Raw genomic sequence first — 55,863 nt, 5'->3', positions numbered from 1 at the left:
GGCCTACTCGATCGCCTCCTCACGGGCCGAGGTCGGCGACGAGGCCCATCTCACCATTGCGGCGGTGCGCTACACCACCCATGACCGGGCCCGGACCGGCGTCGCCTCGGTCCACGTCGCCGACCGGATCCGCACCGGCGCCAAGCTGCGCGTGCGGGTCAAGCCGAACAAGCATTTCCGCCTGCCGTCGAACCCGGCCACCGACATCATCATGGTCGGCCCCGGCACCGGCGTGGCGCCGTTCCGCGCCTTCGTGCAGGAGCGCCGCGCCACCGAGGCGCCCGGCCGCAACTGGCTGTTCTTCGGCGACCGCCACTTCACCCACGACTTCCTGTACCAGCTCGAATGGCAGGAAGCCCTGGAGGACGGCTCGCTGGCGCGCATCGACGTCGCCTTCTCCCGCGACCAGCCCGAGAAGATCTACGTCCAGGACCGGATCTGGGAGCAGCGGCGCGAGCTGGTCTCCTGGCTCGACGGCGGCGCCCATGTCTACGTCTGCGGCGACGCCAAGGCGATGGCCAAGGACGTGCGGGCGGCCCTGGTGAAGGCCTTCGCCGACGTGAAGGGCCTGGACCCGGCTGCCGCCGAGGCGGCCGTGGCCGGCCTGGAGCGCAGCCACCGCTACCAGCAGGACGTTTACTAGGATCGGCACCGCCCGGTGCGCCTCCCCCCTCTCCCTGCGGGCCGGGAGAGGGGGAGGTGCCGGATGTGGCTCTTCCGGAAACGCCCTCTCACCTTCGCCCTCCGGGCTTGCCGTACCCTCTGAACGAGGGCACGGCCCTTTCCCCGCCCGCAGGGAGAGGAGAAGGGAGCCAGATCCTGCAATGGGGCCGGCTCCCTCGCCCGCAATCAATCCTGAGGCGTTACACCCTCACCCCCGCCCCTCCTCCCACCCGGGAGAGGGGTTCCCGCGTCTCTTCCGGCGGTGCGCTCGCCGGGAGGAACCGGGTCGTCTACGCCTCGCGTGAGGCGCCCGAATGGACACCACACCCATGGCCGACACCAAGACCGCCGACCTCTCCCCCGCCGAGCGCGTCTACGACACGCCGCCGACCGAGCGCCCGATCACCGAGGCGGAGGCTGCCCGGGCCGCCAAGCTCTCGGCCAACGAGCACATCAAGATCGCCAGCGGCTACCTGCGCGGCACCCTCGCCGAAGGCCTGCTGAAGAACGCCACCGGGGCGATCTCGGACGATGACGGGCAGCTCGTGAAGTTCCACGGGATGTACCTGCAGGACGACCGCGACCTGCGTGCCGAGCGGACCAAGAAGAAGCTCGACAAGGCCTACTCGTTCATGATCCGCCTGCGCATCGCCGGCGGCGTCGTGACGCCCAAGCAGTGGCTGATTCTCGATGAGATCGCCCGCACCTACGCCAACGGGACCTTGCGCGCGACGACGCGGCAGACGTTCCAGTATCACGGCGTCATCAAGTCGAACCTCAAGCGCACGATGGCGGCGATCGATGCGGCTTTGCTCGACACGATCGCAGCCTGCGGCGATGTCAACCGCAACGTGATGGCGGCGACGAACCCGGCCCAGAAGGGTGCCCACGCGGCGGCCTACAAGCTCGCCAAGGACATCTCCGACAGCCTGCTGCCGAAGACCAATGCGTGGCGCGAGATCTGGCTCGACGGCGAGCGCGTGGTCGGGGGTGAGGACGAGGGCGAGGTCGAGCCGGTCTACGGCAAGACCTACCTGCCGCGGAAGTTCAAGACCATCGTGGCGGTGCCGCCCTCCAACGAGGTCGACGTCTACGCCCACGACCTCGGCTTCATCGCGATCCTCGACAAGAAGGGCAAGGTGACGGGCTGGAACGTCACCGTCGGCGGCGGCATGGGCATGACCCATGGCGAGACCGACACCTTCCCGCGCACCGCCGACGTGATGCTGTTTTCGGAGCCGGAATACGCCCTCAAGGTCGCCGAGGCGGTGATGACCGTCCAGCGCGACTGGGGCAACCGCAACGTCCGCAAGAACGCCCGCCTCAAGTACACGATCGAGCGCTTCGGCCTGAAGGCCTTCCGGGCCGAGGTCGAGAAGCGGGTCGGCCGCGCCTTCCAGGATCCGAAGCCGTTCACCTTCACCGGCAACGGCGACCGCTACGGCTGGGTCGAGGGCGACGACGGCAAGCACCACCTGACGCTCTACGTCGCCTCGGGCCGGATCAAGGACATCGAGGGCGGGGCCCAGATCCTGTCCGGCCTGCGCCGCATCGCCGAGGTGCACCAGGGCGATTTCCGCCTCACCGGCAACCAGAACGTCATCATCGCCAACGTCCCGGCGGACAAGAAGGCCGAGATCGACGCCCTGGTGCAGGAATACGGCCTCACCACCGGCGCCGGCGCCCTGCGTCGCAACAGCCTCGCCTGCGTGGCCCTGCCGACCTGCGGCCTCGCCCTTGCCGAGAGCGAACGCTACCTGCCGAGCCTCGTCGACGAGCTCGAGGAGAGCCTGGCCTCCCACGGCCTTTCCGACGACGACATCACCATCCGGATGACCGGCTGCCCGAACGGCTGCGCCCGGCCGTTCATCGCCGAGATCGGCCTCGTCGGCCGCGGCCCCGAGCGCTACAACCTCTATCTCGGCGCCGCCTTCGACGGCTCGCGGCTGAGCAAGCTCTACGCCGAGGACGTCACCGCCGCCGACATCCGCCCGAAGCTCGACCCGCTCTTCGCGGCTTACGCCAAGGACCGGACCCAGGGCGAGCGCTTCGGCGACTTCGTGATCCGGGCCGGGTACGTGGCGAAGACCGGCAACGGGCCGGACTTCCACGTGCAGACGGGCGCGCAGAAGGCGGTGGTCTGAGCGGGGATCGCCCAAGAGGCAGTCAGGCGCATACGCGGAGGGCGTCGGGGGTTTCGTGGACCCTGAGGCCCCCGGGGCTGCCTCTCCGGGATTCACGTCGTGGATCCCGGACCCATCACGTCATCCCGGGTTCCCCTGCATGGCCCCGGGGTGAGCTGGTGGGCGCCTTGCTCGCCGGCTCGATCGAACAAAGTCCCGGGTGGAGCGGCGTCCCCTACCCCGCGGCATCCAGTTCCTTGACGATCGCCGCGATCACCCGCGGATCCGTCGGCTCGACCTGGGTGGCGAAGGCCGCCGCGATGTGCCCGTCGCGGCCGACCAAGTACTTGTGGAAGTTCCAGCGCGGGGTCTCGGCCGGCTTCTCCGATGCCGCCCAGCGGTAGAACGGGTGCGCCTGCGGGCCCGTCACGCTGGTCTTCGCCATCACCGGAAAGGTCACGCCGTAGTTCTTCCGGGCGGCGTCGGCGATCGCCAGCCCGTCGAGGGGTTCCTGGCGGCCGAAATCGGCCGAGGGCACGGCGATCACCGTCAGCCCGCGGGAGCCGAACCGGGTCCAGAGCTGCTGCAACCCTGAGAATTGCGGAGCGTAGCCGCAGGCCGTCGCGGTATTCACGACCAGGATCGGCTTGCCGGCCTGCTCGGCCAGGGCGAGGCTGCCGCCGTCGGGCCGCGCGAAGCGGAAGGCGGAGGCCGTCACGCCGCTCTGCAGCGGCGCAGCCCACGCCGGGAGGGCGACGGCACCGGCAAACACGAACAGGGCCTCGCGGCGGACGACCGTCATCGAATTGCTTCCTCGGGAGCGCTCGCGTCGATTGTCTCGCGGGTTCCCGTGTCGCGCAAGCGGTCGCGTAAGCTCAAGCTTGGTGGAAGTCCGGCATGACCTGGCATCCGGGAGGCGTCTTGCCGTGAACTTCCCCCCGACTGTCACGTTGTCCCGCCAGATGAGCGCCAGGCGCTGTGGGAGGTCGACGTGAACCGGCACGAGATCCTGAATTACTTCGAGCATCGGCGCGACGGCGCCTGGGTCTGCACCCGGCCGGTCACCCTGACCACCGCCCGCGAGAGCGTGGCGATTCGTCCCGGTGCCCGGTTCGATTACGGCAAGAAGGTCGGCGGCATCGATCTCGCCGAGTATCTGGAGCGGCTGGGCTCGCAATTCGGCTCCTGACGGCAATCCTGGCCGGGTGACGCAGATGCCACACCCGCGCGGAAGGTCGCCGGTGCCTTTTGACCCCGACGCGATCGGCACGATAGGCTTCGCGGATGATCCCTGCCCTGTCCGCACCTCCACCCGTCGAGGAATCGTCGACCGACACCCGCCTTCGCATCCTGGCGACGGCGGAGCGCTTCTTTCGTGAGATCGGATACCAGAAGACCACCGTCGCCGACATCGCCAAGACCCTGCGGATGAGCCCGGCCAACGTGTATCGCTTCTTCGACTCGAAGAAGGCGATCAACGAGGCGGTGGTCGCGCGCATCATCGGGGAGGTCGAGGCGCGGATCGCCGCCATCGCGGACCGGCCCGGCCTCCCGGCGGAGGCGCGCCTGCGCGAGATCATCGTCTTCCTGCACCGCGACGCCGTCGGCCGCTTCACCGGCCATCCGCGCATGCACGAGATGATCGAGGCGGCGATGTCCGAGAGCTGGAACGTCTGCCGTCACCATGTCGACCGCATCACCGCCGTGCTGGAGCGGGTCATCGCCGACGGCGCGGCGCGCGGCGAGTTCGGGGTCGAGGACCCGGCGGTGGCGGCGCGCTGCGTCCACACGGCCATCGTGCGTTTCTGCCACCCGGTCCTGGTGGTGCAATGCCCGGAGGATTTCGTGCCGGCGCTGGACGCGATGATCGCGTTTTTGATGGGGGCGCTGCGGGCGGGGGCGGCTCGCGCTGCCTGAGCCGCCGTTACGATCCAAAAGAACAGATTCGAGAGGCAGAGGGGCCTGAGCCCTCCCCCGCGGAGGGGGAGGGTTCGGCTGCCGCGTCCTACCGCGCCTCCGCCTCGGCCGGCGGCTCGCGCTCGACGGTGCGGAACCCTTCGAGCTCGCCGAGATAGCTCCGTGCCCACCAATCCACGTCCTCGCGCGTCATCCGCTCGAACATCGGCTTCCAGCGCTCCACCCGCTCGGCCTTCGGCATGTAGAGCGCGGCGCGGATCGCCTCCGCCACCTCGAACCGGTCGTAGGGATTGACCAGCAGTGCCTCGGGCAGCTGCCGGGCGGCGCCGGCGAACTTGGAGAGCACTAGCACGCCCGGATCGTCCTCGCTCTGGGCGGCGACGTATTCCTTGGCGACGAGGTTCATGCCGTCGCGCATCGGCGTCACCACGCCGACCCGGGCGGCCCGGTAGAGCCCGGCCAGTACCGCGCGGGGATAGGCCTTGGTGACGTACTGGATCGGCGTCCAGGACGGCTCGCCGAGCGAGCCGTTGATGTTGCCCAGAACCTCGTTCACGTCGCGGCTGAGCTGCTCGTATTCCGGCACCTCGGTGCGCGACTTCGGGGCGATCTGCAGGAAGACGACGTTGCCGCGCTGGTCGGGGTTCGAGGCGAAGAAGCGCTCGACCGCCTCCATCCGCTCCGGCACGCCCTTCGAGTAATCGAGCCGGTCGACGCCGATCAGCAGCTTGCGGGTGCGCAGGCCCGCCACCGTGTCGCGCACGGTGCGGTTCATGCCGGCGCGCTCGGCGGCCTGGCGGAACCCGTCGACGTCGATGCCGATCGGGAAGCTGCGGATGCGGGTGCGGCGCCCGTCGACCATCAGCGAGCCGCCGCCCAGCGGGATCGCCCGCAGCTCGTCGACGAGGTTGCGCGACAGGTTGTGCACGTCGCTATCGGTCTGGAGGCCGATCAGGTCGTAGTCGGAGACCGCGCGCAGCAGCTCGGTCGAGGCCGGGAGGGTGTTGAACACCTCGCCGGACGGCCACGGGATGTGGTGGAAGTAGCCGATCGGGTTCGAGACGCCGAGGCCCCGCAGCTCGGAGGCGAGCGGGATCAGGTGGTAGTCGTGGACCCAGATCAGGTCGCCCGGCTCGATCAGCCCGGCCAAGGCCTGGGCGAAGATCCGGTTGACCCGCTGGTAGCCGGCATAGTCGGCCCGCGAGAATGCCGCGAGGCCGAGGCGGTAATGCATGATCGGCCAGAGCGCGCGGTTGGCGAAGCCGCTGTAATACTCGCGGTGGTCCTGGGGCGACAGGTCCATCACCGCGTATTGCACCCGCCCCCGGTCGGCGATCACCGGCTCGGAGGACGGGGTGTCGGTGATCTTGCCGCTCCAGCCGAACCAGAGGCCCTTGTAGGCCGTGAAGGCCTCCTTGAGGGCGACGGCGAGCCCGCCGGCCGCGACCGCCTTGGAGCCCGATTCCGGGACGGCGACGCGATTCGACACGATGATGAGGCGTGACACGGCGGGTATGGACTCCGGCTGCACGGACCTGGAGCATTTTTCCGACGAGGTGGGCACCGGTTCGTCGAAGAAAATGCGGCAAAAGTAAGGAGCCGGAGCCCCATCCGATCGCCTCGCGGTCGGATGGGGCTCCGGTGGGGCGGGAACGTCGCCGCGTCCATCCGCCCCGACGGACAAAACGCGCTGGGAGCAAGCGCGATCCCGCGGATTTGGTCAACCCTTCCGGTGAATCCAGACCCGGCCGCGCCCGGACCGGCTGTGCCCGGCGCTCCACAGGAATCCCGCCGCGATTCCTCCTTGGTTAAGGCCGGAACCGGGCGCCTTGGCTGCTGTTACTCGCAATATCGTCGCATGTGGTCGGCGGGGCGGCCGGTCCGGCCTGCCCGCCGCGCCGAGAAGGAATGGAGTGCCCTCATGAGCGCGGGTTACGACAACGGACAGCACCGGGGCGACGATGGGCGGCCGGCGGATTGGAACGACCTGCGGTCGGACGTGCGCCAGCTCGGCGACGTCGCGATGGAGCGCGGCTTCAGCCTGGTCGAATCGGCCCGCGAGCAGGTCCACGGCTACGTCGACCGGCGCAAGGGCGACGCCGCCCAGTCGGTCTCCGACCTCGCCCAGGCGCTGCGCGATTCGGGCGGCAAGCTCGATCAGCAGCCGAACGTGAAGGCGTTCTTCGACAGCGCGGCGGAAGGCCTGGAGCAGCTCTCCGGCTCGATCCGCGAGCGCAGCTTCGAGGATTTCTACAGCGAGATCGAGGCGGTGGCCCGGCGCCGGCCGGCGGCGGTGGCGGTGGCGACCTTCCTCACCGGCTTCCTCGCCGCCCGCTTCATCCGGGCCTCGGCCCAGGCCGCCCACGTGCTCGACGGCCGCGAGGCGTTCCGCGAATCCCAGGCGCGCGCCCGCAGCACCTACGACCGGGCAACCGATTCGTTCGGCACCCGGGATGCGGGCTATCGCGACGTGCCCGGCGCCCACAGCGAGCCCGAGACCGCCCGCCCCGACCCGTACCGCACCGGCGCGTCCGGCCCGCGCTACTCGGCCTGATCGGAGGAATCCGCGATGGCCGATCCTGCCACCGGCCGCCCGAATGGCGGCCCCGCCTCGCCCGGCAGCATCCAGGGGCTCCTGGGTGACGCCCTGCGCGAGACCACCGACCTCGCCCGCAAGGAGATCGCCCTCTTCCGCACCGAGATGTCGAACAACCTGAGGTCGCTGTTCCTCGGGCTCGGCATGATGGTGGGCGCTGCGGTCTTCGCCGTCGTCGCCCTGCTGGTCCTTACCGACGCCCTGGTGAAATGGCTCGCCACGGTGGTCCATTCCGAGGCGCTCGCCGCGCTGATCGTCGGGGCGGTGTTCCTGGCGATCGGCATCGGGCTCGCCCTGTGGGGCCGCAGCGCGATGTCCCTGTCCACGCTGACGCCGACCCGCACCACGCGCCAGGTGCGCCAGGATGCGAGGGTTCTGTCCGAGAGGGTGTCGGGATGACCCAGTCGATCAACGAGCTCGAACACGACATCGAGGAGACCCGCGCCCGTCTCGACCGGACGATCGACCAGATCCAGGGCCGGCTCTCGCCGGCCAGCATCGTCGACGAGATGCTCGGCACGGTGCGGCAATCGCCGGCGAGCGGGCTCTACGACGGGGCGCTGGAGGCGGTGCGCCGCAACCCTGTGCCGGTGATGCTGATCGTCGCCGGTGTCGGCTGGCTCATCCACCGGGTCGCCCGCGAGTCGCAGCGCCGCCAGCACCTCGAGGCGACGATGAACGGCGCCGAGGCGGTGCCGGTCCTGAAGACCGGTGCGGCCCGGGTCTACGACCCCGACCGGCCGACCGCCCACCCGGCTGCCGATCGCGTCGCCGACAGCATGCGGATGTGATGGGCGCCGGCCCTGCGCCGGTGCCCTCCCCCCGTCGTCCTGTCGGCTGCCGACGCCCCCGTCGCACCCTCCCACGGAGTACCAGAGCATGGCAGAGCACACCATCAACCCGGCCAATCCGGGCGCGCCCTCGGCCCATACCCCGGCCACCAGCCCCGAGCGCAACCTGCACCAGGACCACGATACCGTCCGGCAGAACCTCGACGCGGCACAGGGAGCCGCGTCCGACGCGGCGAAGACCGCCGGGCAGACCGCCCGGGATGCCGCCGACGCGGTGAAGGACGCGGCATCCACTGCCTCGGAGACGGTGAGCGACACCGCCTCGGCCATCGGCGACCGCATCAGCCAGACCGCCGAGCAGCTGCGCGCCAAGGCCGACGCCGCCGCCGACCGCCTGAAGCAGGGCGCCAGCGAGGCGGTGAACCGCGCCCATGCCCAGGCGAGCCAGACCTACGGCGCCGTCGGCGGCCGCAGCTCCGAGACCCTCGACCGGGCCCGCGACTGGGCCACCGACCGGATCGAGACCGGCTCGCGCACCTACTCCGACCTGCGCGACCGCGGCAGCGAGCGCCTCGCGCAGGGCCAGAGCGCCGTCGAGCGCTTCGTCACCGAGAACCCGGTCCTGGTCGGCGTCGTCGGGCTTGCCGCCGGCATGCTGCTCGGCGCCCTCCTGCCGCGCACCCGGCAGGAGGACCAGACCGTCGGCCCCTACGCCGACGAGGTCCGCGACCAGGGCCTGCGCTACGCCCGCGAGGCGACCGAGCGCGGCCGGCAGTTCGTCGAGAGCGCCCTCGACCAGGCCCAGGACGCCGCCGTCGCCGCCGCCAACGCCGCCTCGGACGAGCTGCGCAAGAACCAGCCGGGCCAGACGGGGACCGGCGAGCCGGGCCGGCAGACGCACTGAGCCCACCCTCCCCGATCCATCGTCCGATCGCGCGTGGCCGGCCCTTCGGGGCCGGCTTTTTCGTGTCCGTGTCCCCTGCTTCCTGCCCGTATTCCGGGACCCGCGACGCCCCGGGCCGCGTTGTCGGCCATGATCTCCTCTCCCGCTCCCGGCCCGCGCCTCGGCTTCTGCTGCAAGTTCATCCCGGACGAGGAGCCCGGCCGGCACAAGACCATCAAGGCGGCCAAGGAGGCCGCCCTGACGATGAACGTCACCACGGTGACGATCGCGCATCTGCGCCGTCTCGACCCGGCGGCCTCGCGCGAGAAGCTGGTCTCGGTCGTCACCCACAACCTCGCGGCGATGGGGCGGCAGGTCGCCTGGGTGGCGGCCCGGCCGCCGCTGGAGCGGCTGTTGCGCCTCGCGAGCTCGATCCTGCCCGGCTACACCCACCCGGAGGTGCGCGACCTCTACGCCGACCCGGAGTTCCGCCGCACCATCGAGACGGGCTTAGCCGCGGTCGGCGAGGCGGCGCGGGCCGGCGGCGTGCGGCTCAGCATGCATCCGGGCCCGTTCTGCATCCTGGCGAGCCGCAACCCGGCGGCGCTCGAGAACGGGATCGCCGAGCTCGACTACCACGCCGAGGTGATGGCGATGATGGGTTATGGTGGCGGGTGGCACCCGCACGGCGCCCACGTCAACATCCATGTCGGCGCCCGCGACCCCGGGGTCGAGGCCTTCCGGGAGAACCTGGCCCGCGTCAGCCAAGTCGCCCGCGACCTCGTTACGGTCGAGAACGACGAATCCGCCTTCGGCCTCGACGAGGTCCTGCGCCTCGCCGACAGGGTGCCGGTGGTGCTCGACCTGCACCACCATTGGATCCACAGCCGCGGCGGCTACATCGCGCCCGATGACCCCCGCATCGTCCGGGTGATCGAGTCCTGGCGCGGGGTTCGCCCGATCAGCCATGTCAGCGTCTCGCGCGAGGACGTGCTGCCGGGCCACGACCCCGACACCCTGCCCGACTTCGCGGCGCTGACCGAGGGCGGCCTCAACGGCCGGGATCTGGCCGCCCATTCCGACATGATGTGGAACCGCGCCTTCAACGACTACACCGCCCGCCATCTCGCCTGGTGCGACATCGAGGTCGAGGCCAAGCTGAAGAACCTCGCCTCGACGGGCTTGGCTCTCCATGTCGGGCCGGCGCTGTCGGGGCTGGCGCCGGCCGTGCCGGTCGTGCCGCCGCTGGCGGCGGAGTAGGATGGTCTCGACGCTGCCCCCACCTCGCTGTAACGGTGCGGCATGAGATCGGCCGATTGCGACATCCTCGTCGTCCCGGGTTACACCAATTCCGGGCCCGACCACTGGCAGAGCCGCTGGCAGGAGCGGCTCTCGACCGCGCGCCGCGTGACCCAGGAGAGCTGGGACCAGCCCGAGCCGGAGGCGTGGCGCGACGCCGTGATCGCGGCGGTGCAGGCGGCGAACCGGCCGGTGGTGCTGGTCGCCCACAGCCTGGGCGTGGTCTCCTGCGCGCAGGCGGCGCCCTACCTCCCGGTCGGTGCGGTCGCCGGCGCCTTCCTGGTCGCGCTGCCCGATATCGAGCGGCCGGACACGCCGGCGGTGCTGCGCGCCTTCGCGCCGATCCCGCGCGAGCCCCTGCCCTTCCGGTCGGTCCTGGTGACGAGCCGCACCGATCCCTACACCGCCTACGACCGCGCGGCCGAGTTCGCCGCCGCCTGGGGCGCGGAACTCGTCGATGCCGGCGAGTCCGGCCATCTGAATTCCGACAGCGGGCATGGGCCCTGGCCCGAGGGGCTGATGCGCTTCGCCGGCTTCCTGCGCAGCCTGTAGCGCCGTGGTCCCCTCCCTCGACATGGTCGAGCCGGCGACGGCGGCGACCTTCCGCGAGGCCGATTACCTGGCGGCCAACCCGGACATCCACCTCGCGGTGCGCGAGGGCCGGCTCGCCAGCGGCCGGGCGCATTTCGACAAGCACGGCCTGCGCCAGGGCCGGCGCCAGAGCCGCCTGCCCGAGGGGCTCGACGCCATGCGGGCCCACAAGCTCGCGCGGCTTGGACCCCTGATGCGGGACGACCTGCCCCACCGGCGGATCGGCGAGAAATACGATTACCTGAGCGAGGAGTTGCGGGCGCTGTCGGGCGCCGAGGACAGCCCGAACGTCTCGCAGAACGCCTATGACGGCCACGTCCAGGAACTGATCGCGGCCTATCCCGACGGGCTGGTCCTCGATTGCGGCGCCGGCCGGCGCGACCGCTACTACGCCAACGTCGTCAACCTCGAGATCGCCGATTACGACACGACCGACGTGCTCGGCATCGGCGAGGTGCTGCCGTTCCGCGATGCCAGCTTCGACGGGGTCATCTCGATCGCGGTGCTGGAGCATGTCCGCGATCCCTTCGCCTGCGCCCGCGAGATCGCCCGGGTGCTCAAGCCCGGCGGGCGGCTGGTCTGCGCCGTGCCGTTCCTGCAACCGCTGCACGGCTATCCGCACCACTACTACAACATGACCGGCGAGGGCCTGCGCAACCTGTTCGCCGACCACCTTGCGGTCGATCACCAATATGTCCCGGCCTCGCTCCTGCCGATCTGGAGCCTGACCTGGATGATCCAGTCCTGGGCCGCCGGCCTGCCGCCGGACGTCCGCAAGCGCTTCCTGTCGCGCCGCCTCTCCGACTTCACCGCCGACCCGCTCCTGCTCCTCAACGAGCCCTACGTCACCGGGCTCAGCGACCAGAAGAATCTGGAGCTGGCGAGTGGGACGTATTTGTTCGCGCACAAGGAATAGAGGCACGGACCGGGCCGGCGGCGCCCCGCCGGACGGGTGCCGCGCGCCGGCCCGGCTCTCCGTCCGCGGACGCTCCCGTCGTGCGGGACAGCTGACGGCGTCGTGCCGCCGGACGATCGCGTCGTGCGCGCCGGCGATGACGGGGGCGCGCCGCACCGCGCCCGAGAGGACGGCCGTCCCGCCCGGCCCCGGGCATCGTCTCGATCTGCGATATTTCTAGCAGATCGATCCGCCTTTCATTAAGACTGACGCTCGTTTACGCAGTATTATACTCCAGGTTGCACCCGCAAAGACGGCAATGTCCGTAGCGGAATTCTGGTCATGATTCGTTATCCGCGGGCGATTACCGGATTTAAACGGCCGCCCGGCAGTGTGGGAACTGCGACAACCGGATGATGGATTGCGACACCGAACCATGTGGCCGGCCCTGAAGACGATCGCGGCCCTCGCGATCACCTTGCCCCTCTGGGGCTTCCCCAGTACCGCCCAGGTCGAGCCGCGGACGATCCCTGCGGCGTCCCGAAGCGACCTCGACACCCTGCTGTGGCCCACCATGGATTCCGGTCGGCGGATCGACCAGCGTGGTGCGGCCCTGCGTCCCGCGGATCTGCGCGACCGGATCGCCGTGGTGGCGTTCGTGGCGCCCGATTGCTCGATCGTCTGCGTCACCCGCCTCCTCGATCTCGACCGGGTCGCCAAGGCCCTGCCGGGGGCGGCCCACGACCGCGCGGTGTTCCTCGCCGTCTCGCTCGCCGGGACCGGGGGCAACGGGACGGCCCTGCGCGCCTTCGTCGACGGCACCGTGGGAACCGGGACGCGGCTGCGCGTGCTCTCCGGCGACGCGGACTGGACCGCGGCGATTGCCGCGATGCTGCGCTACCCGGCGGCGTTGCTGCCGGAGCCGCCGCCGCAGGTCCTGGTCTTCGACCGGCGCGGCGGGATGGCCATGTCCTATGGCGGCGACCCGGTCGATCGCCCGCGGCTCGAACGCGACATCCCCCTCCTCGACAGCTTCGCCGGGGGGCTCGACGCCGCCCCCGCGCGCGAATCCCAGCCCCTCTGACCATCTCACGCGAAAGTCTCGGCCGATGACAGCAGCGATCCAAGCCGGGCGCCGTTCGCGCCTGCGCGACACCGCCCTCCTCTCCGCCACCATTCTGGGCGCAGGCCTCCTCTCCCCGGCCCAGGCCGCGCAGTTCGGCGTCGTGGTCAACCAGGTCGCCGACCCGGTGCTCGGGAGCGTGGCCCTTCCCGACAGCGCGCCGACCATGGGCGTGTTCTCGAGCGTGCAGAACTGGCCGATGAACGCCATCACCCTCGGCCTGCTGCCGAGCGGCAAGGTCGTGTCCTACGGTACCCCGCTCGGCAACCCGAACAACCAGGACGGGCGCACCTTCGACGTGTGGGATCCGACCAAGGGCGTCGCCGGCGGCCACGTCACGCTTCCCGGCGTGACCGGCGTCAACAGCTTCTGCGCGGCGCAATCCTTCCGGGCCGACGGGTCGCTGTTCCTCGCCGGCGGCATCTTCGACAACGGCAACGACAAGGGCAGCGCGATCCTCAACAACACCGCCACCGGTGTGTCTCCCGCCGCGGCCAAGCTCGCCAACGACCGCTACTATGCGAGCATGATCACGTTGCTGAACGGCCGCCAGCTGATCATGGGTGGCTCCTATCCGTACCAGGGCGGTGCGGGCGACCCGCAGGGCAGCATCGACAAGGGCCTGATGACCGGGATGACCCCGGAGATCTACGACGGCACGCAGTGGCAGAGCCTGTTCGGCGCCAAGAGCCGCGACGCGTTCGGGCCCGACAACAACCGTTTCTGGTATCCGCGCGCCTGGGTAGCGCCGAACGGCAAGGTGTTCGGCATCTCCTCTGACAAGATGTGGTTTCTCGACCCGTCCGGAAACGGCTCGGTCAACGTGACGAACTTCCGGGACCCTCAGCGTCAGGCTTCCTCGGCCACCGACGCGCCGAATGTCGGCCCGGTCTCGACCGCGGTGATGTTCGACACCGGCAAGATCCTCCAGGTCGGCGGCAACAGCTTCGACAACTTCTGGGGCTTCCTGGCGAGTAGCCGCGCGACGGTGGTCGACATCACCACCGGCGCCCCGGTGGCGATCGATACCGCGCCGATGAATTACGGTCGTGCCTGGGCCCAGTCCACGGTCCTGCCGACCGGTCAGGTCGCCGTCACCGGAGGCAGCCTGAACAACAACCAGGACGGGGCGAACTCGGTCGTCCAGGCCGAGATCTGGAACCCGGCGACCGGCCGATGGTCGGTCGGCGCGTCCGGCTCGGTCTATCGCGGCTATCACTCGACCGCGATCCTGATGCAGAACGGGGCGCTTCTCATCGCCGGCGGCGGCGCGCCGGGCCCGGTCAACAACCAGAACGCCGAGGTGTTCTACCCGCCCTACCTGTTCGCCACCGTCAACGGCAAGACGGCTCTCGCCCCGCGCCCGCGGATCGTCAGCCTGTCGACCGCGCAGATGCAGCACGGCCAGTCGATGCAGGTCGAGCTGACCTCGCAGAACGGCCTGTCGCAGGTGGTGCTGATCGGCTTGAGCGTCGTCACCCACAGCTTCAACTCGGGCCAGCGCCGCATCGTCGCCGGCTTCACCCAGGCCGGCAACACCGTGACGGTGCAGGCGCCGGCGAACGCCAACATCGCGCCGCCCGGCTATTACCAGCTCGTCGCGATCGACCAGAAGGGCGTGCCCTCGCCGGGCGTCATCGTCGCGCTGGGTGCGGGCGTCGCGGCCCCGCCCCAGGTCGCGGCCCCGGGCGTGGTGACCGCCACGAGCGGGCAGAACGACGGCGGCACCGCGTGGCTGGCCGGCGGCGGCGCCGGTGGGGGCAGCGGTGGCGGCGCGTCCGGCGGGTCGGGCAGCATCGGCTCGGCGGTGAGCCTGCAGGCGAGCAACTACACCACGAGCTACGTCACCAACGTCAACGGCACGGCCCGTCTCGTCACCCCGGCCAATGCGGGCGACAAGCAGCAGGCGACCTTCCGGATGGTCGCCGGCCTCGCCGGCTCGGGCGTGTCGTTCCAGGCCAGCACGAATGCCAGCCAGTATCTGCGCCACCAGAATTTTCAGATCTGGCAGCAGCCCAACGATGGCGGCGACATCTTCAAGCGCGGCGCGACCTTCACGCCGCGCGCGCCCCTCGCCGGCTCGTGCGGGTGCAACACCGGGACCTGCACGTCCTACGAGTCGATCGACTGGCCGGGCTACTATCTGCGTCACGCGAACTTCAGCGTCTACATCGCGAAGCCGGATGGCGGTGCGACCTACAACCAGGACGCCTCGTTCTGCGTCGCGCCGCCGGCCGACGGCTCGGGCAGCATGCCGGCGGCGAACGGCCAGTGGACACCGATCGGCATCGCCGCCGCCCGCGTCTCGGTCGGGACGGACGGGACCCTCGTCACCCTCAACGCCGACAACAACGCGCCCTGGCGCTACGTCGGCGACGGCAACTGGACGCCGCTGCCGGGCAACTTCAGGGATATCGCCGTCCTGAATGCCAAGAGCATCTACGCCATCGGCATGGACGCCAACGTCTACCGCTACGACGGCCAGAACTGGACCGTGATCGGCACCAATGCCAAGTCGATCGCCGCGGCGGACGGCACGATCCTCATCGCCAACGGCAACAACGACATCTGGCTCAAGCAGTCGGACGACAACACGAATGCCTGGCGGCAGCTGCCCGGCAAGGCGTTGCGGGTCGCGGTGATGAACCGCAACAGTCTCTGGCATATCGGCACCGACAACGCCGTCTATCGCGGCGACCAGGGCGGCAACTGGGCGCCCGTGGGGCCGGATGCGGCCGAGATCGCGGCCTCGCCCGACGGCAGCGTCCTGGTGACGAACACCGCCACCAAGAAGATGTGGCGCAAGACCGGCGACGACACGGTGGGGAACTGGACGCAGATCGATCCGAACTTCCAGGCGACCGCGCTGGCGATCCCGAACGCCCAGCGGGCGATCGTCGTCGGTCTCGATCGCACCATCTATCGCTGGTAGCCGCCGGCACCCGTGCAGCGCCCGGCGTCGACGCGCCGGGCGCTTCGCTTGCGCCCCCCTCTGCTCCTTGCGCTCACCCCTGCTCTCGCGCCCGCCGGGCCTCGTAGGCCTTGAGGTGGGTATAGGCGGTCGCGAGATGCGGCCGCGCCCCGCCCGGATCGGCGTTGCTGCCGCGGGCGAGGAGATCGCCGACGATGTGGTCGGCCTCGATCCGGGCGTTCTTCTGGATGTCGCGCAGCATCGAGGCGGTGAAGCCGGAGCCGGCCGCCGTCAGGGTGCCGCGGCTCGAGTCTAGGAACTTCTCGCGCGGCGCGTGACCGGCCCCGACCGCGACGGCGCGGCACTCGTCCAGCAGGCCCAGCATCAGCGCCCGCCCGCCCGGCGCCGCCACGATGTCGCCGACGGGGGCCCGCATCAGGCAGGTGCCGCAGGCGAGCGTGGCGAGGAAGACCCACTTCTCCCACATCTCGAGCAGGATCCTGTCGCTCAGCCGCGCCGCGAAGCCCGCCCCCTCCATCACCGCGGCGACCCGGGTGATCCGCTCCGAGCGCGTGCCGTCCCGCTCGCCGAAGGTGAGCGCGTGCAACTCGCTCATCTGCACGATCTCGCCTTGGGCCGAGAGCGTCGCCGCGATGGCGCAGGAGCCGCCGAGCACCCGCTCCGCCCCGAAGCGGGCGTCCAGCGCATCGAGATGCGCCATTCCGTTGAGGATCGGCAGCACCAGGGTGTCCGGCCCGACCGCCGGGGCGACGTCGTCGAGGGCCCTGGCGAGGTCGTAGGCCTTGCAGCTCAGGATCACGAGGTCGAAGGGGCCGGAAATCGTGCCCGCCGTCACGGTCCGCGGCCCGTCGATCCGGAAATCCCCGAGCGGGCTCTTCACCGCGAGGCCGTCCTCCGCCAGCCGCGCCGCCCGCGCCTCGCGCACCAGGAAGGTCACGTCGCGGCCGGCCGCCGCCAGCCGCGCCCCGAAATATCCGCCGGTCGCCCCGGCGCCCACCACCAGCACCCGCATGCCGTCCCCTCCTGTCCTTTGGTCACCCCTGACCTGTTCCGGCGGAGCTTCGCATCGCTGCCCGTTTCGTCCAAGGTGCCGCCTGGTCGGGATGGACAAGGGTTGCGGCACGTGCGGGGTTTGAAGGGGCGGCTGCCGGGATCGCGGGATCTCGTCGGGATCTGGGTCCGGCGCGGGCTGTTCGTGATCGGCGGCATCGCGGTCGGTGCCGCGGCGGTGTTGATGGCGTTCCTGGCCGATGCGGCGCAGTCGGCGTTCCGGGCGGTGCTCGGGGTGTCGCCGCTGATCGCCCTGGTCCTGACGCCGTTCGGCTTCGGGCTCGCGGCGCGCCTCGCCCTCACGGTGTTCCCGAACTCGCAAGGCAGCGGCATCCCGCAGGTGATCGCCGCCCGCGACATCGAGGACGCGGCTCTGCGCCATCCGCTGATCTCCCTGCGGACCGCGTTCGGCAAGATCGTGGTGATGACGCTCGGGCTGTTCTGCGGCGCCTCGACCGGGCGCGAGGGCCCGACGGTGCAGGTCGGCGCCGCCCTGATGGCGGCGGCAGGTCCCCTGGCGCCGGAGCGCCAGCGCGGCCTGCTGCTCGCCGGCGGCGCCGCCGGGGTCGCGGCGGCCTTCAACACGCCCCTCGCCGGCATCGTGTTCGGCATCGAGGAGCTGAGCCGCGCCTACGAGGCCAAGACCTCGAGCCTGATCCTCGGGACGATCATCGCGGCGGGCCTGACCTCGCTGGCGCTCGTCGGCAACTACACCTATTTCGGCACCACCGCCGACACCCTGCCGCTCGGCTGGGCCTGGGCCGTGGTGCCGCTCTGCGGCATCCTCGGGGGATTCGGCGGCGGCCTGTTCAGCCGCATCGTCATCGCGGTCTCCCGCGGCCTGCCCGGCGCCGCGGGGCGGTTCGTCTCAGGACGACCGGTGGTGTTCGCCGCGCTCTGCGGCCTCGGCGTCGCGCTGTGCGGGCTCCTCACCGACGGGCACATCTACGGCACCGGCTACGAGGAGGCGAAGGCGCTGCTGCACGGCACCGCCGAGACCCATGCCTGGTTCGGGCCGCTGAAGTTCGTCGCCACGACCCTGTCGTCGATCAGCGGCATCCCGGGCGGGCTGTTCGCCCCCTCGCTCGCGGTCGGGGCGGGGCTCGGCGCGCAGATCGCCGCCCTGTTCGACGGCGTGCCGGTCGGCGCCGTGGTGCTGGTCGGGATGGTGGCCTACCTGACCGGCGTGCTGCAGGCGCCGATCACCTCGTTCGTCATCGTGTCGGAAATGACCGAGAACCACGCCCTGGTGATCCCGCTGATGATCACGGCGCTCCTGGCCGACGGAGCCTCGAAGCTGGTCTGTCCGGAGGGGCTCTACCACGCGCTCGCCGAGCCGATGGTCGAGCGCCTCACCGGGCGCCGGGCGCACGCACCGGCGGTGGACGGGCCGGCGTGAGAGTGCCGCCGTCCCGAGCCCACGCACTGATCCCGGGGCCGCGAAGCGGCGCCCGGGACCAGAATGGCGGGAGGTTCAGGCGAGCGCGGGGCGCGGGCGGCCGTCCGAGGCTTCGGCGCACCCGGGTCCCGGGTTCTGCGGCCCGGTCCCGGACGGATGAGGGAGGGTGAGCCGACCCGGTTCGGCCGGCGGGACCCTGCCCGTCATCCTCAGAGCGGCGGCATGCCGAACTGGGCGACGCGGCGGTTGTGCTCGAGCCAGAGACGCAGCATCTCGGCGAACAGGCCGGGCTTGGCGGAGGCCTTGACGGCGGGGATACGGGTCGCGGCGATCGACGGGGAGGAGGCCATGGGTCCGGCTCCGAAGTTGGGAGGTGGGGTGGAACTCTGTGGTTCCTGTCCCCGACCATGACCCCCATTGTGCGTCGCAGCAATCGCCGATCTCGCAGTTGCGATATGCGCTTACAGCATGCGAGTGACGTCATTATGCTGAATCGCCCGTCAATCATGCACGATATGCCTGACTGGCGGGCGTCTCGTCGCTTTTCGCGGCACCAGGTCAGCTGTCCAGGGCGGTCCGGTCGACCTCGGTGGTGACGGTGCCGAGGATCCGGGCGCGGGCATGCTCCAGGGTCTCGCAGGCCTCGGTGAGGGAGCGTAGCGGGGTGCGGCCCCACTCGGTCATCAGCACCACGCCGTCGAGGAGCGGTGCCAGCGCCAGGACGGCGGCGGAGCGGCCGACCGGCGGCAGATCGACGATCACCACGTCGTAGGCGTCGCCGAGGCTCGACAGCAGCGCCTCCATGGCGGGCGAGCCGAGCCAGTGCGGCGAGGGCAGCCGCTCGTGCGCGAGCGGCAGCACGTCGCAGCCATCCGCGAGCGCGGTCACGTAAGGGCGCCAGCGCTCCGCCGCCGCGGTTCCGAAGCCGCGCAGCTCGGCCACGATCCCCTCCCCGTCGCCGAGGTCGCCCGACGGATCGGGCGACACCGGATCGGCGGCATCGGCGTCGATCACGATGGTGCGGGCGCCGGCGGCGGCGTAGAGCCGGGCCAGCTCGATCGCCGCCAGCGCCTTGGTGCGCCCGCAGGCGCGCCCCGCCGCGGTGAGGCCGATGGTGCGCAACGGCGCGGCGTGGCTCGCCGCGGCAAGCGACAGCCGGGTCCATTGCAGGCCCTCGGCCAGTCCCGCGCAGGTCCGCGCCTCGCCGGAGAGGCCTCGCCGCGGCCTCCGGGGCGAAGCCGGGATCCAGCCGAGGCAGTCCCGCCCGGTCGCCGCCCGGACCTGGCGCCGGGAGCGGGCGCGCCCGTCGAGCAGGAGGCCGGCGAGGCCGACGGCGACGAACAGCCCGGCGCCGGCCGCCGCGCCTGCCGGCATCGTCAGCCGCAGGCCGGGATTGGAACGGAACAATGGCCGGGTCGCCGCGGTGATGACCCGGGAATCGGCCACCGGCGCGCTCTGGCGCTGCACCGCCTCGGCGAGCACGACGAGGAGGCTCTCATAGACCTTGCGCGAGGTCTCGGCGGCGGATTCGAGCTCCTCCAGGGTGCCGGGCTCGTCGTCTGCGGGCGCTCGCGGGACGATCTGGGCGCCGGCGCTCGCCATCGGCCCGTCGGCATCGTCGCGCCGGCCGCGGCGGATGCGGTAATTATGGGTGGCGCGGAATTCCTGCACGGCGCGGATCGCCGTGTTCATCTGGGTCCGGAAGCGGTCGACGCGCTCGTTGAGCCAGTCGGTGGCGTAGCGCGAGGCCTCGATCCGGGCCTCCATCTTCTCGCGCAGGAACTGCTCGACCACGGCGTTGACGATGTCGGCCGCCTTCTGCGGATCGCGGGCCGCGAAGGTGATGTCGAGGGCGTAGGCCAGGCCCGAGCGGCGCACGTCGAGCCGGGCCGCGAAGGTGTCGAGCAGGCGCCGTTCCGTCTCGAGGCCGCGGTCGACCTCCGCCTCGGCCCGCCCGGTCGCGCCCTTGAAGGCGGTGCGGGCGGTCTCGATCAGCGTGCCGATCCGGTCCTGGATCGCGGCAAGCAGGCCCGGGGGCCGGGTCGCGGCGGCGCCGAATTCCGGGTCGTCGCGCAAGCCCAGCTTGTCGATCACCATCCGGGCGACCTTCTCGGAGCGGAGGATCGCGATCTGGTTGGCGATCTGCCCGGTATCGATGGCGAAGCGCGACTCGGCCCCGGGCTCGGCGAAGAGCGGCGGCATCTTGGAATCGATCACCAGCTGCGCCCGCGCGGTGTAGACCGGCGCCGCGGTGAGCGCGTAGAGCGCGCCGAGCGCCGCCCCGGCCAGGGCGCAGGCGAGGATGCGGGCGCGGCGGCGGCGCAGGAAGGCGAGGATGTCGCGGACCTCGAGGCTGCGGGTCTCCGGCGGGTCGTCCCGCAGGCGCGGGGCCAGGGCCGGGTCGGTCCAGATCGGGTTGTTCAGCAAGATCGGCTCTCTTCGGCTCGACCGCGGCGGGGACTCTTCCGGGTTCGGCGGCTCCCCCGCGGGCGCTGGTGGCCGCCGCGGGCGGAGCCGGGGTGATGGGATCCCGCCTCCGCCCGTGACCCCGGCAAGGTACGTCCGCCCCGTCCCGGGCCGGAACGCCGCGGAACGGCGTAAGGGCGGCCCCCGCCCGCCCGGGCGGCGGAGGCGGGCATCGCCCGTTCGGCCCCCTTGCCCGCCCTTCGGCGGAGGCGTCGAGGCCGTTCCTCCCTCCGCCGACGGAGCGGCCTCCTCCGAACGGCCGAGGGGTCGTGCCCTCCCCTTGCCCCGGCCGGGTGAGGCGGCCGGCGCCCGGCGCCCCGAAAGCCGGTGCTGCGGCGCGGGCCGCCGGCCGCCTAGGCTTCCCGTCTCGCGACAGACCCGTGGTCCAAGGAGCCCGCCCGCATGCCGATCACCGACGTGTCCCTCGACGACGGCGCCAGCCTGACGCATCCGGATCTCGTCGACCTCGCGGGGTGCCGCATCGGCGCCGGCGCCCGGGTCGGTCCGTTCGTGCAGATCCGGCCGGGCAGCCGCGTCGGCCCGCGCTGCAAGGTCTCCTCGCACAGCGTGCTCGGACCGCGGGTCGAGCTCGGCGAGGGCGTGTTCGTCGGCCACGGCGTGGTGATCGGCGACGCCGATCCGGGCGATGACGACGCTCGACGACCGACCCGGATCGGCGCCGGGGCCTCGCTCGGCTCGCGCGCGACGGTGCTGCCCGGCGTCACGGTCGGCCGCGGCGCGCTCGTCGGCGCCGGCGCCGTCGTCGAGGCCGACCTGCCCGACTTCGCCCTGGCGGTCGGCGTGCCGGCCCGGGTGATCGGCGATGCCCGCGACCGGCGCGGCTTGCCCCCGCACGACCCGGCCGGGCGCCTCGACGAGGTGGCGGCCGGCTGAACGGGGCGCCGGGCTGCTCGGCCCGGCACCCCTCGGGGTCAGGGCGTCGCGGCGGCCTTCGACAGGCCGGTGACCTGCGCCGAAGGCTCCTCGCTCAGCCAGCGATACAGGATGCCGCCGAGCGCACCCCCGATGACCGGCGCGAACCAGAACAGCCAGAGCTGACCCAGCGCCCAGCCGCCGGCGATCAGGGCTGGTCCCGTGCTGCGGGCCGGGTTGACCGAGAGGTTGGTGATCGGGATGCCCACCAGATGGACGAGGGTGAGGCAGAGCCCGATCGCCAGCGGCGCGAAGCCCACCGGCGCCTTGCCGTGGGTCGCTCCCATGATCACGAACAGGAACATCAGGGTCAGCACCACCTCGGCGAGGAAGCACGACACGAGGGAGTACTGCCCGGGCGAGTGCTCGCCGTAGCCGTTCGCCGCGAAGCCCTTGGCGAGGTCGAAGCCCGGCGCGCCCGAGGCGATGACCCAGAGGAGGCCCGCCGCCGCGACGGCGCCGACGAGCTGGGCGGCGATGTAGGGCCCGACCTCCCGGCCCGGGAAGCGCCGCCCGGCCGCGAGCCCGATCGTCACTGCCGGATTGAGATGGCACCCGGAGATGTGGCCGATGGCATAGGCCATGGTCACCACCGTGAGGCCGAAGGCCAGCGCGACGCCGGCAAAGCCGATCCCGAGCTCCGGAAAGGCCGCCGCGACGACGGCGCTGCCGCAGCCGCCGAAGGTGAGCCAGAACGTGCCGATCGCCTCGGCGGTGCATTTGCGGATGTCCATGGGCGTCTCCTCGTGCCGGACGTCGGCGGCGAGCATCCGGCCCGGATCGCGGCGCGCGGCACCGTCCGGATCCGTCGGAGGAGAGGCTGGCCCAAGGTGGGGTGCGTGCTGTGTTGCTTGCTCAAGATTTCCTTGAAGCATGGATCGCTGTCAAGGCATCGGATCATCGTGCCGCTGTACTGGCGGGTGTACTGGCGGGTGCTGTCGCCGATCGATCGGGTTGTCGCGCCGGGGCTTCGGCTCGAGTCAGGCGGCGATCCGTCCACCGGCCCGGTCTTTCCGGGGCCGCGCGACGGCGCTCGGCATCCGGCAGCGCGGTTCGAGGCTCGCCAGGCGGGGCGCGATCCGCGCTTTCCCGTACGGCCTGCTCACCGCCGTCCGAACAGCCGCTCGACGTCCGACAGCTTCAGCTCGACATAGGTCGGGCGGCCGTGGTTGCACTGGCCGGAGAACGGCGTCGCCTCCATCTCGCGCAGGAGCGCGTTCATCTCCTCGGGCCGCAGCCGGCGGCCGGCGCGGATCGAGCCGTGGCAGCTCATCCGCGACAGGACCGCGTCGAGGCGGCGGGCGAGCGGGTCGGCCCCGCCCTCGACGAGCGCATCGACCACGTCGGTGAGGAGGGCGCGCAAGGACCCGCCGGCGAGCGCGGCGGGGACCTCGCGCACCAGCACCGCGCCGTGGCCGAAGGCTTCGAGGACGAGACCGAGATCCTGCAGGGATTCGGCGGCGTCGGCGAGGCGGTCGGCCTCGACCGGGTCGAGCTCGACCACCTCGGGGATCAGCAGGATCTGGCGGGCGATGCCGCCGCCGGCCCGCTCGCGCTTCAGCCGCTCGTAGACCAGCCGCTCGTGGGCGGCATGCTGGTCGACAATGACGATGCCGTCGCGGGTCTGGGCGACGATGTAGGTCTCGTGCAGCTGCGCCCGCGCGGCGCCGAGGGGATGCGGCTCCGCCGCGCCGGCCGCCGCCTCGGGGGGCGGCGCCCGCAGGTCGGCGCTCGGCGCCGCGAGGTCGCCGGCGAAATGCGCCTGGCGCCCCTCACCGAGCCCTGCCCGGGGTGGCGCCTCGTCCGCGGCGTGGTCGTCGGCCTGGTAGGCCGCCTGGGCGGGCTCCTGTGCCTCCCAGGGCGCCTGCGGCGGCTCTCGCCGGGCGTCGGGCCCGAAATCCCGCTCGAACGCCTCCACCCGCCCCGCGCCGTCCGGCCGGGCCGGTCTCGTCTCGTCGCGGCGCGCGAACAGGCTCGCGGGCTGGCGCGCCGCGCCACCGGGCAGCGACATCGGCGTCTGCGCCGGCCGCAGGCTCTCCAGGGTGCGGGACGCCACCGTGCCGGAGCTACGCCCGCCCTCCCGGCGCAGGGCCTCGTGGATGGCGCTGACGATCAGCCCGCGCACCAGGCCGGGATCGCGGAAGCGTACCTCGGTCTTGGCCGGGTGGACGTTGACGTCGACGAGGGCCGGATCGCAGGTGAGCGCCAGCGCGAGCACCGGGTGGCGGTCGGAGGCCATCACGTCGGCGTAGGCGCCGCGCACCGCCGAGAGCAGCAGCCGGTCGCGCACCGGCCGGCCGTTGACGACGAAGTGGACATGGGTGGCGGCCGCCCGGTGGAAGGTCGGCAGGCCGACATGACCGTCGAGGGCGAAAGCCTCGCGCTCCAGGCTCAGCGGCGCCGAGTTCTGGCCGAATTCCGGCCCGAGCACCGCGACGAGCCGGCGCAGCCACGAGCCCTGGCCGGTCTCGGCCGGGAGGACGAGGCCGGCCGAGGACGCGCCTTCCCCAGTCAGGGTGAAGCGGATCTGCGGATGGGCGACCGCGAGGCGTCGCAGGATCTCGCCCACCGCCGTCGCCTCGGCACGGTCGGACTTGAGGAACTTCAGGCGGGCCGGCGTGGCCGCGAACAGGTCCGTCACCTCGATCCGGGTTCCCGGCTGGCTGGCGGCCGGCCGCACCGGCCCCTTGTGGCCGGCATCGACGACGATGACGTGGCCGTTCTCGGTGCCCGGTACCCGCGAGGTGATGGCCAGGCGCGCCACCGCGCCGATCGACGGCAGCGCCTCGCCGCGAAAGCCCAGGGTGTCGATGCGCTCGAGGTCGCCGCCCGGCAGCTTCGAGGTGGCGTGGCGCTCGACCGCGAGGGCGAGGTCGTCGGCGCTCATCCCGCCGCCGTCGTCGACGACCCGGATCAGCTTGCGCCCGCCGGCCGCGATGGTGACGGCGATGCTCGACGCCCCGGCATCGATCGCGTTCTCGACAAGCTCCTTGACCGCCGAGGCCGGCCGCTCGACCACCTCGCCGGCGGCGATGCGGTCGACGAGCACGGGGTCGAGGCGGCGGACCTGCGGACGTCCGGGGGATGAAGCGGCCATGACTTGGATATAAGGTCGCGCGGGCCGTCCCAGAAGGTGCGGCGGGCCCGTGTCCACCGTCCAAGTCCCACTGCGCATGTCCACCGCGCCTGTTCACCGGAGGATCACCACGATGGCGGAGGATGACGGGGTCACGCTGCGCGCGTGCGCTGAGGCCGACCTGCCGGCGGTGACCGCGATCTACGCCCACGCGGTCGCCACCGGCCGCGCCTCGTTCGAGCTCGACCCGCCCGACCTGGCGGAGATGGGTCGGCGCCGCGCGGCGCTCGTCGACGGCGGCTATCCCTATCTCGTCGCCGAGCGGGCCGGCGCGGTCGTCGCCTACGCCTATGCCGGCGCCTACCGACCCCGGCCGGCCTATCGCGGCACCGTCGAGACCTCGGTCTACGTGCGGCCGGACCAGGCCCGGCGCGGCCTCGGCCGCCGCCTCCTCGCGGAGTTGATCGACGCGGCGACGCAAGGGGGATTCCGCCAGATGGTGGCGGTGATCGGCGATTCCGACAACGCCGCCTCGATCGGCCTGCACGCCGCCCTCGGCTTCCGCCATGTCGGAGTGCTGCGGTCGGTCGGCTGGAAGCACGGCACCTGGCTCGACACGGTGCTGATGCAGCGGGCGCTGGGCCCCGGGGACGCGGCGCCGCCGGGATCTTGAGCCGGGACAGACTGTCCCGGGGTCAGTTACGGGGACTTAACCCTGACCATTGTACCGCTCTTAACTATGAGGAGCCGGCGCCCCGATGGGTCCTGGCGGAGCGGAGCGGCAGGCCCGTGGCGGACGAACGGCGAACATCCGGACAGGTCGGCCCCGGAGTCCCGGCCCTGGTGCTGGCCGCCTCCCTCCTCGCCGCGGGCCCGGCCGAGGCACAGAACGCCGCACCGGGAGCGGCGTCGGCCCTGTCGCAGGCGGCCGATCCGGGCCTCACCGGCCCGCTGCCCGGCGGCCAGGATCCCGACACCTTCGCGCTGCGCGGCGCCAACCCGGCGCTCCGGGGCGGGCTGCCCCGCGCGGGGGCGGGCCAGGGTGCGGCCGCCCGCTCCGGCGCCCGCCTGCGCACGCCGCCGCAGCGGCGGACCCGGGCGCCGACCACCGCCATCACCCGGCAGGCGACCCGGCAGGGCACCGCCGACGACCTGCGCCTGCGCCCGACCGTGCAGATCCCGGTCTCCGGGTTGCCCGACATCGCCGGGGCGGTGCCGCTGCTGCGCCGGCGGCCGATCGACCCCCTCGACCCCTACGCGCCGCTCGGCATCCGGGTCGGCAGCCTCACCCTGTTCCCGGCCTTCCAGCAGAGCGTCGGCTACGACACGAATCCCGACCGCTCGATCCTGCGGCGCGGCTCGATGGCCCTGCGCAGCCAGGGCGAGCTGCGGGTCGACAGCGACTGGTCGGCCCACTCGCTCACCGGCGACCTGCGCTTCGGCTATCTCACCTATCCGGACAACCGCAACGCCGACCGGCCGGACGGCGACGGCGCGATGCGGCTGCGCCTCGACGTCGCCCGCGACACCAAGGTCGACATCGAGGGCCGCTACGCGATCTCGACCCAGCGCGCCGGCAGCCCGGACCTCAACGCCCAGGTCCGCGACCGGCCCCTCGTCGCGGCCTATGGCGGCACCGTCGGGGTGACGCAGAGCTTCAACCGGCTGCAGGTGACGGTGGCGGGCCTCGTCGACCGCCAGACCTTCGAGAACGCCCAGCTCTCCAACGGCACGGTCCTGCGCCAGGACGACCGCAACGCCAACCAGTTCGGCCTGCGCCTGCGCACCGGCTACGAGATCCGGCCCGGCTTCACCCCCTTCGTCGACACCCTCGTCGATACCCGGATCCACGACTTCGCTGTCGACCAGTTCGGCCTGCGCCGCGATTCCAGCGGGGTCACGGTGCGCGGCGGCACCAGCTTCGAGGTCAGCCGGCTCCTCACCGGCGAGGTTTCGGCCGGCTACCTGTCGCGCCACTATGCCGACAGCCGCTTGCGCGACATCACCGGGCCGGTGATCGATGGCGCCGTGACCTGGGCGGCGACGCCGCTCACCTCGGTCCGGGTCGGCGCCTCGACCGGCGTGATCGAGACCATCGTGCCCGGCGCGAGCGGCATCCTCACCCGCACCCTCGTCGGCGAGATCACCCACGACCTGCGCCGCAACCTGCGCCTGACGCTGACCGGCACGGTGATCAACAACGACTACCAGGGCACCAGCATCCGCGAGCAGGGCTACAGCGCCGGCCTCAAGCTCGATTACCGCCTCAACCGCTGGCTCGGCATCCGCGCCAGCTACGCCCGCGAATTGCTGAAGAGCACCGCGATCGGGTCGAGCTATCACTCGGACACGTATCTGGTCGGGGTGCGGGTGAACCCGTGAAGGGGCGGGCCGGTCGCTCCTGACCCAGGCCGATCGTCGCCGCGCCCCGCCTCATCCCCTCGCGCCTTGGCATCGAGACGGCGATGCCAAGGCGTCCGGCGCCTCAGCGCCGACGCCCGTCCGGGCTTGCCTTGCGCCGTCGAACGGGTTCGTTCGAAGGCGCTGCGGCATCACACCTCCAGGATCGCCTTGATCACCCCTGCCTCCGGCCGCAGCCAGTCGCGGAACAGGTCCGGCCCCGCCGCCAGCGGCCCGCGATGGGTGCGCAACGCCTGCGTCGGCACGCGGCCGGCCTGCATCTGGCGGACCACCTCGGCGAAGTCGTCGGGTTGGGCGTTGCGGCTGGCGAACAGGGTGGTCTCGCGCTTGTGGAACTCGGGATCCGAGAACACGATGTCGTCGCGCACTACGCTCACCAGCACGTAGCGCCCGCCATGGCCGACGAAGCCGAAGCCGCGCTGCATGGCGGCGCGGTTGCCGGTACAGTCGATCACGCAATCGTAGAAGTCGCCGGAGGTCGCCGCCCCGGCCTTCGCCTCGGCGTCGTCGGAGGCCACGAGCAGCGCGTCGGCGCCGAGCGCATCGTGCGTGAAGGCCAGCCGGTCCTCGCGCAGGTCCATGACGGTGACATGGGCGCCGCGCGCCTTGGCGAAGATCACCGCCGACATGCCGATCGGCCCCGAGCCGACCACCAGCACGCGGTCGCCGGCGCCGATGCCGCCGCGCTTCACGCCGTGGGCGCCGATCGCCAGGAACTCGATCATCGCGGCGTCGTCGAGCGGGATGTCGCCGACCGGCACGACGTTCCGCGCCGGCACGCTGATCAGCTCGGCCATGCCGCCGTCGCAGTGGACGCCGAGCACGCTGATGTTCTGGCAGGCATTGGTCACGCCTTTTCGGCAGGCGACGCAATGTCCGCAGGACAGGTAGGGCACGATGTAGGCGTTCTGGCCCGCCTCGAGCCCGCTTCCGGCCGGGGCGCGCTCGATCGTGCCCGACAGCTCGTGGCCCATCACCCGCGGATATTGCAGGAACGGGTGCTTGCCCTGGTAGATGTGGAAGTCGGTCCCGCAGATCCCGACCCGGCGGATGCGCACCAGCGCCTCGCCCTCGGCCGGGACCGGCTCCGGCCGCTCGGTCAGCCGCAGGCGGCCCGGCTCGTCGCAGATGAGCACCTTCATGGGTGGGGATCTTTCGGAAGAAGAGAGGGGGATGGGCTGGTGGTGCGAAGATGAAGCGCGTGCCTTCCTGTCGCCCGGCGGGCGGGGGGAGAGCCGCGCCCTCGTTCGGAGGGCGCGGCAAGGCCGCAGGGCGAGGGTGAGGTGCCGGAAGAGGCTCCTCCGGACACACCCCTCGGCCTCGCTCCGGCTGCGCCTCCCCTCGCCGCATTTCCTGAACGGGAACACGGCCCTCTCCCCGCACCGACGTCGGTCCTCGCTTGCGGATCCCGGACACGCCCGGGATCCGTCGGGAGGAGGAGGGAGGTCGCGCCAATCTTCCGGTTACGCCAGCATCTCGGGCGGCAGGTCGCTGCCGTGGTACTTCTTGTAGATCGCGTTGAGCTCGCCGTTGCGCAGGTTCTTGCGCACCCACTCGTTCAGCGCGGTCTGCAGCTTGGGCTCGCCCTTGCGGATGCCGATCGCGTACGGGAACGTCCGCATCACGATCTTGGTCTCGAACGGTGCCGGGGGCTTCCGGGCATTGGCGGTGTTCATGACCTGCGGCGAGGTCGCCACCATGTCGACCTGCCCCGAGACCATCGCGGTGATCAGCGTGGCGTCGTCGTCGTAGCGCACCATCTGGGCGCCCTGGGCGCGGGCGGTCGCCTCCTTGTCGTTGGTGCTGCCGCGGGTGGTGCCGAGGCGCTTGCCGACGACCGCGGCGTAATCCTTGACCTCACGGTCCTTCGGCCCGGCGATCACCGCCTGGATCACCCCGTAGGGATCCGAGAAGTCGATCACCTTCTGGCGCTCCTCGTTCACGCTGAACGAGGCGATGACCATGTCGGCCTTGCCGGTGAGCAGGAACGGCACCCGGTTCGGGCTCGTCACCTGCACGATCTCCAGCGGCAGCTCCCACTCGGCGGCGAGCCGCCGGGCGGTCTCGACGTCGGAGCCGGTCGGCTGCATCGCGGCGTCGGTCATGCCGAAGGGCGGCGAGCCGAGATCGAGGGCGACGAGCAGCTTCTTGCGGCTCCTGATCGTGTCGAGCGTGTCGGCGAGGGCCGGCATCGCCAGGGTGGCGGCGGCCGCGACGCCGCCGGCCAGGAAGGTCCTGCGCTTCATCCCTAAGTCTCCTTTGGTCTTACAGCCCGCTGCCGACGAAGTCGCGCAGCTCGGGCGTTTGCGGGTTGTCGAGGTCGCGGCCGGCCAGGGTCTCCCAGACCCGGCCCTGGCGCATGTAGATGACGGTGCCGGCGACGCGGCGGGCAAAGCCCATCTCGTGGGTGACCAGGATCATGGTCATGCCGCCGCGGGCCAGATCCTCCATGACCTTCAGCACCTCCGCGGTGAGCTGCGGGTCGAGGGCGGAGGTGACCTCGTCGAACAGCATCACCTGCGGCTGCATGGCCAGCGACCGGGCGATGGCGACCCGCTGCTGCTGACCGCCGGAGAGCTGCTCGGGGTAATGCCCCGCCTTCTCGGACAGTCCCACCCGGGTCAGGCACTCCATCGCCAGGTCGTGCGCGTCCTTGCGCTTGAGGCCCTTCACGCAGGTCGGGGCCAGCATGATGTTCTGGAGCGCGGTGAGGTGCGGGAAGAGGTTGTAGCTCTGGAAGACGATGCCGACGGAGAGCCGCAAGGCCCGCTTGTCGAGGGTGGGCGCGTGGATCGCGTGGCCGCAGACCTCGATCGCTCCCGCCTCGATCGTCTCGAGGGCGTTGATGCAGCGCAGCGCAGTGGATTTCCCGGAGCCGGACTGGCCGATCAACGCCACCACCTCGCCGCGGCCGACCTCGAACGAGACGCCGTCCAGGACCTTCAGCGGGCCGAAGCTCTTGTGGACGTTGGCAAGCTTAACGACGGCCGACATTGAGCCTCCTCTCCAGCCCGCGGCTCCAGGCCGACAGCGGATAGCAGATGGCGAAGTAGAACATCGCCACGGTCACGAAGATGATGAAGGGCTGGAAGATCGAGTTGTTGATGAGTTTGCCCGCCTGCGACAGCTCGACGAAGCCCACGACCGAGGCGAGCGAGGTGTTCTTGACGATCTGGACCAGGAATCCGACCGTCGGCGCGGTGGCGAGGCGCATCGCCTGCGGCAGCACCACCCGGGTCAGGCGCTGCCAGGGCGACAGGGCCAGGCATTCCGCCGCCTCCCACTGGGTCTTCGGCACCGCCTCGATGCAGCCGCGCCAGATCTCGCCGAGGAAGCCCGAGGCGTAGATGGTCAAGCCCGCTCCCGCCGCGATCAGCGCCGGCAGCTGGTCGAAGCCCGCAATGGCGAGGCCGAAATAGATCATGAACAGCAGGATCAGCAGCGGCGTGCCCTGCACCACCTGCACGTAGGCGGATGCCGCGCCCCGCACGACGCGGTTGCGCGAGATGCGGGCGAGCGCCACGCCGAAGCCGAGGAGGCCGCCGCCGACGAAGGCGATGGCGGAGAGCGCCAGCGTCCAGCCCGCGGCCTGGAGCAGGAACCAGAGGTGCTGGGGTCCGAAAGTGGGCATCGCTCCCCTCCCCGCTAGAGGGCCGTGCCGAGCTTGCGCCGGCGGGTGAAGACGAGGAGGCCGAAGCCCCAGAAGGCCCATCGCACCACGAAGGACAGGGCGAGGTAGACGAGGCCGACGGCGATGTAGGTCTCGAAGCTGCGGAAGGTGTCGGATTGGATGCGGTTCGCCACCGCCGTCAGCTCCTCGGCCGAGATCTGCGAGCAGATCGACGAGGCGAGCATCAGGAGCACGTACTGGCTGACCAGCGCCGGGTAGACCCGCTCGATCGCCGGGCGCAGCACCACGTGCCAGTAGATCTGGCGGCGGTTCAGCCCCAGGCACTCGCCCGCCTCGACCTGCGCCCGGTGGATGCTCTCGATCCCGGCGCGCATGATCTCGCACGTATAGGCGACGACGTTGACGACCAGCGCCGCGACCGCCGCGACGTTGGCGTCGACCCTCAAGCCCAGCACCGCGATGCCGAAATAGACCAGGAAGATCTGGACGAGCAGCGGCGTGTTGCGGATCACCTCGACATAGGCCCCCACGGCCCGCCTGAGCCAGGGCGGCCCGTCGGCCCGGGCGATGGCGCAGAGCGCGCCGCCGACGAAGCCGAGCACCGTCGCCACCGCCGAGAGCTGGAGCGTGAGCCAGACGCCGGCGGCGAAGTCGCGCCAGTATGGCAGCAAGGACGCGAAGTCGAATTGGTAGGTCATGCCGCGTCCGCTTGCGGGTAGGCGGCGGCGAGCGCCCGCAACACCGGGGCGGGCAAGCTGGCGCCCGCCTCCTCGACCCAGGCCAGGAAGGCGTTCACCCGCCGCGCGACCTTCTGGACGTGGTTCTGGGCGATGTCGGCGAGCCGGTGGTTCAGCGACGGGTTGAGGAACCGGTCGAGGGTGGCGGCGACGTAAGCCTCGGCCTGCGCCTCCATCCCGCGGGCGGCGAAGCCCGGCACCACCTCGTCGCGGTAGAGCGCGTCGAGCCGCGCCCGGACCGCCGGATCGGCGAGGATCGCGCGCACGGTCTCGTCGGCCGGCCGGCCCTCGCGCTGCCAGATCTCGGCGAGGACCGTGTGGCCGAGATTGAGGATGTGCAGCTTCAGCCGCTCGTAGGGTTCGAGATCGTCGGCGAGGACGATGCAGGGATGCTCGCACGGGAGCGCGAGGCCCGGCCGGCGCTCGATCGCCCATAGGGCGTAGGGCTCGGCCACGGCGCCGACGGGCTCGATCGGCTCGGAGACGATCCGGTCGACGAGGGTGTCGGTGAAGATCACGTCCGCGCGCAGCCAGGTCCGGAACTGCTCCGGCAGGCCGGCCTCCGTGGCGAGGTGAAGGACCAGATCCTGCAACACCCGGCCGTTGCGGTTGATCAGCTCGCAGGGCAGCACCGTGAGCGGGCGCCCGCCGGCCTGCCAGCGGCGGTAGAGGAGCTGGGTCAGCTTGCCGGGGAACGACGCCGGCGGCGCCGCCTCGATCAGGCTCGGACCGCGATCCGCCGCCGCAATCGCGTAGCCGGTATCGCCGGTATTGGAGAGGACGATCTCGGCCTCGTCGACGAACAGGGCCGTCACGGCGTCCCAGTCGGTCGTGGCCGAGAGGCCGCGGTCGATGCTGGTGACGGTGACCTGCCGCTCGACCGCGACGCCGTCCTCGATGCCACGGATGATCACCGGATACCCGCCCGGCGCCCCGAAGGCGGCGACGCGCCCCGCCCGGGCGGCGCTGCCGGAGGTCTGCACCACCGCGACCGGGCCGACCGCCTGGCCGGCCTCGCGCGCCTCGTGGATGAACAGGTCGGCATGGGCCTGCAGGAAGCGGCTGGTGCCGAACTGGACGACTCGCCCGGGCCGGGCGGAGGACGTCTCGTGGGCGGCGCTCATGCGGAACGCGCCGCGAAGGCGGAGATGCTGCCGTTCAGGGCCAAGGGCGTGTCCTCACCGGGTAGGTCTTATGTATTATCATGCATAAAGAACCGTGCGACCGTGGCTGTCAATCGGTTTTTTATGTGCGAAAAACCGCCGTGGGGGCGAGTGGACGAGTCCGGGCCGGCGTGCTGGAATCGTGCCCCTGGGAGGGCGGGATGCGGGCGAACACGGTCCATAAGCGGGCCTACAACCACTGCTTGTCTACGCTGGCGGCGCGGCCGCTCGGGTCCTGGGGCGTCTCGGAGGCCGAGCTGTCGGACGCGCTGGAGGTCAGCCGCACCACGGTGCGGGGCGTGCTGTCGGGTCTGGCGGCCGCCGGCATCGTCGGGACGGACGGGACGCGGCGGCGCCTGATCCGCCACCCGGTGCCGGAGGATTACTTCCCGGGCTTCGAGACCGAGACGGTGGCCGAGGCCGTCGAGCGCAAGTTCATGCAATGGGTGCTGCAGGGCGATTGCCGCCCGGGCCAGGTGGTCAACACCTCGGAACTGGCCCGCCTGTTCGGCGTCTCGACCACGGCTGTGCGGGAATACCTGACCCGGTTCAGCCAGTTCGGGCTGCTGAAGCGGCGCGAGAACAGCGGCTGGATCTTCGCCGGGGTGACGCCGGACTTCGCCGCCGAGATCTACGAGATCCGCGAGATGTTCGAGTTGCGCTCGGCCCGCCGCTTCGTCGAGCTGGCGCCGGACTCGCCGGCCTGGGCCGAGCTGGCCTCGATCGAGCGCGAGCATCACGCCCTGCTTTCCGAGATCGACGCGCGCTATCGCGACTTCTCGCGCCTCGACGAGCGGCTGCACCGGCTCATCCACGACACCTCGCGCAACCGGTTCATTCGCGACTTCTACGATGTGATCTCGATCATCTTCCACTACCATTACCAATGGGACAAGTCAGACGAGAAGGAGCGCAATCGCGTCGCCCTGCGCGAGCATCTGGACTACATCGCCGCCCTGCGCTCGCGCGACCTGCGCCAGATCGACCAGACCTGCCGGGCCCATCTGCGCACCGCCCGGGCGACCCTGCTGCGCTCGATCGCGGTCGGCCCGCTGGGCGGCGCGCCGGAGCGGGGGCGCGGGCCGGATGCGGCCAAGCCCGGGGTGGTCCTGCCCGCCGAATGACGCCGGAAAGCTCTCGATCTGGCCGCTCGGCCCGAGTATCGACCGGTCGCCGTTCCGGACATTTTCAATCATCATCGGTCGATCGACGCTGCATCCGCAGGGTACGGTCTTGATATGTCGAGAGGTTCGGCCAATCATCGTCGTCAATACGGCATCGTTGTCCTGCCCGGCCGAGGCCCGTGAGAGTTCGTGTCCGTAGGTAAGGCTTCCTTCACCCTGTTGCGCGAAGAAGAGAGCGGCCGTTCGCGGCGGCCTTGCCGGGACGAACCCTTCACGGGGGCGAAGCCTTGCGAGACGGCCGGCGCTCCCACATCCTTCGGAGATCAGATGCCGGTGCGGCGCGCGAGGTTGGAGGGGCTGGGCTGCCTCCTGGCGATCCTGGCGGGCGCTGCCGGCGCGGCGCGGGCGCAGAGCCTTGAGGAGGCCTCCGCGGCGGCGCTGGAGTCGAGCTTCGTGCTGCGGGCCGAGCGGGCGCGCCAGGACGGGGCCGAGGAGCGCCTGCGCGGCGCGATCGACGCGTTCATGCCCACGGTCGCCTTCACGGCCGACCGGCCGCTGCGCAGCCGCATCACCTACTCGCCCGACGCTGCGCCCCCGGTGGTCGGGCTCGACTCGACCCCGCGGCGTTCGCCGACGGTGGTCGGGCTCTCGGCGAACCTGCCGCTCTTTGACGGCTTCCGGCGCTGGAACAGCTACCAATCGGCCCGGGTGCTCGCCGAATCGGGCCGGCTCCTCCTGATCGGCCGGCGCCAGCAGGTGCTGCTCGACACCGCCATCGCCTATATCGCGGTGCTGCGCGACACCCGGATCCTCGCGGCGCGGGACGCGCAAGCGGCGGCGATCCAGCGGATTGCCGCCTTCACCGAGAAGCAGCTCGAGCTCAACGACGCGACCCGCACCGACGTGGCGCTCGCCCGCTCGCGGGTGCAGGAGGCCGAGGCCCTGCGGGTGCGGGCGCAGGCCGACCTGACGGCGTCCCGGCTCGACTTCACGCGGCTGACCCGCATGCTGCCCGAGAGGATGCTGCCGCCGCGCCTGCCCGACGGGCTGCCGCGCAGCGCCGACGCCTTCGCCGAGCTGGTGCGCAAGGCCAATCCCGACATCGCGGCGTCCCAGCTCGAGGCGGAGGCCGCGGGCTACCAGGCCAAGGCGGCGCTCTCCGACCTGCTGCCGAAGGTCAACCTGCAATTCTCGAAGGTCGCGCAGATCGGCTACAGCCCGGTCCTCGACCGGATCACCGACACCACGACCCGGGTGGTGGCGACCGTCCCGCTCTACGAGCCCGGCACCCTGCCGCGGATCGGCGAGGCCTCGGCGCTGGCACGCCAGCGCGGCTACGAGGCGCAGGACCGCGAGCTCGCGACCCTCACCTCGGCCCGCATCGCCTTCGCCCGGCGCCAGGCGACGGCCGAGCAATACACCCAGCTGGTGGTGCGGATCCGCGAGCTGCGCGAGACGATGCGGGGGTTCGGGATCGAGCGCGCCGCGGGCTTCCGCACCGTCCTCGACGAGTTGAACATCCGCGGCGAGCTCGCCAATGCCGAGGTGGCGGCGGAGATCGTGCTGAACGAGCGCGACGGCCAATCGCTCCAGCTCGCCGCCGCGGCGGCGCTCCTCGACGCCGCTCCCGGCGGATCGCCGGCCCGTCGCTTCGACGCGGTCGCGCCTCCGCCGCCCCCTGCCCTGCGTCGCTCCCTCGCGGGTGTCCCGCCTGAAGCGCCGCCGGGCTTGCGCGGCAGCAGCCCGCCGGCCGCGAGATCGTTCCCGGCGCCGGTGCTCCGGGTATCGCGGGCGGACGAGGCGCGGTAAGGCGGGTCGGCGGCGTTGGGCGAGACCGGGGCCCGATCCGGATCGCCCAGGTCCCCTCTGCGGGGCGCCTCATGCCATGGGCCCCGATCGCCGATGCGTCGAGGGATGATGCGATATCCGTGAGGTTTCTCCGAAAAGCGGATCATCAGCCCCGCGGTGGAGCCTGCGGCTCCGCACGCTTGAGCGATCACGCGGGCATCGTCTATCCCGCCGCGCCTTCGAACGGATCGGTTCGACGGCGCAAGGCAAGCCCGAACGGGCGCCGGCGCCGATGCGCCGGACGCCTTCGCATCGACGTGTCGATGCCGAGGCGCGAGGGTATGACTGCCCGGCGCCGATCCTCAGCGACCGCGCCGACCGAGCATCGCGCTGATCTTCGGCGCAATGCGCTGCGCGACCATCCCGTAGCCCTCGGCCGTGAGATGCTGCCCATCGGGCTGCCGCGCGGTGTCGGGAATGCCGGCGGAGAACCGACCCAGGAAAACCGCGCGATGTCGCATGGCCGCCTCGCGCCCTGCGCCGCCAAGCCCGTTGAAAACGGCGACCGCGATGCCTCGTGCCTGCAACTGCGTGATCAAGGCGTCGAGATTGGATGCCGATTGCGCCGGGTCGACGATACGACCGCCCTGCCGCCGGCCGCCCCGACCGTCGTTGTCGCCCGGCTGTAGGATCACCACCCTCGTCCCGTCCGGCACGCTCGACCCGAGACGGTTGAGCATGCCCTCGGACGTGTCGCCGCTCACGCCTGCATTGATGACCGAGACGTCGAGGCCCTTCGCGCGGAGGATGCGCTCCAGTTGTGCGGGGTAGGCCTCCGCGGTGGTGAGCTTCATCCCCTCCGTATTGCTGGCGCCGAGGGCCACGATGGTCGCCGATGCGGCCCGTGCGTCTTCTGTCGCAAGCGGCAATGCAGCCAACCCAGCCAGCATCGCCGTCACCAAGATGCGGCCAGTCACGGGCATGCGTCTGTCCTGCTGGATGAAGTATCGAACTCTCGTTCGCCCGCCACGATAAAATGACCTCCGGTAAAAATCTAGCCGCCGCGGGGCCCGCTCCACGTCCGCGGCGGCCCATCGTTAGGTCGGGCGGCGGGCCTTTCGCTCCGCGGGCTCGGCGAAGAAATTGTGGGCGAGAAGATCCTTGGCGAGAAAATCCTCGGAACGGCCGTTCCGGGCGCCGCTTATGCGGCTTCTGTCTCACCCCGGGGGGCGCCGAGCCTCGTCGGGCGAGCCGAGCAGGCTTTCCCCCTGCTTATACCCTCGCGCCTTCATCGACGTATCGATGCCAAGGCGTCCGGCGCATCAGCGCCGGCGCCCGTTCGGGCTTGCCTTGCGCCCTCGAACCGATCCGTCCGACGGCGCGGCGGTATTATGCCCCACGGCCTGAGATGCCGACGCGTCGGGCCGTTGCTCCATCTCGCATTCTCGATGCAACACCAGCGGCTTGGCGGCGATTCGAGAACGGGGCCAACGGTCGTCCTCAACGACCGTTGGCATTACGCCGCCTCCGGCACCCCGGGCTTCTCCGGCGGGCGCGGATCCTCGGTCAGGCGGCCGTTCTCGATCCGGAACACCCGGTCGACCTGGTCGAGCAGGCGCTCGGAATGGGTGATGAAGACCTTGGCGGCCTTCACGCCCTTCAGGCTCTCGACCAGGGCCGTCTCGGTCGCCGGATCGAGATTCGCCGTCACCTCGTCGAGGAGCATCAGCCGCGGCCGGCGGCAGATCGCGCGGGCGAGCAGCAGGCGGCGGCGCTGGCCGGTCGAGAGCACGCTGCCCTCCTCCGAGACGTGGGTGGCGTAGCCCTGCGGCAGCCGCTCGATCTCGTCGCGCAAGGACACGCGGATCAGCGCGGCCTCCATCTCGGCATGGGACACGGCAGGATCGAACAGCGACAGGTTGTCGGCGACGGTCCCGGCGAACAGCCCGTCATCGGCGAAGACGACGCCGAGATTGGCCCGGTACTCGCGCTTGCCGAACTGGCTCAGGGGCACGCCGTCGACCGTGACCGAGCCGGTGGCGGGCTCGGTGAGGCTCGCCAGGATCCGCATCAGCGACGACTTGCCGGAGCCCGAGGCGCCGACGATCGCGATGGTCTCGCAGCGGCCGACATCGATGGTGAGCGAGGCCCCGGTCAGGATCGGCTCGTCGCCGCGGCCGAAGCGGATCGTCACGTCCTCGACCTTGATCTCCCGGCGGATCGCCCGGTGGACGCCCGCCTCGTGCAGGCCCTCCTCCGGCGCCTGGCCGATGACGTCGTCCAGGCGGGCGACGTGGACCTTCAGGGTGGCGAGCTGCAGCAGGCTCGTGGTCAGGTGGTTGACCCGCTCGAAGAAGTCGCCGCGCAGCGCGATGAAGGCGTAGAGCGTGCCGATGGTGAGCGTGTTCTTGATGACGCCGGTGATGCCGAGATAGAGCGTCGTCACGGTGCTAAGCGCGATGACGACGTGCATCATGAGCTCGGCGTCGAGCCCGGCCTTCTTCGCCCGGAAATCGAGATTGGCGAAGCGCGCGAAGCTCTCGAACCAGGTCATGGCGAACAGTTCGGTGCTGTTATGCGCCTTGAGCGCGCCGATGCGCTGCAAGCCGTCGATCAGGCTGGCCTGCTCCTGCGAACGCGCCTCGAGCGAGCCGGCGGTGGCGCGGTCGAGGGTCGGGAAGGTGACGAAGCGCATCGCCAGCACCGCGGCGAGCGTGCCCAGCGTGATCGAGGCCATGACGGGCGAGTAGTAGTACATCAGCCCGACCAGCAGGAACGACGTGCCGATATCGGCGAACGACGTCACCAGGCCCCCGACCATGAAGTTGCGGATCGTATCGATCGACTGGATCCGGGTGACGAAGTCGCCGGGGTGGCGCAATTCGAAGTAGCTCAGCGGCAGCCGCAGCGCGTGGCCGACGACGTTGCGGGTGAACTGCAGCTGGAGCAGCGTCGCGGCGCGTAAGGAGATGTAGCCGCGCAGCCACTGCCCGAACGCCTCGAACAGCATCATCAGGACGAGCCCGGCGGCCAGCATCTGCATCAGGTCGAGATCGACCTGCGGGATCACGACGTCGAGCGCGATCTGGAGCAGCACCGGGGTGGTGAGGCCCAGGAGCGAGATCGCCACCGAGACCAGGGTGATCTGCCAGACCGTGCCGCCGAGGCCTCGAGCGCTGCGCAGGATGTCGAACAGCTTGAGCCGCCCGCCGACCTTGATCGCCTTGAAGTCCATCCGCGGCGCGAATTCGAGGACGATGCCGCCGAACAGCCGCTCCATGTCGGCGCGCTCGTAGATGCGCAATCCGAATTCAGGGTCCTGGACGTGGTAGCGGCCGCGGGAGATCCGCTCCAGCACCACGAAGTGGTTGCCGCGCCAGTGCAGGATCGCCGGCAGCGCCACCTGCTCCAGCTCGGTCACGCCGTCGAGGGCGTAGCCGCTGGCATCGAGCCCGAGGCTGTCGGCCAGCGTCACGATGCTGGCGAGCGTCATGCCGTTGCGCGACAGCGGGAACAGGGCCCGCAAGTAAGCGAGGTCGATGTCGTGGCGGTGGTAGTTCGCCACCATCGCCAGGGCGGCGAGGCCGCACTCGTTGGCCTCGTTCTGCAGGATCGCGCGCACCCGGCGCTTGGGCGCGAGCGCGCGCTTGAGCCAGTCGGTCATCGGATCATCATCCCCTGCCGCGCATCGCCCGGATCGGATCGAGCATCCAGTCGATCAGCCGCCGCCGCTCGACCACGATGTCGGCCGAGAGCGTCGAGCCGATGCGGATCGGCTCGTCGATCCCGTAGGCGCGCATGGTGCGTGACTCGGGCCGCACCTCGACCCGGTAGACGGATTGGCGCGCGGCGGCGGCGGCCCCGGCCGCGTCGCCGGTGCCGTCATCCGCGGAAGCGAGCATCGGGTTGCGCAGAGGCGTGCCGGAGATCACCGCGATCGCCCCCTTGGCGATGCCGAAGGTCTTGAACGGAAAGGCGTCGTACTTGAGCACCACCTCCTGCCCGACCTTGGCGAGCCCGATCGCCCGGGCCGGCACTTCGAGCACGATCAGGGGATCGGCCCGGGTGTCGCCGAGGATCGCCACCACCTGGTCGGCGGTGACCGAATCGCCGGGCTGGACGTAGAGGCCGGCGACCTGGCCGTCGGTAGGGGCCACCACGTCGATGCGCGACTGGGCGCCGAGCGCGGTGATCTGCGCCTCGATGGCGCTCAATTCGTTGCGGGTCGAGGCGAGCTGGGCGGCTTTCTCGGTGTCGCCGGTGCGTTGCGCCCGCAGGCGCTCCGACGTGCCCTGCTTCAATTCGGCCCGGCGGGCACGCAGCTCGGCGATCTGGCGGGCATAGTCGAGGGCGGCGCGGCGCTGGCCGTTGAGGGTCTCGCGGGTGGCGTAGCCCTGCTTCAGGTAGGCCTCGACCCGGGAGACCATCTCCTCCTGCTGGCGCAAGCCCTCCTTGAGGGTGCGCTCCTGCTCGTCGAGGGCGCGGACGACCGCGGCGACGTTGCGCTCGGTCTCGTCGCGGTCGCCGCGGGTCGACTCGAGATAGGCGGTGAGGCGGGCCGCCTCGGCGGCGAGGCCGGTGCGGCGCTCCTGCAGGCTGCGGAGCGTGGCGCCGACGGTCGAGACGCCCCCGGTCGTCTGCTCGCGCAGCTGCACCTGCATCAGGCGCTGGCCGCGCGTGACGGTATCGCCCTGCTTGACGGCGATCTCCCGGACGATGCCGGCGGCCTGGGCGTCGAGGCGGGTCAGGCCCGATGCCGCGGAGACGTAGCCGCGCACCGATTCCGAGCGGGCGAGGCGGCCGAGGAACAGGCTCGCCACGATGACCACGATGATCGCACCGAAGAACCACGCCATCCAGAGGCTGCCGCGGTCGTGCTGGAGGTGGACGGTGCCGCTGATCCGCCGACGCTGGAAACTGGCCTCCGCAGGGGGAGGCGCCGCGGGTTCGCTCATCGACTGTCCGCTCGCGAGACCTTACGCCGCGAGGGTGTGCGGCGCCTCCCCGCCTGCCGGAGAGTTGTCGTGCATCGTGGCAGACGAGGGTAAATAATCGGCGAGCGACGGCCAGAGATGCCACTGTTCCGGCCTGGCCGCGATCGCCGCCTGGAGGTGCCGGCGCATGATCTCGGTGACCTGCACGCGCTCCTCCGCCGCGCCGCCCCGGACCTCGAAGGGCTGGCCGATGGTCACCGTGTCGCCGTGATCGTCCATGGTGGTGGCGAGCGGCACCACGGTCGCGCCGGTGAGCCGGGCCAGGGTATCGGTGCCGAAGGCGAAGCGGAACGGCAGCCCGAACATCGGCATCTCGGCCGGCGCGCCGTAGGAGGGGGCGAGGTCGCAGAACACCACGATCACCGCGCCCTTCTGGGCAAAGCGCACCGCCGAGAGGAAATCGGCCCGCGCGCTGACGTTAAGGAACCGCACGTCGGCCCCGGTCTCGCGCAGCCGCTCGATCACTTGCGTCTCCAGCGCCAGGTCGTCGCGCTGGCGCAGCACCAGCATCGGCCGGCCGGGGAAGTACCGCAGCAGCAGGGTGGCGAGGCCGAGCACGTAGGCGCCCATGTGGAGCGGCGCCAGGATCACCGGCCGGCCCCCGGTGGCGACGCGCTCCATCACCTCGGGCGCGGTGATGGTGACGCGGTCCATGTCGCGCCGGATTGCCGCGACCGGGCGCCGGTGCAGGGCGCACCATTCGAGTTCGGTGGCGGCGTCGTGATGGTGGGCCGCCGCCGACAGGCGCAGGGATTCGCGGCGTGGCAGGCGCAGCACGCTCTCGAAGGTGGCGGCAAAGCCGGTATCGTCGCGCCGGCCCGTGAGGCGGCCGGGCAGCCTGCGCGCCGTCAGGATCATGCGCAGGAGGCGCCGGCGCCAGGCCAACGGCAGGCCGGCGAGGCGGGCATAGGTCCAGGGGATGGATGGGGCCGTATTCATCAGGCTCTGATCCTCCTCGACGATGGGCCCCACCCCGATCCGCATCCGGGCGAGACGTCAGCACCGGAGCGGGCGCCGCTCCGGCGATAGCCGTCACGCGTCAACAAGCGTCTAAGCGGGATCGGGCAATCCGATCCTGCTCAGCGGTGTCAGCACTTCTTCGACTTGGTGCTGCACGGGGTCGGGGCGCAGGGCGCCGGCAGGCAGACCGAGGCCGAGTGGGAGACCGAGATGCCGCCGCAGATCGTGCCGCCGGCGACAGTGGCGAGGGTCTTGGTGTCGAGCGTCTTCATGATGTCTCTCCTGTCGTCTTGCGTTGCGTCGTGCGAGGCGCTGTTCAGCGGCTCAGCATTTCTTCGACTTGCTGCTGCACGGGGTCGGGGCGCAGGGCGCCGGCAGGCAGACCGAGGCCGAGGCGGAGACCGAGATGCCGCCGCAGATCGTGCCGCCAGCGACAGTGGCGAGGGTCTTGGTGTCGAGCGTCTTCATGATGTCTCTCCTGTCGTCTTGCGTTGCGTCGTGCGAGGCGCTGTTCAGCGGCTCAGCACTTCTTCGACTTGGTGCTGCACGGGGTCGGGGCGCAGGGCGCCGGCAGGCAGACCGAGGCCGAGTGGGAGACCGAGATGCCGCCGCAGATCGTGCCGCCGGCGACCGTGGCGAGGGTCTTGGTGTCGAGCGTCTTCATGATGTCTCTCCTGTCGTCTTATGTGTCAGTCGTGCGAGGCGCTGTTCAGCGGCTCAGCACTTCTTCGACTTGCTGCTGCACGGGGTCGGGGCGCAGGGCGCCGGCAGGCAGACCGAGGCCGAGGCGGAGACCGAGATGCCGCCGCAGATCGTGCCGCCGGCGACCGTGGCGAGGGTCTTGGTGTCGAGCGTCTTCATGATGTCTCTCCTGTCGTCTTGCGTTGCGTCGTGCGAGGCGCTGTTCAGCGGCTCAGCACTTCTTCGACTTGCTGCTGCACGGAGTCGGGGCGCAGGGCGTCGGCAGGCAGACCGAGGCCGAGTGGGAGACCGAGATGCCGCCGCAGATCGTGCCGCCGGCGACCGTGGCGAGGGTCTTGGTGTCGAGCGTCTTCATGATGTCTCTCCTGTCGTCTTGCATTAAGTTGAGCGAGGCGCTGTTCAGCGGCTCAGCACTTCTTCGACTTGGTGCTGCACGGGGTCGGGGCGCAGGGCGCCGGCAGGCAGACCGAGGCCGAGTGGGAGACCGAGATGCCGCCACAGATCGTGCCGCCGGCGACGGTGGCGAGGGTCTTGACATCGAGCTTCTTCATCGGAGCCATCCTCATCTCCGGGATTATTGCCGCGTCCCGTTCGCAGGACTTGAGATGCCAGATGACCCGGAACGTGTCGATAGCCCCGATGGGATACGTAGGTCGCTGTTAACCAAAGCGATTTCCGAAAATGGATCCGGTACAAGACCTTACGCAAGGTAGTCGGAAAATGCGTAGGTAATTTCCTTGGGGAAGGCCTGTGTACAATCTCCCACCGGCCGGGGTCGGCATCGCCGTGGGACGGTGCCGCCGCGGGGCATGAATTCCCTGCTCGTTCGGTCTCCGGATCACCGCGGCGACGAAGAGATCCCACGTCCTCCCGAGGCATCGATTGCCGTTGCCGCAGCAGGACACATTCGCCCGGGAGGCGTCGAACAATCCCGGGACCATCCGACGATGAGGTCCCGAGCCTCACTGCATCCTCATGCCTGCAGGACGTGGCTTCAGGCCTGACAAGTTGCGAGACGTATTCGCCGCCGCGGCGGGTGATCGTGCGGGGGGCGGTTTATGCGACCAGGCGCGGCGGCCGCGCCCGCTGCAGCATGCCGAACAGGTCGCGCGGGTCGTCCGGATCGGCGAGGAGGTCGAGGTCGTCGTAGTACGGGTGCTCGGCCAGCAGGTCGCGCACGGTGCGCAACGCGGAGAAGTCCTCGATCGCGAAGCCGACCGAGTCGAACACCGTGACCTGCCGCGCGCTGATGCGCCCCGGCGCCGCGCCGGCGAGGACCCGCCACAGCTCGGTGACCGGGTGGTCCGGGGCGAGCTGCTGGATCTCGCCCTCGATGCGGGTCTGCGGCTCGTATTCGACGAAGAGGGCGGCGCGGGTCAGCAGCGCGGGGGCGAGCTCGGTCTTGCCCGGGCAGTCGCCGCCGACGGCGTTGATATGTACCCCCTCCCCGACCCGGTTGTCGCCGAGGATCACGGCGTTGCGCTTGTCCGCCGTCACCGTCGTGATGATGTCGACGCCGCGGACCGCCTCCTCGGTGCTGGCGCAGGCCGTCAGGTCGAAGCCGAGGCCGGCGAGGTTGCGCAGGCATTTGCGCGTCGCCGCCGGGTCGATGTCGTGGAGGCGCAACGTGTCGACCCCGAGGAGCGCCCGGAAGGCCAGGGCCTGGAACTCGGCCTGGGCGCCGTTGCCGATCAACGCCATGGTGCGCGAGCCCGGCCGTGCGAGGGCTCGCGCGGCGAGCGCCGAGGTGGCGGCGGTGCGCAGGGCCGTGAGGAGCGTCATCTCGCTGATCAGCACCGGATAGCCGTTACCGACATCGGCCAGCACCCCGAAGGCGGTGACGGTCTGGCGCCCGCCGGCGGCGTTCTTCGGGTGGCCGTTGACGTATTTGAAGCCGTAGGTCGTCCCGTCGCTGGTCGGCATCAGCTCGATGACGCCCTCCGCGCTGTGGGCGGCGATGCGCGGCGTCTTCTGGAAGGCCTCCCACCGCGAGAAGTCCTCCGCGATGGCGGCGGCCAGCCGCGTCAGCATCGCCTCGATCCCGACCGCGTGGACGAGGCGCATCATGTTGTCGACGCTGACGAACGGGACGACGTTGAGGGCCGGCATCTAGAAGCTCCGTGTCGGTCGGTCGAGGATGCGGCGGCCGAACAGGCTGGCGGCGAGGTCGGTCATCAGCAGGGCGGTGCGGCCGCGCTCGTCGAGGAAGGGGTTGAGCTCGACGAGGTCGAGGCTGCGCACCAGCCCGGAATCGTGCAGCAGCTCCATGATCAGGTGGGCCTCCCGGAAGGTGGCTCCGCCCGGCACGGTGGTGCCGACGCCCGGCGCGATGCCGGGATCGAGGAAGTCGACGTCGAGGCTGACATGGAGCAGGCCGTCCGCCGCCCTCACCGCGCCGAGGAAGTCGCGCAAGGGGGCGACGATGCCGGTCTCGTCGATGTCGCGCATGTCGTGCACCCGGGTGCCGCCGCCGGCCAGGACCGCGCGCTCGGCCGGATCGACGCTGCGCAGACCGATCATGCAGATCCGGGCCGGATCGAGCGCGGCGGCGAGCGGCGGGAAGTAGCCCTCGAAGCCCGGTCGGCCGGTGAGATAGGCCAGCGGAACACCGTGCAGGTTGCCGCTCGTCGTCGTGTCGAGGGTATGGAGGTCGGCATGCGCGTCGAGCCAGAGCAGGAACAAGGGCCGCCCCTCCGCCCGCGCCCGGAGCGCCATGCCGGCTACCGTGCCGGCCGAGAGGCTGTGATCGCCGCCGAGGAAGATCGGCCGCGCAGCCTCGCTATGCCGGAAGGCGGCCGCGGCGAGCGCCAGGGTCCAACCCGCGGTCTCGGCGAGATGGTGGATCGCGCGATTCGGGTGCGGCGGCGCCGCGAAGGATTCGGGGGCGACGGTGCCGGCATCCTCGACGGCGATCCCGAGGTCGCGGATCGCGTCGCCGAGGCCCGCCGCCCGATAGGCGCTCGGCCCCATGTCGCAGCCGAGTCGGTTCGTGCCCGACTGCACCGGGGCGCCGACCAGGATGCAGGATTCCGGATGCTTCACCGACGCGCTCCCGCCTGCCTTCGACCCTGGCCTTCGACCCAGGCCACGGTAGCAACCGGCTGCGTCACTCTGAATCCGGTAACCTGATCGATTTTTCAGCCGGATCGCGCAATTTGGAACGTATCATCGCGCAAAATGGCGGCGACAGGACCGGAATGCGGGAGCCTGAGATGGACGCGCTCGATCAGGCCCTCGTCACTCTGCTGCGGCACGATTGCCGGCGCCCGATCTCGGACCTGGCGGCGATCCTCAAGGTGTCGCGCGCCACCGTTCGGGCACGGCTCGACCGGCTCGAACGCGACGGCGAGATCATCGGCTACACGGTGGTGCTGCGGGCGGATGCGCAGGCCGCGGCGGTGCGGGCGATCACCCTGATCGCCGTCGAGGGACGCCGGGCCGGCGACGTCATCGACGCCCTGAAGGGGTTCGCCGAGATCACCTCGGTCCACACGACGGTCGGCACCTGGGACATCGTCGTGGAGCTGTCCGCCGGCAGCTTGCCGGAGCTGGACGAACTCTTGCGGCGGGTGCGCTTGGTGCCGGGCGTGACTACCTCGGAGACGCACTTGTTGCTGTCGACGCCGCGCAGCGCGCGGGCGCGGCTCTAGGTGGTTCACGCGACGGTTCTGCCAACCCTCCGCGTCATGCCGGGCTCCGCTTGCGCGGCCCCGGCATGACGCCGAGAGCGGCAGGATCGTCGCCAGAGAGGCGAATGGGCGTCGACGGCCGGTCGGGCGTCAGGCCCGCCGCCTCGCCCCGCTCAGACCGGGCGCTGCAGCTTGCAGCTGTCGATGGCGCCGAGGGCCTTCGCGCGGGCCGAATCGTTGAAGTAGCCGGTGGCGCGGTAGGCCTCGATCTCGGAGGCGTCTAGCGCACGCAGGGTGGCCTTGGCGTAGCAGCCGCAGGGGCGCTCGACGCTGGTCTCGGCGCTGTTCTGGAGCCGGGCCTGGACGACGGTGCAGGCGCGGCGCACCCGGGCCTCGAGGTCCGACTTGGGCGCGGTGCGCAGCGACGGATCGGGCTGGTAGGCTTCGAGCTGCGACGAGGACGCGCCGGCGAGGGCCGCGGTAGCGCCGAGCGCGAGGACACCGGCGGCGAGGAGGGTGCGGAGACGCATGGGAGAAGAGGTCCGTTGGGCTGCTTGTCGTCAAGCTCGACCGTTGGACGCCGAAACTCCCCGCCCGCACAAGGGCGGGCGGGCCACACCGGCAGGGGAAACGCCGCTCCCGGCTATTGCGGCAGCACCGCGATCGCCACCCGGTTGTCGTGGAAGGCGGCGCCGCCGAACGGAGCCGCCGCATCGGCCCCGGTGAGGGTGTTGATGCCGCGCCCGTCCGGATAGGCGTCGTTGGGCCAGATCGATTCGGCGATCAGCACCCCGCGGCGCAGGCCCGGAAACAAGGTCGCCCGCAGGGTGACGGCGCCGAGCGCGTTGGTGAGGCGCACCCAGGCCCCCTCGCCGATCCCGAGCGGTTCGGCATCCTCCGGGTGGATCATCACCGTCGGATGGCGCTCCTTGGCGAGCGAGGTCGGGGTCTCGGTGAAGCTCGAATTGAGGAAGTTGCGCGCCGGGCTGGTGGCGAGGCGGAACGGGTGCTCCACTGTCGCCGTCATCAGCGGCGCCTCCCAATGGTCGGGGAGCGGCGGCATCGCCGGTCCGCGCGGGCCGTCCTTCGCGACCGGCACGGTCGCCCAGTCGGGCCGGAAGCGGAACCGCCGGTCGGGATGGGCGAAGCCGTCGAGGAAGTGGGCGCGCTCGAAGGGCGGCTGGACGTCGAGGAAGCCCTCCTCCTCCATCTCCGCCAGGCTGCCGCGGCGCGAGGCCTTGAGCGTCGCGTCGATCAGCTCGCGCGGGGTCATGGAAAAACCCGGATGCTCAGCGCCGAGACGCTCGGCCAAGGCCACGATCACCTCGTGGTTCGACCGGCACAGGGACGGCGGATCGATGCGCTTGAGGCCGAGCTGGATGTGCTGCTGGCCGCCGCCGGTATAGAGGTCGTCGTGCTCCAGGAACATCGTGGCCGGCAGGACGAGATCGGCCATCCGGGCGGTCTCGGTCATGAACTGCTCGTGGACGCAGACGAACAGGTCCTCGCGGGCAAATCCCCGCTTCACCAGTTCCTGCTCGGGGGCGACCGAGACCGGGTTGGTGTTCTGGATCAGCATCGCGGTGACCGGCGGGCCGTGGTGCAGCGCTTGCCGGTCGCCGGTGAGCACCCGGCCGATCTGCGACTGGTCGAGCATCCGGGTGCCCGGCCGCACTGCGTCGAGCCCCTCGATCAGGCGCTTGTCGAGGCCGAACACGCCGCTGTTCGAGTGGAAGGCGCCGCCGCCGCGATGCTGCCAGGCGCCGGTCACCGCCGGGATGCAGAGCGCGGCGTGCATGTTGGCGGCGCCGTTGCGGCTGCGGGCGAAGCCGTAGCCGAGGCGGAAGAAGGTGTTCCGCGTCCGACCCACGAGATGGGCGAAACGCTCGATCTCCTCGACCGTGAGGCCGGTGATGGCGGCGGCCCAGGCGGGGTCGCGGCTCGTCAGGTGAGCTTCCAGCTCCGCCGGGCAGTCGGTGTAGCGGGCCATGTAGTCGCGGTCGGCGAGCCCGTCGCGGAACAGCACGTGCATCACCGCGCAGGCGAGCGCCCCGTCGGTCCCCGGCCGCAGCAGCAGGGCGAGGTCGGCCTGTTTCATGGTCGGGTTGTCGTAGATGTCGACCACCACCACCTTCGCGCCGCGATTCTTGCGGGCGGCCTGGACGTGGGTCATCAGGTTGACCTGGGTGTGCACCGGGTTGGTGCCCCAGATCACCACGCAGTCGCTCTCGGCGATCTCGCGCGGGTCGACCCCGCCGAGGCGGCCGGTGCCGGCGATGTAGCCCGACCAAGCGAGCGTGGTGCAGATGGTCGAGAACTGGCCGGAATAGCCCTTGGCGTGGCGCAGGCGGTTGATGCCGTCGCGCATCACCAGTCCCATCGTGCCGGCATAGTAGTAGGGCCAGACGGCTTGCGGCCCGTGCGCGGCCTCGGCCTTGCGGAATTCCTCCGCGACGCGGTCGAGCGCCTCGTCCCAGCCGATCGGTGCGAACTCGCCCGAGCCCTTGCGCCCGGTGCGGATCAGGGGCTGGGTCAGCCGGTCGGGATGGTGGATGCGCTCGGCGTAGCGGGCGACCTTGGCGCAGACCACGCCCGCCGTATAGCTGTGGCGCGGGTTGCCGCGCACCCGGCCGATGGTCGCGCCGTCGATCACCTCGACCTCGAGGGCGCAGACCGACGGGCAGTCGTGCGGGCAGGTGGACGTCGTCCGCTCGATCCGTGGCTGCGCCGTCACCGCTCGCTCCCCTGAATGGAAAAACCCCCGCCGCGTCGGCGGCGAGGGCTGTAGCCTAGCGGCGATTTCCCGAGCGGGAAACCGTCAGCCGACGATGTCCTTGTCGTCGAAGAACTGCTTGATCTCGATGCCGGCGTTCTCGAGGCTGTCGGAGCCGTGGACGGTGTTCTCGCCGACCGACTTCGCGAACTTCTGGCGGATGGTGCCGTCGGCGGCCTGGGCCGGGTTGGTGGCGCCCATCACCTCACGGTACTTGGCGACGGCGTTCTCGCCCTCGAGCACCTGGACCACGACCGGGCCCGAGGTCATGAACTCGACGAGCTCGCCGTAGAACGGACGCTCGGCGTGGACCTCGTAGAACTTCTTGGCCTGGGCGTCCGACATGCGGATGCGGCGCTGGGCGACGATGCGCAGGCCCGCCTCCTCGATCACGGCGTTGACCGCGCCGGTGAGGTTCCGGGCAGTGACGTCGGGCTTCAGGATGGAGAAGGTGCGCTCGGTGGCCATGGGACGTCCGTTCGAAGAATAGCGGTGGCGTGGGCGGTGGGAGGCCGCGCGGCACCGGACCCTGAGGTCCGGCGGAGCCGGGCGCGAGCGCCCGCGCGCCGGGTCCTGGAGCGGACGTCCGGCGCCGGGCTTATAGCGGCCGTCCCGGCGCCCCTCAAGCGCGGAAGGCGGCATGGGTGGGGTGCTGGCTGCGGCCACGCCGCAACACGGCCGAAAAATCGCCCCAAAGCTCGGGCTTCCTGGCTTCGACGTGACCTTTCGGCCACGCCGTCCGGTTCGCCGCGGCGGCGTCGCTCATCCCCTTCCGCGCGCCGGCGGCCCCTTGCCGGGCGCCCGACCGCGGACAGCCAGGAGGCTCCAGCATGCGCTCGATCCTGATCCCGACCCTCGCCGCCTCCCTGCTCTCGGCGGGCGCCGCCGCCGCGGCCCCCGCCGGCGACCCCTCGGGCACCTGGCTCACCGAGGACGGCCGGGCCAAGATCAAGATCGAAAAGTGCGGCCCGGGGGCGGCCCATGCCTGCGGCAAGGTGGTGTGGCTGAAGACGCCGCTGAACGACCAGGGCCAGCCGCGCACCGACATCAAGAATCCCGACCCGAAGAAGCGCAGCCGCCCGGTGATCGGCCTGACCCTGATGGACGGGCTGAAGCCCGAGGACGGCGCCTTCAAGGGCCAGATCTACAATGCCGAGGAAGGCAAGATCTACGACGTCTCGGTCAGCCGCGAGAGCGCGAGCGAGCTGGCGATCTCCGGGTGCATGCTGAAGATCCTGTGCGGCTCGCAGACCTGGACCAAGGCCCCGGACGAGTTCGCGCAGGTCGCGCCCGTCCCCGCGAAGGCGAAGCCGGCCGCCAAGCCCGCCGAGTGAGCCTCGCTCCCGCGCGTCAGGCGCGGGAGGCCGGGCCCGGCTCGTCCGGGGCCGGCTTGAGCCGGAAGCCGCGCAGGACCGCCGGCCGCGCCTTCATCCGCTCGATCCAGGCCGCGACGTGCGGGAAGGCCGCGAGGTCCTGGCCCTGGCGCTCCCACAGCTTGGCCCAGGGCAGGATCGCGATGTCGGCGATGGTGTAGTCTGCGCCGGCGACGTGGGGATGGCGGGCGAGCTGGGCGTCGAGGGTGGCGTAGAGCTTCGTCGTCGCCGCGGTGAAGCGCTCGATCGCGTAGGGAATCTTGTCCGAGGCGTAGATGCGGAAATGGTGGGTCTGGCCGAGGGTCGGGCCGAAATTCGCCGCTTGCCAGAACAGCCAGATATCGACGGCGATCCGGGCCCGCGCCTCGGCCGGGTAGAACAGGCCGGTCTTGCGGGCCAGGTACTGCAGGATCGCGTTCGACTCGAACACCGTGATCGGCTCACCCCCCGGCCCGTCCGGATCGACGATGACCGGGATCTTGCCGTGCGGCGCCACCGCCAGGAACTCGGGCGCTCCCTGCGCGCCCTTGCCGATGTTGATCGGCACCATGCGGTACGGCAGGCCGCATTCCTCGAGCATGATCGAGGCTTTCCAGCCGTTGGGCGTCGTCCAGTAGTAGAGGTCGATCGGCGGCGTCGTCACGGCCGACATGCGGCTGGTCCTTCTCGCACGGCGGGGACGGGACACGTCCGTCGCGCATCGGGCTTCCCGATCAGGTAAACAGGGCCGGGGCTACCCTGTACAGGGTGAAGGTTGTCTCAATCACCGAACGCGCGGCTTTGTCCGCGTGGCGGAACGGAGGGGCCGGACCATTGTCCTATCCTTCGCCCGATCTCTTGCCGTTGCGTCACCGTGTGGCAAGGTCGGCGTCGCGCCAGCCGATCCGGTGGTGCCCGTCCGGCGAGTCCTCCCGATGACCCCTCCCCTCATCCGCGCGATCCTGGCAGCCCTGCTGGTCGCCGCGCCCGCCTGTGCCGTCGCGCAAACCGGATCCGGTGAAGCGATGTCCAGCCACGTGGTTCCTGGTCAAGCCGAGCCGGGCGCCGAGGCGAAGCGGCGTCGTGAGCCGAGCGCCCGGAGCCTCGCGGCCCGCGAGCGCCAGCGCCGATGTGGCGCCGAGTGGCGCGCGCTCGGTCGCCCCGAGAAGGAGGCCCAGGGACCGCGTTGGCCGCAATACTACAGCAAATGCGTCCGCCGGCTGAAGGAGCAGCGGGCCTGAGCCGTCGCGATGCCTCCGGCCGACCGATGGTGAGCTGACCGGTTTTCCAGCCTCCTGCCGCAGTCGCTCCCCCAGTCGGGCCGCCTGCGCGGCCCGCAGGGACGCATCAGACCCTGGCAGCGCTTTGTTAGCTCTTAGGCGATTGGCGCATTTTGATCTTCACGTTCTTTGCGATAGCGATTTTTGTTAGTTGAATCGACCTGTATGGGATGCTACAACAAGCACATCCTGAGTTTCGAGACCCAGGGCACCTGCAAGGCGCACTCATCGAGTGCGCCTTTTTTCTTGTCTTCATGGCACGAGACGAAAAAAGGGCCCCGGCTTTCGCCGGGACCCCCGATATTGAACGTCAGATGAGCTTAGAAGTCGCGCTGGACGCGCATGCGGATCTGGAACGTGTCGGTCGCGTTGGTGGTCGGCAGGACGCCGCCGCCGGCGACGACCGGCTGGCCGTTCACGACGTTGACGACGTTGGCGCCGCCGAAGCCCGGAGCCTTGTTCTGGTCGATGACGCGACCGCTCTGCAGGGCCAGGCGGGCGTAGTTGCCCTCGAGGCCGATATCGAGGTCACGCACCGGCGACCAGATCAGGCTCGCGCCGGCAACGATCTGGTTGGTGTCGCGCAGCTGGTTCGTGAACGCGAAGCCAGGAGCGAACGGGCTCGGCAGCGGCGAGGTCGCGAAGCCGCTGGCCTGGTTCACGAGGCCGAGGTTGGCGCGGCTGGTCTTGCCGTACGACATCTCGCCGTAGCTGCCGAACACCGCCGAACGCCACTCGGGGGTCCAGTAGTGCAGGTAGGCCGCGGTGACGGTCCAGGAGGTCGACAGGTCGAGCTTACCCGTCAGCGGATCGACCACCGCGTCGACGAGCGAGGTGCCGAAGGTGGTGCCAGTGGCGAGCGAGGCGAAGTTGGTGTAGCTGCCCAGCCACATGTTGTAGCCGGTGGCGCGGGTGGTGCCCTCGCCGTAGGAGCCCTGCAGGTAGAGCAGGTCGCCCGGGGCGATGAACGGCATGTTGAGCTTCAGGCCGCCCTGGATCGCCCAGCCGTACTCGCTGGCCGGACGGGGAGCGACGGCACCGATGGTCGAGGTGCCATTGAAGCCGCGCACGGCGGAGGCATTGGCGGTGTTGATCTCGTGCACGAGAGCCGAGACCTGCGCCGAGCCCCAGGCGGCGTCGTAGCGGAGCGCGCCGACGAAGTCGGGCAGGCGGTTGCGCTGGACGACGTCGTAGTCGGCGATGATCGGCTGGCCGAAGGCGTTGGTGCCGAGCACCGGGGTGAAGTTGCCGGCGCCCGGCTGGAACACCTGGAAGGCGGTGAAGGTCGAGCCGCCGCTGGCGCTGCCGTAGATCGGGGTCTTGCGGAGCAGCGGGTCTTCCATCGACAGGGTCGCCGAGAAGCCCTGACCGAACGTCGCCGTGTAGGCGAGCAGGTTGGTCGAGGCGTTGTCGGAGCCGAGCGACGAGCCGATGAACTCGAGGTCGTGGGCGTAGAAGTCGAAGAACGAGGCCGCGCGACCGGCGGTGAAGCCGGCGAACTGGATGAAGGCCTTGTCGAGGCCCACGTAGTTGGTGACGCGGCCGAAGGTGTCGACGCCGAGCGCCGGGAAGCCGGTGCCGGCCAGACGCGAGGTGCCCGAGGCGAGGAACGGACCGGTGCCGTAGGCCAGATCCATACGCACGAAGGCGCGCAGGGTGCCGTAGGCGGTCGACGTACGGGCGTCGAGGTTCAGGCGGCCGAGGCCCTGGTAGCCGGTCAGGTCGCCCGAGCGGGCATAGGCCTGCAGGTAGGTGGCCTGGAACCGGGCGCGGCCGGAGACGCGCAGGCAGGTATCGGTGCCCGGGATGTAGAAGAAGCCGGCGCCGTGCGTCGCGCAGACGCGCACGTACTCGACGGGGGCGGCCTTCTTGATCGGCAGATCAGCGGCTTGGGCACCAGCAACGACGGTCAGGCCAGCGGCCGAACCCAGCAGAAGGCTCTTCACGAGCTTCATTGAGACCTCCAAGATTTCGGACCCGAAAGGGGTGAACGACTCTGTTCCGAAGACCTCGCCGGCCTCGAGACCATGTCCCTCTTATGCCCCTGGAGATCCGGCGGCCGTACCGACCTGCCGAACCGCACCGGATCTCATCCGGTGCGGAGGAACATTCTTTCATGACGCTGAGTTGATCAATCTCTCCCAAGAACTAACACGCCGTCACGGGTCCCTTGGGGCATGATTGTGGCAGAATCAACACATTTTTACATGGGAGTGCTCGAGATATACTTTAAGAGCTAACTAAATCAATAAGATCTGACAAGGCGCCATGGTAAGTTACACGGCATCACAAATATGAACTAACATAGCATAATTTTCGAATAATTTGTCAGAATAAACGAAATTATGATATGTTAGTGCAAATGTTACATCTTAGATAACACTATTTTATGCAGTGAATCACATTTCCCGATGGTTTCTAACCAATATTAATCGATGCATATTATTGAAATTTACCTGTATTCGTCCGGGGATCCGATCCGCGGCTGTCCCGAGCCGGCGCGTGTCCCGCTCCTCCCTGCCATCGGATCGGCGGGGTACCGAGAGGCGCCGGGCCATGCCGATCCCGCCCTCGCGGGACGACGGATCGCGCCGTCCTCTCGGGCAGCCTCGGCAGACCGGCACCATGACGGTCCGGCCGGGCGAGTCGGGTCGGGGGCGGCGTGCAGCCAGCGGCCTCGACGGCAGGGCCGGCGACGCGCAGGATCGTGGCCCGGTTCGCTGCATTCGCGCAGTGCTCGTCCGGCGTCAGGCCGCGTTGCTCGCCCCTCTCCTGTTCGGACGCAGGCACTTTATTGGGGGGCAAGTCGATCATGACGGGTTCGAGCTTTCGAATATTTCGTCACGCGCCGATGACGAAACACTGGCAGGTTCGTTTCGGGCGAATCCGAACCGGGACGCAAAATTACGGACATGCACCGCGCCTATACCCCTCGCCACAAGAGCCCGGAGACACAAAGGGCTGCGAGGAGGCGACGATGATTGTGGCGCGGATGATCCTGGTGAGTGCGATGCTGACGGTCGGCATCGTCGAGACGACGCGGACCGTGGTGCCGCGCCTGGCCGAGGAGGCGCCCGCGACCCTCTCCGGCCGGGCCCCCGTCGATCCCGCGCCGGTGGTGCCGGTCCCGTCGGCCCCCGCCGCCGGCCCGGTCTGCGCGGGCGCGACCTGGCCCTATCTGCCCGAGAGCTGCCTGCAGCCCGCCAGCCCGGCCGAGCCGCGCCGGCCGGTGCGGGTGATCGAGCGGCAGCGTTCGCCCGCGCCGGCCCGGATCCCGGGCCGGGTGTCGGTCGGCTGATGCGGCGACGAGGCCGTCATGCCGCATTTCAGCGCCGATCTCCTGGACGCGTTCTTGGACGGCGACCCCGCGGAGCGGGAGGCGTTGCACGCCCTCCTGGGCGGGGCGCCCTCCGCATCCGGCGCGGGCCAGCCTCCGGCTCACCGTGCCAGCCCGCCTCCGGCGCCTGGCTGGGAGCCGCGGCTAGGCCGCTGCGCCGCCTGCCGGCCGGCTCCCCTGCTCCGGCCGGCGCCGCGTCCCGAGAGCCCGGGGAAGTCCCGCGCGGCGCGCCCGCCGCCCGAGGCGCGGACCATCGGGCGCCGCCCGGGCCTGCCGTCTCTCCGGTCTCGCGGCGGCGCCCGCGGCCATCCGGCCCGGCAGGGGGCCGGCCCGTGACGCGGCGGCCCGGTCTGGCAGACCTTGAGAATTGATGCATAGTCGTCACCCGCGGCGGAGCGGGGCCACGATGCGGGTCGGCCACAAGATCTTCCTCGTCGGCGGCCTGCCGATCACCATCGCGGCGCTGATCGCGCTCGCGGGCTGGCTGCTGCTCGCCCAGGCCGAGAGGGCCCGGGACGGCGCGGTGCTGGCCGGCGCGATCTACCGCACCCTGACCCTGTCGACGACGGTGCGGGACGAGTTCCTGGCGGCGCGCCCGGCCGAGCGCACCGACCATGCCGAGCGCTTCGCCCGCCTGACTGCCGAATCGGCCGGCTCCCTCGACGAGCTGCGCCGCTACGCCCGCACCCCGGACCAGGCGGCCCGGATCGAGGCGGCCCGCGCCGCGCTCAAGGATTCGATCGACCAGATGCAGGCCCTGGTGCGGATCACCCGGGAGAATGACGGGCTGACCGCCGAGATGGCCGCCCGCGCCGATGCCCTGGTGAGCCTCGCCGACCAAGCCCGCGACCGGCAGCGCGCCGCCAATACCGACCTCGTCGTCTCGCTCACCGCCAAGGCCGCCACCCTGCGCCAGGTCCGCGACGTGGTCGGCGCCGTCAACGAGCTGCGCGCCCTGGTGGCGGAGGCCGAGATCGATGCGCTGCGGCGGGCCGGCACCGCGCCGTCCGGGGAGCGCTCCGCCGAGCCTGCTGCGATGGTCCCGGTGTCGATGGTCCATGTCCGCAACGCCGCCCGCGACCTCGCGGCGGCGCTCAAGGGCGACGGGCGCGGGGCGGAAGCCGAGGAGCTCCTGATCCTGACCGCCGCCTACGAGGCCTGGCGCGGCGGCGAGGAGCCGCGCCCGGTCGCCGCCGGTGGCGTGGTCCCGGACCACCCGCCGCTCCCCTCCCCGG

General features: G+C 70.9%; 54 protein-coding genes (2 of these 54 running past the window's edge). 24 read left to right on the top strand and 30 right to left on the bottom strand.

Going from position 1 to position 55,863, the window contains the following annotated elements; genetic code table 11:
* Positions 1-643 carry the 3' portion of a diflavin oxidoreductase gene (locus tag FF100_RS17700; RefSeq protein WP_139036998.1) on the top strand. Its footprint begins 1,133 nt before the window's first position, so 643 of the gene's 1,776 nt are visible here — the last part of the coding sequence; its start codon lies off the left edge, out of view; its stop codon occupies positions 641-643.
* Between the two features lie 349 nt (positions 644-992).
* The gene (locus FF100_RS17695; RefSeq protein ID WP_139037078.1) at positions 993-2,807 is read left to right on the top strand and encodes an NADPH-dependent assimilatory sulfite reductase hemoprotein subunit; all 1,815 of its coding nucleotides are present in this window, start codon (positions 993-995) and stop codon (positions 2,805-2,807) included.
* Between the two features lie 214 nt (positions 2,808-3,021).
* Here the strand turns inward: FF100_RS17695 and FF100_RS17690 are convergent, their stop codons facing one another.
* Complete coding sequence (locus FF100_RS17690) at positions 3,022-3,588, bottom strand: glutathione peroxidase (protein ID WP_139036997.1); 567 nt, start codon at positions 3,586-3,588, stop codon at positions 3,022-3,024.
* Between the two features lie 189 nt (positions 3,589-3,777).
* Between FF100_RS17690 and FF100_RS17685 the strand changes: the two genes are divergently transcribed.
* Together FF100_RS17685 and FF100_RS17680 are read left to right on the top strand one after the other, a co-directional pair.
* On the top strand, positions 3,778-3,975 hold the full coding sequence (locus FF100_RS17685; RefSeq protein ID WP_048434990.1) for a hypothetical protein: 198 nt from the start codon (positions 3,778-3,780) through the stop codon (positions 3,973-3,975).
* A gap of 95 nt (positions 3,976-4,070) precedes the next feature.
* On the top strand, positions 4,071-4,703 hold the full coding sequence (locus FF100_RS17680; RefSeq protein WP_139036996.1) for a TetR/AcrR family transcriptional regulator: 633 nt from the start codon (positions 4,071-4,073) through the stop codon (positions 4,701-4,703).
* Between the two features lie 88 nt (positions 4,704-4,791).
* On the opposite strand, the gene FF100_RS17675 is transcribed toward FF100_RS17680, so the two are convergent.
* On the bottom strand, positions 4,792-6,210 hold the full coding sequence (locus FF100_RS17675) for an alpha,alpha-trehalose-phosphate synthase (UDP-forming) (RefSeq protein ID WP_139036995.1): 1,419 nt from the start codon (positions 6,208-6,210) through the stop codon (positions 4,792-4,794).
* Positions 6,211-6,624: 414 nt separating this feature from the next.
* Here FF100_RS17675 and FF100_RS17670 point away from each other — a divergent pair, with 414 nt between their 5' ends.
* The 9 genes from FF100_RS17670 to FF100_RS17630 all read left to right on the top strand — a co-directional run bounded on the left by FF100_RS17670 (position 6,625) and on the right by FF100_RS17630 (position 15,813).
* Positions 6,625-7,257 carry a hypothetical protein gene (locus tag FF100_RS17670; RefSeq protein ID WP_425463323.1) on the top strand — a complete coding sequence of 211 codons (633 nt, stop codon included), beginning with the start codon at positions 6,625-6,627 and terminating at the stop codon, positions 7,255-7,257.
* A gap of 15 nt (positions 7,258-7,272) precedes the next feature.
* The gene (locus FF100_RS17665) at positions 7,273-7,698 is read left to right on the top strand and encodes a phage holin family protein (protein WP_139036994.1); all 426 of its coding nucleotides are present in this window, start codon (positions 7,273-7,275) and stop codon (positions 7,696-7,698) included.
* The gene (locus tag FF100_RS17660) at positions 7,695-8,090 is read left to right on the top strand and encodes a DUF3618 domain-containing protein (RefSeq protein ID WP_139036993.1); all 396 of its coding nucleotides are present in this window, start codon (positions 7,695-7,697) and stop codon (positions 8,088-8,090) included. Before FF100_RS17665 ends, FF100_RS17660 begins: the two co-directional genes overlap by 4 nt.
* Before the next feature lie 88 nt (positions 8,091-8,178).
* Positions 8,179-8,994, top strand: a complete 816-nt coding sequence (locus FF100_RS17655; RefSeq protein ID WP_139036992.1) for a hypothetical protein — start codon at positions 8,179-8,181, stop codon at positions 8,992-8,994.
* A 129-nt stretch (positions 8,995-9,123) separates the two neighbouring features.
* Positions 9,124-10,233, top strand: coding sequence for an apurinic/apyrimidinic endonuclease family protein (locus FF100_RS17650; RefSeq protein ID WP_139036991.1), 1,110 nt, complete (start codon positions 9,124-9,126; stop codon positions 10,231-10,233).
* A 42-nt stretch (positions 10,234-10,275) separates the two neighbouring features.
* Entirely contained in the window at positions 10,276-10,824 is a 549-nt protein-coding gene (locus tag FF100_RS17645) for an RBBP9/YdeN family alpha/beta hydrolase (protein WP_139036990.1), read from the top strand.
* Positions 10,825-10,828: 4 nt separating this feature from the next.
* Positions 10,829-11,779, top strand: coding sequence for a class I SAM-dependent methyltransferase (locus FF100_RS17640; RefSeq protein WP_139036989.1), 951 nt, complete (start codon positions 10,829-10,831; stop codon positions 11,777-11,779).
* Positions 11,780-12,194: 415 nt separating this feature from the next.
* On the top strand, positions 12,195-12,842 hold the full coding sequence (locus tag FF100_RS17635; protein WP_139036988.1) for a thioredoxin domain-containing protein: 648 nt from the start codon (positions 12,195-12,197) through the stop codon (positions 12,840-12,842).
* 25 nt (positions 12,843-12,867) lie between these two features.
* Positions 12,868-15,813 (top strand): AbfB domain-containing protein, encoded by a 2,946-nt coding sequence (locus FF100_RS17630; protein WP_139036987.1) that lies wholly within the window; start codon positions 12,868-12,870, stop codon positions 15,811-15,813.
* A 73-nt stretch (positions 15,814-15,886) separates the two neighbouring features.
* On the opposite strand, the gene panE is transcribed toward FF100_RS17630, so the two are convergent.
* Positions 15,887-16,825 (bottom strand): 2-dehydropantoate 2-reductase, encoded by a 939-nt coding sequence (gene panE, locus FF100_RS17625; protein ID WP_139036986.1) that lies wholly within the window; start codon positions 16,823-16,825, stop codon positions 15,887-15,889.
* A gap of 111 nt (positions 16,826-16,936) precedes the next feature.
* Here panE and FF100_RS17620 point away from each other — a divergent pair, with 111 nt between their 5' ends.
* Positions 16,937-18,262, top strand: coding sequence for a chloride channel protein (locus tag FF100_RS17620; RefSeq protein WP_246102137.1), 1,326 nt, complete (start codon positions 16,937-16,939; stop codon positions 18,260-18,262).
* Positions 18,263-18,471: 209 nt separating this feature from the next.
* On the opposite strand, the gene FF100_RS37145 is transcribed toward FF100_RS17620, so the two are convergent.
* Positions 18,472-18,612, bottom strand: coding sequence for a hypothetical protein (locus FF100_RS37145; protein WP_171070221.1), 141 nt, complete (start codon positions 18,610-18,612; stop codon positions 18,472-18,474).
* A 208-nt stretch (positions 18,613-18,820) separates the two neighbouring features.
* Entirely contained in the window at positions 18,821-20,689 is a 1,869-nt protein-coding gene (locus FF100_RS17615) for a Wzz/FepE/Etk N-terminal domain-containing protein (protein ID WP_171070220.1), read from the bottom strand.
* A gap of 441 nt (positions 20,690-21,130) precedes the next feature.
* Here FF100_RS17615 and FF100_RS17610 point away from each other — a divergent pair, with 441 nt between their 5' ends.
* Complete coding sequence (locus FF100_RS17610; RefSeq protein WP_139036984.1) at positions 21,131-21,622, top strand: acyltransferase; 492 nt, start codon at positions 21,131-21,133, stop codon at positions 21,620-21,622.
* A 38-nt stretch (positions 21,623-21,660) separates the two neighbouring features.
* On the opposite strand, the gene aqpZ is transcribed toward FF100_RS17610, so the two are convergent.
* Positions 21,661-22,395 (bottom strand): aquaporin Z, encoded by a 735-nt coding sequence (gene aqpZ / locus FF100_RS17605; RefSeq protein ID WP_139036983.1) that lies wholly within the window; start codon positions 22,393-22,395, stop codon positions 21,661-21,663.
* A 368-nt stretch (positions 22,396-22,763) separates the two neighbouring features.
* Complete coding sequence (gene mutL, locus FF100_RS17600; RefSeq protein ID WP_139036982.1) at positions 22,764-24,758, bottom strand: DNA mismatch repair endonuclease MutL; 1,995 nt, start codon at positions 24,756-24,758, stop codon at positions 22,764-22,766.
* A gap of 112 nt (positions 24,759-24,870) precedes the next feature.
* Here mutL and FF100_RS17595 point away from each other — a divergent pair, with 112 nt between their 5' ends.
* Positions 24,871-25,410, top strand: a complete 540-nt coding sequence (locus FF100_RS17595; protein WP_139036981.1) for a GNAT family N-acetyltransferase — start codon at positions 24,871-24,873, stop codon at positions 25,408-25,410.
* A 170-nt stretch (positions 25,411-25,580) separates the two neighbouring features.
* Positions 25,581-27,119 carry an outer membrane beta-barrel protein gene (locus tag FF100_RS17590; RefSeq protein WP_246102136.1) on the top strand — a complete coding sequence of 513 codons (1,539 nt, stop codon included), beginning with the start codon at positions 25,581-25,583 and terminating at the stop codon, positions 27,117-27,119.
* Between the two features lie 170 nt (positions 27,120-27,289).
* Here FF100_RS17590 and FF100_RS17585 read toward each other — a convergent pair whose 3' ends face one another.
* The 6 genes from FF100_RS17585 to FF100_RS17560 all read right to left on the bottom strand — a co-directional run bounded on the left by FF100_RS17585 (position 27,290) and on the right by FF100_RS17560 (position 32,650).
* The gene (locus tag FF100_RS17585) at positions 27,290-28,300 is read right to left on the bottom strand and encodes a zinc-binding alcohol dehydrogenase family protein (RefSeq protein ID WP_139036980.1); all 1,011 of its coding nucleotides are present in this window, start codon (positions 28,298-28,300) and stop codon (positions 27,290-27,292) included.
* Positions 28,301-28,621: 321 nt separating this feature from the next.
* Entirely contained in the window at positions 28,622-29,404 is a 783-nt protein-coding gene (locus FF100_RS17580; RefSeq protein WP_139036979.1) for a transporter substrate-binding domain-containing protein, read from the bottom strand.
* A gap of 19 nt (positions 29,405-29,423) precedes the next feature.
* A complete protein-coding gene (locus tag FF100_RS17575; RefSeq protein ID WP_139036978.1) occupies positions 29,424-30,152 on the bottom strand; it encodes an amino acid ABC transporter ATP-binding protein in 729 nt (242 codons plus the stop codon).
* The gene (locus FF100_RS17570) at positions 30,136-30,789 is read right to left on the bottom strand and encodes an amino acid ABC transporter permease (protein WP_139036977.1); all 654 of its coding nucleotides are present in this window, start codon (positions 30,787-30,789) and stop codon (positions 30,136-30,138) included. The genes FF100_RS17575 and FF100_RS17570 overlap by 17 nt, the downstream gene beginning before the upstream one ends.
* Positions 30,790-30,803: 14 nt before the next feature.
* On the bottom strand, positions 30,804-31,487 hold the full coding sequence (locus tag FF100_RS17565; protein WP_139036976.1) for an amino acid ABC transporter permease: 684 nt from the start codon (positions 31,485-31,487) through the stop codon (positions 30,804-30,806).
* Entirely contained in the window at positions 31,484-32,650 is a 1,167-nt protein-coding gene (locus tag FF100_RS17560; protein WP_139036975.1) for a mannitol dehydrogenase family protein, read from the bottom strand. The genes FF100_RS17565 and FF100_RS17560 overlap by 4 nt, the downstream gene beginning before the upstream one ends.
* A gap of 200 nt (positions 32,651-32,850) precedes the next feature.
* Here FF100_RS17560 and FF100_RS17555 point away from each other — a divergent pair, with 200 nt between their 5' ends.
* Both FF100_RS17555 and FF100_RS17550 read left to right on the top strand, forming a co-directional pair.
* Positions 32,851-33,813, top strand: coding sequence for a GntR family transcriptional regulator (locus tag FF100_RS17555; RefSeq protein WP_139036974.1), 963 nt, complete (start codon positions 32,851-32,853; stop codon positions 33,811-33,813).
* Between the two features lie 327 nt (positions 33,814-34,140).
* On the top strand, positions 34,141-35,622 hold the full coding sequence (locus tag FF100_RS17550) for a TolC family protein (protein ID WP_139036973.1): 1,482 nt from the start codon (positions 34,141-34,143) through the stop codon (positions 35,620-35,622).
* A gap of 341 nt (positions 35,623-35,963) precedes the next feature.
* Here FF100_RS17550 and FF100_RS17545 read toward each other — a convergent pair whose 3' ends face one another.
* The 12 genes from FF100_RS17545 to rocF form a co-directional block, all read right to left on the bottom strand.
* Positions 35,964-36,584 carry a GDSL-type esterase/lipase family protein gene (locus FF100_RS17545; RefSeq protein WP_246102135.1) on the bottom strand — a complete coding sequence of 207 codons (621 nt, stop codon included), beginning with the start codon at positions 36,582-36,584 and terminating at the stop codon, positions 35,964-35,966.
* A gap of 533 nt (positions 36,585-37,117) precedes the next feature.
* Positions 37,118-39,265, bottom strand: coding sequence for a peptidase domain-containing ABC transporter (locus FF100_RS17540; RefSeq protein ID WP_139036972.1), 2,148 nt, complete (start codon positions 39,263-39,265; stop codon positions 37,118-37,120).
* A 7-nt stretch (positions 39,266-39,272) separates the two neighbouring features.
* The gene (locus FF100_RS17535; protein ID WP_139036971.1) at positions 39,273-40,556 is read right to left on the bottom strand and encodes an HlyD family secretion protein; all 1,284 of its coding nucleotides are present in this window, start codon (positions 40,554-40,556) and stop codon (positions 39,273-39,275) included.
* Between the two features lie 21 nt (positions 40,557-40,577).
* The gene (locus FF100_RS17530) at positions 40,578-41,534 is read right to left on the bottom strand and encodes an LpxL/LpxP family acyltransferase (protein WP_171070219.1); all 957 of its coding nucleotides are present in this window, start codon (positions 41,532-41,534) and stop codon (positions 40,578-40,580) included.
* A 149-nt stretch (positions 41,535-41,683) separates the two neighbouring features.
* Complete coding sequence (locus tag FF100_RS37140; protein WP_171070218.1) at positions 41,684-41,827, bottom strand: hypothetical protein; 144 nt, start codon at positions 41,825-41,827, stop codon at positions 41,684-41,686.
* A gap of 52 nt (positions 41,828-41,879) precedes the next feature.
* Positions 41,880-42,023 (bottom strand): hypothetical protein, encoded by a 144-nt coding sequence (locus FF100_RS37135; protein ID WP_171070217.1) that lies wholly within the window; start codon positions 42,021-42,023, stop codon positions 41,880-41,882.
* Between the two features lie 52 nt (positions 42,024-42,075).
* On the bottom strand, positions 42,076-42,219 hold the full coding sequence (locus FF100_RS37130) for a hypothetical protein (protein WP_171070218.1): 144 nt from the start codon (positions 42,217-42,219) through the stop codon (positions 42,076-42,078).
* Positions 42,220-42,272: 53 nt separating this feature from the next.
* Entirely contained in the window at positions 42,273-42,416 is a 144-nt protein-coding gene (locus tag FF100_RS37125; RefSeq protein ID WP_171070217.1) for a hypothetical protein, read from the bottom strand.
* Between the two features lie 52 nt (positions 42,417-42,468).
* On the bottom strand, positions 42,469-42,612 hold the full coding sequence (locus tag FF100_RS37120; protein WP_171070216.1) for a hypothetical protein: 144 nt from the start codon (positions 42,610-42,612) through the stop codon (positions 42,469-42,471).
* A gap of 52 nt (positions 42,613-42,664) precedes the next feature.
* Entirely contained in the window at positions 42,665-42,808 is a 144-nt protein-coding gene (locus tag FF100_RS37115; protein WP_171070215.1) for a hypothetical protein, read from the bottom strand.
* 505 nt (positions 42,809-43,313) lie between these two features.
* Positions 43,314-44,366: an ornithine cyclodeaminase gene (locus tag FF100_RS17525; protein ID WP_139036969.1), complete on the bottom strand. Its 1,053-nt coding sequence runs from the start codon at positions 44,364-44,366 to the stop codon at positions 43,314-43,316.
* A complete protein-coding gene (rocF, locus tag FF100_RS17520) occupies positions 44,367-45,299 on the bottom strand; it encodes an arginase (protein WP_281287296.1) in 933 nt (310 codons plus the stop codon). It abuts the gene before it with no gap.
* Positions 45,300-45,469: 170 nt separating this feature from the next.
* Between rocF and FF100_RS17515 the strand changes: the two genes are divergently transcribed.
* Positions 45,470-45,907, top strand: a complete 438-nt coding sequence (locus FF100_RS17515; RefSeq protein WP_139036968.1) for an Lrp/AsnC family transcriptional regulator — start codon at positions 45,470-45,472, stop codon at positions 45,905-45,907.
* A 152-nt stretch (positions 45,908-46,059) separates the two neighbouring features.
* Here the strand turns inward: FF100_RS17515 and FF100_RS17510 are convergent, their stop codons facing one another.
* The 3 genes from FF100_RS17510 to ndk form a co-directional block, all read right to left on the bottom strand.
* Positions 46,060-46,416 carry a hypothetical protein gene (locus FF100_RS17510; protein ID WP_139036967.1) on the bottom strand — a complete coding sequence of 119 codons (357 nt, stop codon included), beginning with the start codon at positions 46,414-46,416 and terminating at the stop codon, positions 46,060-46,062.
* A gap of 113 nt (positions 46,417-46,529) precedes the next feature.
* Positions 46,530-48,620, bottom strand: coding sequence for a molybdopterin-dependent oxidoreductase (locus FF100_RS17505; RefSeq protein ID WP_139036966.1), 2,091 nt, complete (start codon positions 48,618-48,620; stop codon positions 46,530-46,532).
* Between the two features lie 84 nt (positions 48,621-48,704).
* Entirely contained in the window at positions 48,705-49,127 is a 423-nt protein-coding gene (gene ndk, locus FF100_RS17500; RefSeq protein ID WP_139036965.1) for a nucleoside-diphosphate kinase, read from the bottom strand.
* A 362-nt stretch (positions 49,128-49,489) separates the two neighbouring features.
* Between ndk and FF100_RS17495 the strand changes: the two genes are divergently transcribed.
* Entirely contained in the window at positions 49,490-49,993 is a 504-nt protein-coding gene (locus FF100_RS17495) for a DUF2147 domain-containing protein (RefSeq protein ID WP_139036964.1), read from the top strand.
* Positions 49,994-50,009: 16 nt separating this feature from the next.
* Here the strand turns inward: FF100_RS17495 and FF100_RS17490 are convergent, their stop codons facing one another.
* A complete protein-coding gene (locus FF100_RS17490) occupies positions 50,010-50,684 on the bottom strand; it encodes a glutathione S-transferase N-terminal domain-containing protein (RefSeq protein ID WP_139036963.1) in 675 nt (224 codons plus the stop codon).
* A gap of 352 nt (positions 50,685-51,036) precedes the next feature.
* Between FF100_RS17490 and FF100_RS17485 the strand changes: the two genes are divergently transcribed.
* Positions 51,037-51,252 (top strand): hypothetical protein, encoded by a 216-nt coding sequence (locus FF100_RS17485; RefSeq protein ID WP_139037073.1) that lies wholly within the window; start codon positions 51,037-51,039, stop codon positions 51,250-51,252.
* A gap of 359 nt (positions 51,253-51,611) precedes the next feature.
* Here the strand turns inward: FF100_RS17485 and FF100_RS17480 are convergent, their stop codons facing one another.
* Positions 51,612-53,246 carry a porin gene (locus FF100_RS17480; RefSeq protein WP_139036962.1) on the bottom strand — a complete coding sequence of 545 codons (1,635 nt, stop codon included), beginning with the start codon at positions 53,244-53,246 and terminating at the stop codon, positions 51,612-51,614.
* Between the two features lie 1,022 nt (positions 53,247-54,268).
* Between FF100_RS17480 and FF100_RS17475 the strand changes: the two genes are divergently transcribed.
* A complete protein-coding gene (locus FF100_RS17475; RefSeq protein WP_139036961.1) occupies positions 54,269-54,589 on the top strand; it encodes a hypothetical protein in 321 nt (106 codons plus the stop codon).
* 445 nt (positions 54,590-55,034) lie between these two features.
* On the top strand, positions 55,035-55,863 hold the start of the coding sequence (locus tag FF100_RS17470) for a sensor histidine kinase (RefSeq protein WP_139036960.1). 1,574 nt of this gene lie beyond the right edge of the window; only the first 829 of its 2,403 coding nucleotides appear in the window; the start codon lies at positions 55,035-55,037; its stop codon lies off the right edge, out of view.

Source organism: Methylobacterium terricola (genome assembly GCF_006151805.1).
Classification (GTDB): Bacteria; Pseudomonadota; Alphaproteobacteria; order Rhizobiales; family Beijerinckiaceae; genus Methylobacterium; species Methylobacterium terricola.
This window is presented reverse-complemented; position numbering and strand designations above follow the sequence as displayed.

Excerpts from the sequence above, each read along its gene's own strand:
- FF100_RS17660 (WP_139036993.1), top strand. The coding sequence starts at position 7,695 with ATGACCCAGTCGATCAACGAGCTCGAACACGACATCGAGGAGACCCGC.
- FF100_RS37125 (WP_171070217.1), bottom strand. The coding sequence starts at position 42,416 with ATGAAGACGCTCGACACCAAGACCCTCGCCACGGTCGCCGGCGGCACG.
- FF100_RS17585 (WP_139036980.1), bottom strand. The coding sequence starts at position 28,300 with ATGAAGGTGCTCATCTGCGACGAGCCGGGCCGCCTGCGGCTGACCGAG.
- FF100_RS17575 (WP_139036978.1), bottom strand. The coding sequence starts at position 30,152 with ATGTCGGCCGTCGTTAAGCTTGCCAACGTCCACAAGAGCTTCGGCCCG.
- FF100_RS17560 (WP_139036975.1), bottom strand. The coding sequence starts at position 32,650 with ATGAGCGCCGCCCACGAGACGTCCTCCGCCCGGCCCGGGCGAGTCGTC.
- FF100_RS17550 (WP_139036973.1), top strand. The coding sequence starts at position 34,141 with ATGCCGGTGCGGCGCGCGAGGTTGGAGGGGCTGGGCTGCCTCCTGGCG.
- FF100_RS17650 (WP_139036991.1), top strand. The coding sequence starts at position 9,124 with ATGATCTCCTCTCCCGCTCCCGGCCCGCGCCTCGGCTTCTGCTGCAAG.
- FF100_RS17515 (WP_139036968.1), top strand. The coding sequence starts at position 45,470 with ATGGACGCGCTCGATCAGGCCCTCGTCACTCTGCTGCGGCACGATTGC.
- FF100_RS17670 (WP_425463323.1), top strand. The coding sequence starts at position 6,625 with ATGAGCGCGGGTTACGACAACGGACAGCACCGGGGCGACGATGGGCGG.
- FF100_RS17545 (WP_246102135.1), bottom strand. The coding sequence starts at position 36,584 with ATGCCCGTGACTGGCCGCATCTTGGTGACGGCGATGCTGGCTGGGTTG.
- FF100_RS17490 (WP_139036963.1), bottom strand. The coding sequence starts at position 50,684 with ATGTCGGCCGTGACGACGCCGCCGATCGACCTCTACTACTGGACGACG.
- FF100_RS17485 (WP_139037073.1), top strand. The coding sequence starts at position 51,037 with ATGTCCAGCCACGTGGTTCCTGGTCAAGCCGAGCCGGGCGCCGAGGCG.
- panE (WP_139036986.1), bottom strand. The coding sequence starts at position 16,825 with ATGCGGGTGCTGGTGGTGGGCGCCGGGGCGACCGGCGGATATTTCGGG.
- FF100_RS17510 (WP_139036967.1), bottom strand. The coding sequence starts at position 46,416 with ATGCGTCTCCGCACCCTCCTCGCCGCCGGTGTCCTCGCGCTCGGCGCT.
- FF100_RS17645 (WP_139036990.1), top strand. The coding sequence starts at position 10,276 with ATGAGATCGGCCGATTGCGACATCCTCGTCGTCCCGGGTTACACCAAT.
- FF100_RS17495 (WP_139036964.1), top strand. The coding sequence starts at position 49,490 with ATGCGCTCGATCCTGATCCCGACCCTCGCCGCCTCCCTGCTCTCGGCG.
- FF100_RS17655 (WP_139036992.1), top strand. The coding sequence starts at position 8,179 with ATGGCAGAGCACACCATCAACCCGGCCAATCCGGGCGCGCCCTCGGCC.
- FF100_RS17635 (WP_139036988.1), top strand. The coding sequence starts at position 12,195 with ATGTGGCCGGCCCTGAAGACGATCGCGGCCCTCGCGATCACCTTGCCC.
- ndk (WP_139036965.1), bottom strand. The coding sequence starts at position 49,127 with ATGGCCACCGAGCGCACCTTCTCCATCCTGAAGCCCGACGTCACTGCC.
- FF100_RS17680 (WP_139036996.1), top strand. The coding sequence starts at position 4,071 with ATGATCCCTGCCCTGTCCGCACCTCCACCCGTCGAGGAATCGTCGACC.
- FF100_RS37115 (WP_171070215.1), bottom strand. The coding sequence starts at position 42,808 with ATGAAGAAGCTCGATGTCAAGACCCTCGCCACCGTCGCCGGCGGCACG.
- FF100_RS17540 (WP_139036972.1), bottom strand. The coding sequence starts at position 39,265 with ATGACCGACTGGCTCAAGCGCGCGCTCGCGCCCAAGCGCCGGGTGCGC.
- FF100_RS17690 (WP_139036997.1), bottom strand. The coding sequence starts at position 3,588 with ATGACGGTCGTCCGCCGCGAGGCCCTGTTCGTGTTTGCCGGTGCCGTC.
- FF100_RS17565 (WP_139036976.1), bottom strand. The coding sequence starts at position 31,487 with ATGACCTACCAATTCGACTTCGCGTCCTTGCTGCCATACTGGCGCGAC.
- FF100_RS17525 (WP_139036969.1), bottom strand. The coding sequence starts at position 44,366 with ATGCCGGCCCTCAACGTCGTCCCGTTCGTCAGCGTCGACAACATGATG.
- FF100_RS17555 (WP_139036974.1), top strand. The coding sequence starts at position 32,851 with ATGCGGGCGAACACGGTCCATAAGCGGGCCTACAACCACTGCTTGTCT.
- FF100_RS37140 (WP_171070218.1), bottom strand. The coding sequence starts at position 41,827 with ATGAAGACGCTCGACACCAAGACCCTCGCCACTGTCGCCGGCGGCACG.
- FF100_RS17665 (WP_139036994.1), top strand. The coding sequence starts at position 7,273 with ATGGCCGATCCTGCCACCGGCCGCCCGAATGGCGGCCCCGCCTCGCCC.
- FF100_RS17475 (WP_139036961.1), top strand. The coding sequence starts at position 54,269 with ATGATTGTGGCGCGGATGATCCTGGTGAGTGCGATGCTGACGGTCGGC.
- aqpZ (WP_139036983.1), bottom strand. The coding sequence starts at position 22,395 with ATGGACATCCGCAAATGCACCGCCGAGGCGATCGGCACGTTCTGGCTC.
- FF100_RS17535 (WP_139036971.1), bottom strand. The coding sequence starts at position 40,556 with ATGAGCGAACCCGCGGCGCCTCCCCCTGCGGAGGCCAGTTTCCAGCGT.
- FF100_RS17595 (WP_139036981.1), top strand. The coding sequence starts at position 24,871 with ATGGCGGAGGATGACGGGGTCACGCTGCGCGCGTGCGCTGAGGCCGAC.
- FF100_RS17570 (WP_139036977.1), bottom strand. The coding sequence starts at position 30,789 with ATGCCCACTTTCGGACCCCAGCACCTCTGGTTCCTGCTCCAGGCCGCG.
- FF100_RS37145 (WP_171070221.1), bottom strand. The coding sequence starts at position 18,612 with ATGGCCTCCTCCCCGTCGATCGCCGCGACCCGTATCCCCGCCGTCAAG.
- FF100_RS37130 (WP_171070218.1), bottom strand. The coding sequence starts at position 42,219 with ATGAAGACGCTCGACACCAAGACCCTCGCCACGGTCGCCGGCGGCACG.
- FF100_RS17530 (WP_171070219.1), bottom strand. The coding sequence starts at position 41,534 with ATGAATACGGCCCCATCCATCCCCTGGACCTATGCCCGCCTCGCCGGC.
- FF100_RS17610 (WP_139036984.1), top strand. The coding sequence starts at position 21,131 with ATGCCGATCACCGACGTGTCCCTCGACGACGGCGCCAGCCTGACGCAT.
- FF100_RS17480 (WP_139036962.1), bottom strand. The coding sequence starts at position 53,246 with ATGAAGCTCGTGAAGAGCCTTCTGCTGGGTTCGGCCGCTGGCCTGACC.
- FF100_RS17580 (WP_139036979.1), bottom strand. The coding sequence starts at position 29,404 with ATGAAGCGCAGGACCTTCCTGGCCGGCGGCGTCGCGGCCGCCGCCACC.
- FF100_RS17630 (WP_139036987.1), top strand. The coding sequence starts at position 12,868 with ATGACAGCAGCGATCCAAGCCGGGCGCCGTTCGCGCCTGCGCGACACC.
- FF100_RS37120 (WP_171070216.1), bottom strand. The coding sequence starts at position 42,612 with ATGAAGACGCTCGACACCAAGACCCTCGCCACGGTCGCCGGCGGCACG.
- FF100_RS37135 (WP_171070217.1), bottom strand. The coding sequence starts at position 42,023 with ATGAAGACGCTCGACACCAAGACCCTCGCCACTGTCGCTGGCGGCACG.
- mutL (WP_139036982.1), bottom strand. The coding sequence starts at position 24,758 with ATGGCCGCTTCATCCCCCGGACGTCCGCAGGTCCGCCGCCTCGACCCC.
- FF100_RS17695 (WP_139037078.1), top strand. The coding sequence starts at position 993 with ATGGCCGACACCAAGACCGCCGACCTCTCCCCCGCCGAGCGCGTCTAC.